Annotated in this window: 47 protein-coding genes and 4 pseudogenes (1 of these 51 running past the window's edge); 36 read left to right on the top strand and 15 right to left on the bottom strand. The window is 72.0% G+C overall.

Going from position 1 to position 57,671, the window contains the following annotated elements; genetic code table 11:
• Positions 1-481, top strand: partial view of a hypothetical protein gene (locus D0T12_RS32325; RefSeq protein ID WP_117404564.1) — the 3' portion only. It extends 779 nt beyond the left edge of the window; the window shows 481 of its 1,260 coding nt (coding positions 780-1,260); its start codon lies beyond the left edge, outside the window; its stop codon occupies positions 479-481.
• Here the strand turns inward: D0T12_RS32325 and D0T12_RS32320 are convergent.
• On the bottom strand, positions 421-2,289 hold the full coding sequence (locus D0T12_RS32320) for a serine/threonine-protein kinase (RefSeq protein WP_158581712.1): 1,869 nt from the start codon (positions 2,287-2,289) through the stop codon (positions 421-423). The two genes, D0T12_RS32325 and D0T12_RS32320, sit on opposite strands and share 61 nt — an antisense overlap.
• Before the next feature lie 37 nt (positions 2,290-2,326).
• Complete coding sequence (locus D0T12_RS32315) at positions 2,327-2,905, bottom strand: hypothetical protein (RefSeq protein WP_117404561.1); 579 nt, start codon at positions 2,903-2,905, stop codon at positions 2,327-2,329.
• Positions 2,906-3,070: 165 nt separating this feature from the next.
• Between D0T12_RS32315 and D0T12_RS32310 the strand changes: the two genes are divergently transcribed.
• The gene (locus D0T12_RS32310; protein ID WP_117404559.1) at positions 3,071-3,439 is read left to right on the top strand and encodes a helix-turn-helix domain-containing protein; all 369 of its coding nucleotides are present in this window, start codon (positions 3,071-3,073) and stop codon (positions 3,437-3,439) included.
• Positions 3,440-3,447: 8 nt separating this feature from the next.
• On the opposite strand, the gene D0T12_RS32305 is transcribed toward D0T12_RS32310, so the two are convergent.
• Both D0T12_RS32305 and D0T12_RS32300 read right to left on the bottom strand, forming a co-directional pair.
• Positions 3,448-4,050, bottom strand: coding sequence for a ClpP family protease (locus D0T12_RS32305; RefSeq protein ID WP_117404557.1), 603 nt, complete (start codon positions 4,048-4,050; stop codon positions 3,448-3,450).
• Complete coding sequence (locus D0T12_RS32300) at positions 4,047-4,676, bottom strand: ClpP family protease (RefSeq protein WP_117404555.1); 630 nt, start codon at positions 4,674-4,676, stop codon at positions 4,047-4,049. Before D0T12_RS32300 ends, D0T12_RS32305 begins: the two co-directional genes overlap by 4 nt.
• A gap of 192 nt (positions 4,677-4,868) precedes the next feature.
• Between D0T12_RS32300 and D0T12_RS32295 the strand changes: the two genes are divergently transcribed.
• The 11 genes from D0T12_RS32295 to D0T12_RS32245 all read left to right on the top strand — a co-directional run bounded on the left by D0T12_RS32295 (position 4,869) and on the right by D0T12_RS32245 (position 18,999).
• Positions 4,869-5,948 (top strand): FecCD family ABC transporter permease, encoded by a 1,080-nt coding sequence (locus D0T12_RS32295; protein WP_117404554.1) that lies wholly within the window; start codon positions 4,869-4,871, stop codon positions 5,946-5,948.
• Positions 5,945-7,015, top strand: a complete 1,071-nt coding sequence (locus D0T12_RS32290) for a FecCD family ABC transporter permease (RefSeq protein ID WP_117404553.1) — start codon at positions 5,945-5,947, stop codon at positions 7,013-7,015. The genes D0T12_RS32295 and D0T12_RS32290 overlap by 4 nt, the downstream gene beginning before the upstream one ends.
• 2 nt (positions 7,016-7,017) lie before the next feature.
• The gene (locus D0T12_RS32285; RefSeq protein WP_117404729.1) at positions 7,018-7,893 is read left to right on the top strand and encodes an ABC transporter ATP-binding protein; all 876 of its coding nucleotides are present in this window, start codon (positions 7,018-7,020) and stop codon (positions 7,891-7,893) included.
• Between the two features lie 101 nt (positions 7,894-7,994).
• On the top strand, positions 7,995-9,044 hold the full coding sequence (locus tag D0T12_RS32280) for an iron-siderophore ABC transporter substrate-binding protein (protein ID WP_117404552.1): 1,050 nt from the start codon (positions 7,995-7,997) through the stop codon (positions 9,042-9,044).
• Positions 9,045-9,048: 4 nt separating this feature from the next.
• Positions 9,049-10,824: an ABC transporter ATP-binding protein gene (locus D0T12_RS32275; RefSeq protein WP_117404551.1), complete on the top strand. Its 1,776-nt coding sequence runs from the start codon at positions 9,049-9,051 to the stop codon at positions 10,822-10,824.
• Positions 10,825-10,831: 7 nt separating this feature from the next.
• Positions 10,832-12,511, top strand: a complete 1,680-nt coding sequence (locus D0T12_RS32270; RefSeq protein WP_117404550.1) for an ABC transporter ATP-binding protein — start codon at positions 10,832-10,834, stop codon at positions 12,509-12,511.
• Between the two features lie 87 nt (positions 12,512-12,598).
• A complete protein-coding gene (locus D0T12_RS32265) occupies positions 12,599-13,123 on the top strand; it encodes an AMIN-like domain-containing (lipo)protein (RefSeq protein WP_117404549.1) in 525 nt (174 codons plus the stop codon).
• 289 nt (positions 13,124-13,412) lie between these two features.
• A complete protein-coding gene (locus D0T12_RS32260) occupies positions 13,413-13,937 on the top strand; it encodes an AMIN-like domain-containing (lipo)protein (protein ID WP_117404548.1) in 525 nt (174 codons plus the stop codon).
• A 332-nt stretch (positions 13,938-14,269) separates the two neighbouring features.
• Complete coding sequence (locus D0T12_RS32255) at positions 14,270-16,717, top strand: N,N-dimethylformamidase beta subunit family domain-containing protein (RefSeq protein ID WP_158581711.1); 2,448 nt, start codon at positions 14,270-14,272, stop codon at positions 16,715-16,717.
• Between the two features lie 90 nt (positions 16,718-16,807).
• Positions 16,808-17,983, top strand: coding sequence for an MFS transporter (locus D0T12_RS32250; RefSeq protein WP_117404545.1), 1,176 nt, complete (start codon positions 16,808-16,810; stop codon positions 17,981-17,983).
• Entirely contained in the window at positions 17,980-18,999 is a 1,020-nt protein-coding gene (locus D0T12_RS32245) for a TolB family protein (protein ID WP_117404543.1), read from the top strand. The genes D0T12_RS32250 and D0T12_RS32245 overlap by 4 nt, the downstream gene beginning before the upstream one ends.
• A 9-nt stretch (positions 19,000-19,008) precedes the next feature.
• Here the strand turns inward: D0T12_RS32245 and D0T12_RS32240 are convergent, their stop codons facing one another.
• From D0T12_RS32240 to D0T12_RS32230, 3 genes are all read right to left on the bottom strand, one after another.
• Positions 19,009-19,746, bottom strand: a complete 738-nt coding sequence (locus D0T12_RS32240; protein ID WP_117404728.1) for a VOC family protein — start codon at positions 19,744-19,746, stop codon at positions 19,009-19,011.
• A gap of 228 nt (positions 19,747-19,974) precedes the next feature.
• A complete protein-coding gene (locus tag D0T12_RS32235; protein WP_158581710.1) occupies positions 19,975-21,453 on the bottom strand; it encodes an alpha/beta fold hydrolase in 1,479 nt (492 codons plus the stop codon).
• Positions 21,454-21,597: 144 nt separating this feature from the next.
• Positions 21,598-21,948 carry a VOC family protein gene (locus tag D0T12_RS32230; RefSeq protein WP_117404539.1) on the bottom strand — a complete coding sequence of 117 codons (351 nt, stop codon included), beginning with the start codon at positions 21,946-21,948 and terminating at the stop codon, positions 21,598-21,600.
• A 57-nt stretch (positions 21,949-22,005) separates the two neighbouring features.
• Between D0T12_RS32230 and D0T12_RS32225 the strand changes: the two genes are divergently transcribed.
• The 4 genes and pseudogenes from D0T12_RS32225 to D0T12_RS32210 all read left to right on the top strand — a co-directional run.
• Positions 22,006-22,539 carry a TetR/AcrR family transcriptional regulator gene (locus tag D0T12_RS32225; RefSeq protein ID WP_117404537.1) on the top strand — a complete coding sequence of 178 codons (534 nt, stop codon included), beginning with the start codon at positions 22,006-22,008 and terminating at the stop codon, positions 22,537-22,539.
• Positions 22,540-23,101: 562 nt separating this feature from the next.
• Positions 23,102-23,740 carry a response regulator gene (locus D0T12_RS32220; RefSeq protein WP_233526420.1) on the top strand — a complete coding sequence of 213 codons (639 nt, stop codon included), beginning with the start codon at positions 23,102-23,104 and terminating at the stop codon, positions 23,738-23,740.
• 150 nt (positions 23,741-23,890) lie between these two features.
• The gene (locus D0T12_RS32215) at positions 23,891-24,328 is read left to right on the top strand and encodes a flavin reductase family protein (protein ID WP_407642140.1); all 438 of its coding nucleotides are present in this window, start codon (positions 23,891-23,893) and stop codon (positions 24,326-24,328) included.
• Positions 24,309-24,623: pseudogene (locus tag D0T12_RS32210) on the top strand (carboxyl transferase domain-containing protein); the annotation flags it as partial. The gene D0T12_RS32215 and the pseudogene D0T12_RS32210, both read left to right, overlap by 20 nt.
• 120 nt (positions 24,624-24,743) lie before the next feature.
• Here D0T12_RS32210 and D0T12_RS36865 read toward each other — a convergent pair.
• Positions 24,744-24,896: pseudogene (locus D0T12_RS36865) on the bottom strand (carboxyl transferase domain-containing protein); the annotation flags it as partial.
• A 16-nt stretch (positions 24,897-24,912) separates the two neighbouring features.
• Between D0T12_RS36865 and D0T12_RS32195 the strand changes: the two are divergent.
• Positions 24,913-25,062, top strand: a complete 150-nt coding sequence (locus tag D0T12_RS32195; protein WP_117404727.1) for a carboxyl transferase domain-containing protein — start codon at positions 24,913-24,915, stop codon at positions 25,060-25,062.
• A complete protein-coding gene (locus D0T12_RS35115; RefSeq protein WP_147339723.1) occupies positions 25,059-25,286 on the top strand; it encodes an acyl-CoA carboxylase subunit epsilon in 228 nt (75 codons plus the stop codon). The genes D0T12_RS32195 and D0T12_RS35115 overlap by 4 nt, the downstream gene beginning before the upstream one ends.
• Here D0T12_RS35115 and D0T12_RS32190 read toward each other — a convergent pair.
• Positions 25,237-26,274 (bottom strand): ketoacyl-ACP synthase III family protein, encoded by a 1,038-nt coding sequence (locus tag D0T12_RS32190; RefSeq protein ID WP_117404531.1) that lies wholly within the window; start codon positions 26,272-26,274, stop codon positions 25,237-25,239. The genes D0T12_RS35115 and D0T12_RS32190 overlap by 50 nt on opposite strands.
• Positions 26,275-26,396: 122 nt before the next feature.
• Between D0T12_RS32190 and D0T12_RS32185 the strand changes: the two genes are divergently transcribed.
• Genes D0T12_RS32185 through D0T12_RS32165 form a run of 5 tightly spaced genes read left to right on the top strand, consistent with a single transcriptional unit; the run spans position 26,397 to position 38,209 of the window.
• Positions 26,397-27,338: an acyltransferase domain-containing protein gene (locus D0T12_RS32185; protein ID WP_117404529.1), complete on the top strand. Its 942-nt coding sequence runs from the start codon at positions 26,397-26,399 to the stop codon at positions 27,336-27,338.
• Positions 27,335-36,190: a type I polyketide synthase gene (locus D0T12_RS32180; RefSeq protein WP_117404527.1), complete on the top strand. Its 8,856-nt coding sequence runs from the start codon at positions 27,335-27,337 to the stop codon at positions 36,188-36,190. The genes D0T12_RS32185 and D0T12_RS32180 overlap by 4 nt, the downstream gene beginning before the upstream one ends.
• On the top strand, positions 36,183-36,962 hold the full coding sequence (locus D0T12_RS32175; RefSeq protein WP_117404525.1) for an SDR family NAD(P)-dependent oxidoreductase: 780 nt from the start codon (positions 36,183-36,185) through the stop codon (positions 36,960-36,962). Before D0T12_RS32180 ends, D0T12_RS32175 begins: the two co-directional genes overlap by 8 nt.
• A gap of 9 nt (positions 36,963-36,971) precedes the next feature.
• The gene (locus tag D0T12_RS32170; RefSeq protein WP_117404523.1) at positions 36,972-37,937 is read left to right on the top strand and encodes an aromatase/cyclase; all 966 of its coding nucleotides are present in this window, start codon (positions 36,972-36,974) and stop codon (positions 37,935-37,937) included.
• Positions 37,934-38,209: an acyl carrier protein gene (locus tag D0T12_RS32165; RefSeq protein ID WP_117404521.1), complete on the top strand. Its 276-nt coding sequence runs from the start codon at positions 37,934-37,936 to the stop codon at positions 38,207-38,209. The genes D0T12_RS32170 and D0T12_RS32165 overlap by 4 nt, the downstream gene beginning before the upstream one ends.
• A gap of 94 nt (positions 38,210-38,303) precedes the next feature.
• Here the strand turns inward: D0T12_RS32165 and D0T12_RS32160 are convergent, their stop codons facing one another.
• Together D0T12_RS32160 and D0T12_RS32155 are read right to left on the bottom strand one after the other, a co-directional pair.
• The gene (locus D0T12_RS32160) at positions 38,304-38,729 is read right to left on the bottom strand and encodes a nuclear transport factor 2 family protein (protein ID WP_199487830.1); all 426 of its coding nucleotides are present in this window, start codon (positions 38,727-38,729) and stop codon (positions 38,304-38,306) included.
• Between the two features lie 31 nt (positions 38,730-38,760).
• Positions 38,761-39,648 (bottom strand): AfsR/SARP family transcriptional regulator, encoded by an 888-nt coding sequence (locus D0T12_RS32155; protein WP_117404519.1) that lies wholly within the window; start codon positions 39,646-39,648, stop codon positions 38,761-38,763.
• 264 nt (positions 39,649-39,912) lie between these two features.
• Here D0T12_RS32155 and D0T12_RS32150 point away from each other — a divergent pair, with 264 nt between their 5' ends.
• From D0T12_RS32150 to D0T12_RS32100, 11 genes and pseudogenes are all read left to right on the top strand, one after another.
• On the top strand, positions 39,913-41,361 hold the full coding sequence (locus D0T12_RS32150; protein ID WP_117404517.1) for an MFS transporter: 1,449 nt from the start codon (positions 39,913-39,915) through the stop codon (positions 41,359-41,361).
• Between the two features lie 65 nt (positions 41,362-41,426).
• Positions 41,427-41,930 carry an SRPBCC family protein gene (locus D0T12_RS32145; RefSeq protein ID WP_117404515.1) on the top strand — a complete coding sequence of 168 codons (504 nt, stop codon included), beginning with the start codon at positions 41,427-41,429 and terminating at the stop codon, positions 41,928-41,930.
• On the top strand, positions 41,923-43,218 hold the full coding sequence (locus D0T12_RS32140) for a cytochrome P450 (protein ID WP_158581709.1): 1,296 nt from the start codon (positions 41,923-41,925) through the stop codon (positions 43,216-43,218). The genes D0T12_RS32145 and D0T12_RS32140 overlap by 8 nt, the downstream gene beginning before the upstream one ends.
• 21 nt (positions 43,219-43,239) lie before the next feature.
• Positions 43,240-44,382 carry an acyl-CoA dehydrogenase family protein gene (locus D0T12_RS32135; RefSeq protein WP_117404513.1) on the top strand — a complete coding sequence of 381 codons (1,143 nt, stop codon included), beginning with the start codon at positions 43,240-43,242 and terminating at the stop codon, positions 44,380-44,382.
• A 22-nt stretch (positions 44,383-44,404) separates the two neighbouring features.
• Complete coding sequence (locus D0T12_RS32130; RefSeq protein ID WP_117404512.1) at positions 44,405-45,256, top strand: LLM class flavin-dependent oxidoreductase; 852 nt, start codon at positions 44,405-44,407, stop codon at positions 45,254-45,256.
• Positions 45,256-46,539, top strand: a complete 1,284-nt coding sequence (locus tag D0T12_RS32125) for a beta-ketoacyl-[acyl-carrier-protein] synthase family protein (protein ID WP_117404511.1) — start codon at positions 45,256-45,258, stop codon at positions 46,537-46,539. Before D0T12_RS32130 ends, D0T12_RS32125 begins: the two co-directional genes overlap by 1 nt.
• Positions 46,536-47,747 carry a beta-ketoacyl synthase N-terminal-like domain-containing protein gene (locus D0T12_RS32120; RefSeq protein WP_117404510.1) on the top strand — a complete coding sequence of 404 codons (1,212 nt, stop codon included), beginning with the start codon at positions 46,536-46,538 and terminating at the stop codon, positions 47,745-47,747. Before D0T12_RS32125 ends, D0T12_RS32120 begins: the two co-directional genes overlap by 4 nt.
• A gap of 25 nt (positions 47,748-47,772) precedes the next feature.
• Positions 47,773-48,888: an epoxide hydrolase family protein gene (locus D0T12_RS32115; RefSeq protein WP_117404509.1), complete on the top strand. Its 1,116-nt coding sequence runs from the start codon at positions 47,773-47,775 to the stop codon at positions 48,886-48,888.
• Positions 48,885-49,781, top strand: a complete 897-nt coding sequence (locus tag D0T12_RS32110; protein ID WP_117404507.1) for an MBL fold metallo-hydrolase — start codon at positions 48,885-48,887, stop codon at positions 49,779-49,781. Before D0T12_RS32115 ends, D0T12_RS32110 begins: the two co-directional genes overlap by 4 nt.
• Positions 49,782-49,791: 10 nt before the next feature.
• Positions 49,792-50,833 (top strand): annotated as a pseudogene (locus tag D0T12_RS32105) (ATP-binding protein).
• A gap of 909 nt (positions 50,834-51,742) precedes the next feature.
• Positions 51,743-52,606: an endonuclease/exonuclease/phosphatase family protein gene (locus D0T12_RS32100; RefSeq protein ID WP_147339722.1), complete on the top strand. Its 864-nt coding sequence runs from the start codon at positions 51,743-51,745 to the stop codon at positions 52,604-52,606.
• A gap of 105 nt (positions 52,607-52,711) precedes the next feature.
• Here the strand turns inward: D0T12_RS32100 and D0T12_RS32095 are convergent, their stop codons facing one another.
• The 3 genes from D0T12_RS32095 to D0T12_RS32085 all read right to left on the bottom strand — a co-directional run bounded on the left by D0T12_RS32095 (position 52,712) and on the right by D0T12_RS32085 (position 56,329).
• A complete protein-coding gene (locus tag D0T12_RS32095; protein ID WP_117404501.1) occupies positions 52,712-53,725 on the bottom strand; it encodes an AraC-like ligand-binding domain-containing protein in 1,014 nt (337 codons plus the stop codon).
• A gap of 327 nt (positions 53,726-54,052) precedes the next feature.
• Positions 54,053-55,069, bottom strand: a complete 1,017-nt coding sequence (gene hpaD, locus D0T12_RS32090; RefSeq protein WP_117404499.1) for a 3,4-dihydroxyphenylacetate 2,3-dioxygenase — start codon at positions 55,067-55,069, stop codon at positions 54,053-54,055.
• Between the two features lie 837 nt (positions 55,070-55,906).
• Entirely contained in the window at positions 55,907-56,329 is a 423-nt protein-coding gene (locus D0T12_RS32085) for a VOC family protein (protein ID WP_117404497.1), read from the bottom strand.
• Between the two features lie 137 nt (positions 56,330-56,466).
• Between D0T12_RS32085 and D0T12_RS32080 the strand changes: the two genes are divergently transcribed.
• The gene (locus tag D0T12_RS32080; protein ID WP_117404495.1) at positions 56,467-57,465 is read left to right on the top strand and encodes a helix-turn-helix transcriptional regulator; all 999 of its coding nucleotides are present in this window, start codon (positions 56,467-56,469) and stop codon (positions 57,463-57,465) included.
• 89 nt (positions 57,466-57,554) lie between these two features.
• Here the strand turns inward: D0T12_RS32080 and D0T12_RS32075 are convergent.
• A pseudogene (locus D0T12_RS32075) lies at positions 57,555-57,671 on the bottom strand (IS5/IS1182 family transposase); the annotation flags it as partial.

The raw sequence follows: 57,671 nt of genomic DNA, 5'->3' as shown, positions 1-57,671 counted from the left end.
ACGCGGAAACGAGGACCCGCTGTGGCGGGCCGGCGCCCTCCTGCGCGGCGCCGCCCGGCTCCTGCGCACGGGCCCGGACGCACCCGCCGCGCGACTCGCCGACGAGGCGCTGACCACGGCGGACGGCATCGGCCACGCGTGGTGGAACGCCACCGCCCTGGCCGCCTACGCCGCCGCGCTGGCGTCGACCGGACAGGTCGACCGGGCACGGCGGGCCGCCGCCCGCGCGGCCCGTCCCGAGCCCCGCGCCCGGGTGCTGACCCGCATCGCCCGCGAGCTTCCCCGCGAGGACGGCGACGGGTTCCCGTCGCTGGCGGCCGAGCTGCTCGACTGCTGTCGACGGATGGCCGACCCGGTCGCGGCACGGCGGGCGGGCGTCGACCTCCTCACCGCCTGGCCGGGCCTGCCCCACACGTCCTTTCAGGACGCGGGCAGCAGCTTGACCAGCTCCGGCTTGAAGAGGTCCTTCACCCGCGCGTAGGGGATGGGGAAGCTGTAGGCGGCGGTGCGGCTCAGGTCGAAGGGGTCACTGGCCACGCCGATGTCCTGTCCGGTGAACAGGAGGTCGAACTGCCTGTCGCCGAAGAACGGCTGCGCCCAGGGAGGGGACTCCCGACGTCGCGCGTCCAGGTGAAACGCCCCCCGGTTGAAGGGGTTGAAGAAGCCGCCCGAGCCGGTATAGCCGCGCCGTACTTGCAGCTTCTCCTCGCCTTCCGGGATGGCGTTCCACAGGCGCGTCATCCCCGCGTCGTCGTACGAGGCCGGTTGGAAGACGTCGTCGGCCGTCAAAGCACGGCCGGTGCGTAGATCCACGGTGGCGGAGAACGCGGGGAAGTAGCGCGGCACCTCGCCGCACCTGCGCTGGAAGTCGGGGACGTAACGAACCGACACCAGCGTCGGCCCGCTCAACCCCTTGACCACCCGGGTGCCCAGCAGATTCCGGCCGTCACCGCAGGCGGCCCGCGAGGCGGGGGTCCGCGTCCAGTACTTGTAGAAGTTGATGGCCTGGTCGAGCGGGACGCGCAGTGCCTTGTTGGCGGCGGCCTGCACCGACGCGTCCTCCATGCCCTTGATCTGCGCGTACTGGCCGTTCTGGACGCGCAACACCCGGTCGGGATGGTCCTGGTTCAGCGTGGCCAGGGTGACCACGGGTGCGGTCGCGGCCTCGGGCCGGGTCGCCTGGTAGGCGACGACGCCGACGGTGCTCGCCGCCGTCGCCCCCGCGACGACCACCGCGGCCTTGGCCACGGTCGCCTTGACCAGGAAACCCGAGGACGTCTGGGCGACACCGCTCGCGCCGCCGGCCCCCGCACCCCCGGCCCCCGCGCCTCCGGCCCCGGCCGTGCCGGCCCCGGCCGTGCCGGAACCCGCGGCGCTCAGCGCGGTGCCCGCCCCCGCGCCCGCCGCCACCGGCGCGGGCAGCCCGGCCGCGATCAGCGGGAACAGCAGGGAGAGCGCCGCCGCGGTGGTGGCGAGGGTACGGACGCCGCGCTGCTCCCAGTCGTTCCCGTACGCGGTGCGCGCGGTCTCCTCCAGGTGCGCGACGAACTCCAACGCTTCGGCGTGACGCTCACCCGGGTCCTTGGCCATGCCCCTGGCGACCAGCGGCCGCAGCGGCTCCGGAAGGTCGTCCAACGGGATGGGCGCCGCGAGATGTTCGTCGCGCAGCCCGTCCGCCGTTTCGGCGCCATAGGGCCGCATCCCCGCCACGCACTCGTAGAAGACGCAGGCCGCCGCGTAGACGTCGGTGGACGGTCCGGCCTCCGCGCCCAGCCACTGCTCGGGCGCCATGTACAGCGGCGTGCCCGACCGCGACGCCGAACCGGCGACGGACGCGATGCCGAAGTCGATGAGCTTGCTGCGCCCGTCCTCGGGGACCACCACGTTCGCGGGCTTGTAGTCGCGGTGGACGACCCCGACCGCGTGCGCCGCCGTCAGCCCGAGCAGGGATCCCTTCAGGACGGTCAGCGCGGCCGTCGGCTCCAGCCGCCCGTACTCCTTGAGGATCTCCTTCAGGGAGACGCCGTTCACGGCCTCCATCACGATCGCGCTGCCCCGCGCGCTCTCGACCAGCTGGTACAGCCGGGCGACATGCGGGCTGGACACCTGGGCCAGCATCTGCGCCTCGTGCCGCAGCCCGGCCAGGGTGGACTCGTCCGCCCGCGCCGACACGTACTTCACCGCGACCGGAAAACCCGATTCCTCATGCTGCGCCAGGACGACCCGTCCCTGCGCCCCGGCACCGAGTTCCCGCACCTCCCGGAACCCGGAGATTCGCCAGTTCCCCACTTGCTCTCCTGTCACGCGAACGTCGCCGGTGCGGTCTTCAGTTGTGGCAGGTCTGTTGGGCCAGGTCGAGGACCAGTTCCTGGACGCGTCCGCCGTCGATCAGGAACGTGTACACCGCCTTCGGATTGCCCGGCACGACGGTGGACGAGGCGTTGGGGCCCTTCCGCAGCTCCGGATACGCCTTCTCGACCTCGGCGGCGGACGAGCCGAGCGCGATGCCCTCGGGCGTGCGCATGTCCTCCACGGCGAAGATCGACGCGATGCCGAGTTCGGCGGAGAAGTACCCTCCGGCGCTCGACTTCTTCTGGGGGAACTTCCCGAGGTCGAACGTGCCGCACGCCATCGCGCCCGGCGGCTCGGTCTTGACCGTGATCAACCCGGTGGCCTCGGCCTTGTCCCTGCTCATCCCGAGTTGGACCGTGCCGTATCCGGTCGGCCCGAGAAAGACCGGCCCGTCGGCCGCGGCGCTCGGCGAGGCGGCCGCGGACGGGGCGCCGCCCGCGGACGACGGATTTCCGGCGGCCTCGGGACCGTCGTCCGATCCGCCGCTTCCGCACGCGCTCACCACCACCGCACCGGCGACCATCGCGACCACGAAGCCCGAACGTCGGATCATGCGCCACCCTCCCCGAAACCGATCTCGGAGCATTTCACCACCTCACGGCCGTCCGGAATGCCCGTTGAGGTGCCGATCACGTGACCGTTTGTGGTAAACGACTTGGTGTTCCGCGGTCGGCGGAACGGGGAGGACGCGACGCCGATGCCGACTTACGATGTGCGCATGGCCGAGACCACCCGTCCGCGCACATCCGACGACGAGACGCCGCGCGAGCCGAACGCGCCGCGCCGACCTACCGAGCCGCTGTGGCGTGACGCCCTCGGCCGGTGCCTGCGGGACCTGCGCCTCGATCGCGGTGAGACGCTGGCGGAGACGGCCCGTCGCGCCGGGGTCTCGCCGCAGTACCTGTCCGAGATGGAACGCGGCGTCAAGGAGCCGTCCAGCGAGATGATCGCGGCGGTGGCCGGGGCCCTGGGCACGACGCTCGGTGACCTGACGCTCGCGGTCGCGACGGGCCTGCTGGCCGCGCCCGCCGGAACCCCGCCGATGGGCGCGACCTGCCGGGCCACCGCCTACGCCCTGGCCGCGTAGGCGCGTCCCTACACGCTGACGGGCTTCCGTTCCTCGATCACATGGTCGATGAGGCCGTAGTCCAGCGCGGTCTTCGCGGTGAACACGCGGTCGCGGTCGGTGTCGGCGCGCAGCGTCGCGGTGTCCTGCCCGGTGTGCCGGGAGAGGATGCTCTCGATGTCCGCGCGGACGCGGACGACCTCGTCCGCCTGGAGGATGAGGTCGGGGATCGCGCCGCGGCTCTGCCCGATCGGCTGGTGCAGGACGACGCGGGTGTGGGGCAGCGCGGCGCGTTTGCCGGGGGTGCCCGCGGCGAGGAGCACGGCGCCGACGGCGACCGCCTGCCCCACGCACGTCGTCGCGACCTGCGGGCGGATGTAGCGCAACGTGTCGTACACGGCCAGCATCGCGCTCGGGTCCCCGCCCTCGCAGTTGATGTACAGATGGATGTCGCGTTCGGGGTTGTCGGACTCCAGGTACAGCAGTTGCGCGACGAGGGCGTTCGCGACTCCGGCGTCGATGGCGGTGCCGAGATAGATGATGCGTTCCGTCAGCAGGTGCGAGTAGACGTCCATGATCCGTTCACCGCGCGGGTGCTGCGCGATGACGTTCGGGATCGTGTAGGTGCTCATCGGACCGCTCCTTCCGAGGGGAGACCGAGCCCGGCGGGGCGGCGGTCCGCCGGGACGAGTTCGTCGAAGTCGCCGACGATCGCGTCGACGAACCCGTAGTCGAGGGCTTCCCGCGCCGTGTACCAGCGGTCGTGCAACGAGTCCTCGAAGACCCGCTCCAGGGGTTGGCCGGTGTCCTCGGCGATGAGCCCGAGCACCGTGTCGCGGGTGTGGCGCAGGTCGCCCGCCTGGAGTTCGATGTCGACGGCGGCTCCGGCGATCCCCGCGGAGCCCTGGTGCATCAGCACGCGGGCGTGCGGCATCGCGAGCCGTTTGCCGCGCGTCCCGGACGACAGCAGGAACTGCCCGGCGCTGTAGGCGATGCCGAGCACCACCGTGGACACGTCGCACGGGATGAGCCGCATGACGTCGCGGATCGCGAGCATCGACGGCACCGACCCGCCGGGGGAGTGGATCCACAGCGCGACGTCCCTCGACGCGTCCTCCCGCGCCAAGGTGATGAGTTGCGTCATCAGCAGCGTGCCGTTGTCGTCGTCGAGCGCGCCGTCGAGGACGAGAACGCGTTGCTGGTACAGCTCGCGCCGCGCTCGTTCGTTGAACATCGGGATTGCCTGTTCCTCGCTCATGTCTTCACTTTGCGGCGACGCGCGCACCGGGCCGAGCCATATCCGCCCACGGCGGATCCGCTCACAGCAGCGAGCCCGGGGGTTCCGACGACCGGGGGCGCGATGACCTGTGGCGACGGATCAGGTTAGGCTCCCCTTATCTCGTAGCCGATTTCGGAGGAAAGTGGTGCTGACCGGACTCGGCGGACGTTGATGAGCGCGGTCAAGGAGACCCGGCTCGCGTCCGGTCCGGCGTCCGGGGTCGCCTCCGGAAGCGCGGCGGCACGCAGGCGCCGACTCACCGGGTTGAGCGTCCTCGTGGCGCTCCTCGCGGTCTCGGTCGCGGCGTCGCTGGCCATCGGGGCGCGGTCGTTGAGTCCCGGCGAGGTCTGGCAGGGACTGTTCGCCGCCCCGGACCCCGACCAGCGGCTCACCGAGATCAGGCTCATCGTGCGGACCGTGCGGTTGCCCCGTACGGTCCTCGCGGTCGTGGCGGGCATCGCGCTGGGAGTCGGCGGCGCGCTGATCCAGGGATGCACCCGCAACCCGATCGCGGACACGGGCCTGCTGGGCGTGAACGCCGGTGCCTCGTTCGGCGTGGTGACGGTGATCGCCCTGTTCGGGTTCACCAGCCCGTTCCAGTACGTCTGGTTCGCGTTCGTGGGCGCGGCGGCGTCCGGCGTCGTCGTGTTCGGGCTGGCGAGCATCGGCCGGGGCGCGGGCAACCCGCTGACGCTCGTCCTGGCCGGGCAGGGAGTCGCGGTCTTCCTCGCGGCGATGACCACGGCGATCACGCTGTCGGACCGGCAGTCGTTGAACGCGCTGCGGTTCTGGAACGCGGGCACCGTGGCCGGTGTCGGGTTCCGCGTCATCTGGCCGGTGACCGCGTTCATCGTGGTCGGGCTCGTCCTGGCCCTGGCCACGCTTCCCGCCGTCAACCTGCTGAACCTGGGGGACGACGTGGCGCGGGCGATGGGGGTGAACATCGCGGTGACCCGGACGGTCGCCATCGTCGCCATCACGCTGCTGGCGGGCGCGGCGACGGCCGCGTGCGGTCCCATCGCCTTCCTCGGACTCATGGTGGCCCATGTCGCCCGCTACCTGACCGGGCCCGACTACCGCTGGCTGGTGCCGTACGCGGGGCTGCTCGGAGCGGTCGTCCTCATGGTGTGCGACATCGTGGGCCGCCTGGTCGTGCGGCCCGGCGAACTGGACGCGGGCATCGTCGTCGCGCTCCTCGGCGCCCCGTTCTTCGCGGCCCTGGTGTGGCGCGGGAAGTTCAGGAACGCATGAGCGACACCGACATTCGACGGCCCGTCACACCTGGCGTGCGGCTCGGACGCGTGTCGTTCGTGTGGCGGCCTTGGAACGTTCTCGTGACGCTGTTGCTGGCCGCGGCGACCTTCCTGGTGTTCTGCCTGTCCATCGGCGCCGGTGACTTCCCCATCGCCCTGCCCCGGGTGATCGCCACGCTCTTCGGCGGCGGCGAGCGGTTCGACCGGTTCGTCATCATGGACCTGCGGTTGCCACGCGCGCTGGCCGGGCTCGTCGTGGGCCTCGCGCTGGGCGTGTCCGGCGCGATCACGCAGTCCCTGGCGCGCAACCCGCTGGCCAGCCCGGACGTCCTGGGCATCACCCAGGGCGCCGGTGCGGTCGCGGTGCTGCTGCTGACGGTGTCGGGCGGCACGACCGCGGCGATCGCCGGTTCGGTGGGCGTGTCCGCGGCGGCTCTCGCGGGCGGTCTCGGCACCGGACTGCTGGTGTACTTGCTGGCGTGGCGGCGCGGGATCGACGGCTTCCGGCTCATCCTCATCGGCGTCTCGGTCAGCGCCCTGATGCAGGCGATCACGACATGGCTGCTGGCCACGGCCGACGTCACCGACGTGGCCCGCGCCCAGGTGTGGCTGGTCGGCTCGCTGGACGGCCGGTCGTGGGACACGGTCACGGTGGCGCTCGCGTCCACGCTCGTCCTGCTGACCGTCGTGGCCGGTGCCGCGTTCCAGTTCCGGCCGATGCACTTCGGTGACGAGGTCGCCGCGGGACTGGGCGTCCGGTACGCGGTGGTGCGGGCGGTCATGCTGCTGTGCGCGGTGCTGCTGGCCGGTGTAGCGGTGAGCGCGGCGGGCCCGGTCCCCTTCGTCGCGCTGGTGACGCCGCAGGTGGCGATGCGGCTGGTGCGCTGCCCGACCCCGCCGCTGGTGGCGTCCGGGCTGGTGGGCGCGGTGCTGCTGATCGGTTCCGACCTGGTGGCGCGGACGGCGTTGCCGGTCACGCTGCCGGTCGGCGTGGTCACCGCCGCGATCGGCGGGCCGTTCCTGGTCTATCTGCTGGTGCGGGCGAACCGGAGACAGGTGGTGTGACGGTGAGGCGAAGGCAGACCGAGACGGACCATGCGGCCGACCCGGACCCCGGGGCCGACGGGGCCGCGCGGCTCGCCGCCAAGGACGTCGCGGTCGGATACGGCGGCCGGACGGTCATCGACGGCCTGGACGTTGAGATCCCTTCCGGTGTCATCACCACGATCATCGGGCCCAACGGCTGCGGCAAGTCGACCCTGCTGCGGACCCTGTCGCGGCTGCTCAGACCGTCCAGGGGCACGGTCGTGCTGGACGGCGCCGACATCGTCAGGCTCAAGACGAAGGACGTGGCGAAGAAGCTCGGCCTGCTGCCGCAGGCGCCGGTCGCGCCGGAGGGGCTGACGGTGGCCGACCTCGTCGCCCGCGGACGCCATCCGCACCAGGGCTGGCTGCGGCAGTGGTCGTCGGACGACGCCGACGTCGTGGAGCGCGCGCTCGCCATGACAGAGGTGTCGGACCTGGCGGACCGTCCGGTCGACGCGCTGTCGGGCGGGCAGCGCCAGCGCGTCTGGATCTCGATGATCCTGGCGCAGGGCACCGACCTGCTGCTCCTGGACGAGCCGACCACCTACCTCGACCTGGCGTACTCGATCGACGTCCTGGATCTGGTGGACGACCTGCACGAGTCGGGCCGCACCGTGGTGATGGTCCTGCACGATCTCAACCTGGCCGTCCGCTACAGCGACAACCTGATCGTGATGAAGGCGGGGTCGATTATGGCGCAGGGGCATCCGCGCGACGTGATCACCGCCGACCTGTTGCACGAGGCGTTCGGGCTGCGCGCCGAGGTGATCGACGATCCGGTGGGGGACCGGCCGCTGATCGTGCCGATCGGCCGCGCCCACGTCCGTCCCGACCTGGCCTCTCCGGCGGGAGAGTGAGGAACGGAACAAAGATTTAGGTGAGCCTACCCTAATTCCGCCTGTTAGGGTGTTTCCGCCCTGATCAGGCATAAAGGACAGCACACAATCAAGGATTTCGCATGCCCCACCAAGCAACGACCCTCACGAGATCCTGGCGGCGGTGGGCGGCGATCCTGTCCGCCGCGATCCTCGGCGCGAGCCTCCTCGCCGGATGCGGCTCCGACTCGGCCGACGACACCGGCGACGACTCCCAGGGCGCCTCGGGCGGCGTGTTCCCCGTGACCGTGGAGCACTACTTCGGCTCCACGAAGATCACCAAGGCGCCCAAGCGGGTCGTGTCCGTCGGCTACACCGACGACCAGGCCATCCTCGCGTTCGGCATCAAGCCGGTCGGCATGGTCGACCAGTACCCGAACCCGCCGGGCAAGACCCCCGACATCAACACCCAGTGGCCCTGGGTGAAGGACAAATGGGGCGACACCCGTCCCGAGGTCATCATGAACAACGGTGACTCCGGCCCCAACTTCGAGAAGATCGCCGCGCTGCGTCCCGACCTGATCATCGCGGTCTACTCCGAGATCGACCGGGCCGCCTACGACAAGCTCTCCAAGATCGCGCCGACGGTGGGCCGGACCAAGGCCGAGAAGGAGCCGTTCAGCGCGCCGTGGCAGGACAACGCGGTGCACATCGCCAAGGCCCTCGGCAGGGAGGCCGAGGGCACCAGGATGGTCGGCGACATCCAGGGCAAGCTGGACGCCGCCCGCAAGGCGCACCCGGAGTTCGCGAACCAGACCGCCGTCGTCATCTCCTGGTACAAGAACAAGATCGCCCCCTTCACCACCACCGACGTCCGTGGACGGCTCGTCACCGGCATCGGCTTCAAGGGCGCCACCGAGATCGACAAGATCGCGGGCGGGAAGTTCTTCACCGAGCTGTCCCCCGAGCGCATCGACCTCATCGACGTCGACCGCATCTTCGTCGTCAACGACAAGGCCGACCAGGAGGGCCTGAAGAAGTTCGAGCTGTTCACCAACCTCACCGCCGTCAAGAACGGGAAGGTGTCGTACCTCCTGGACAGCGAGGGCCCGGCGATCGGCGCGGCCATGTCCCAGGGGACGCTGCTGTCCCTTCCGTACGCGATCGACGCGATCGTCGAGTCGGCCGCGTAGGTGCATGGGACCCACCGGCACGCGCCTCGCCCCCGCCGCCCTGCACACGGCGACCGGGCGCGAGGCCACCCGATGGGTCGCCGCGCGCTGCCGTGAGACGCCCTGGCTGACCGCCACCGCCGTGCTCACCACGGTGGCCGGGGCGGCGCTCCAGGTACTCCCCGTCCTCCTGCTGGGCCGGGTGGTCGACAACGTCGTCGAAGGCGCGCCGCAGTCGACCCTCATCACGATCGGCGCCCTTCTTTTGGCCGCCGTGCCGCTCGGTACGGCGGCCACCGCCGCGTCGACGTACCTGATCGGACGTCTCGGCGCGGACCTGCTCGCGCGGCTCCGGGAGGGTGCCGTCCGCGCGGTGCTGGGCATGCCGAGCGCGCGGATCGAACAGGTCGGCCGGGGGGACGTGCTCTCCCGCGTCGGCGACGACGTCGCCGTGCTGTCGAAAGGCATCCGCACGGCCGTCCCCACGGTCTTCTCGGCGGGGGTGCTGGTCGCCATCGCCATCGCCGGCATGTTCGGCCTCGACTGGCGCCTCGGCCTGGCGGGCGCCGGTGCGCTCCCCGCCTACGCACTCGCCCTGCGCTGGTATCTCCCCAGGTCGGCGCCGCTCTACCAGCGGCAACGCGCGGCGCAGGCCGACCGCGCCCAGGAGTTGATCAGCGGCCTTGAGGGCATCGACACGGTCCGGGCGTACCGCCTTGAGGACGCCTTCCGCGCGAAGGTGACCCGCGAATCGTGGCGGGTGCGCGATCTCGGAATCGAGGTGTTCCACCTCTTCGGCCGTTTCGTCGGCAGGGAGAACCGCGCCGAGTACATCGGACTCGTCCTGATCATCGTGGTCGGGTACGCGCTGCTGGAGGCCGACGCCGCCACCCTCGGCGACGTGTCGGCGGCGCCGCTGCTGTTCCACCGCCTGTTCAACCCGCTCGGCTCCATCATGTTCACCTTCGACGAGGCCCAGAAGTCGGGCGCGAGCCTCACCCGGCTCGTCGGGGTGCTGAAGGAGGCCCCGTCCGGGCACCTGGTCGGCGACGCCGCCCCGCCCGCGGACACCGCCGCCCACCCGGTCACCGTCGAAGGCCTGACGTTCACCTACCCGGGCAGCGAAGAACCCGTCCTCCGGGACGTCACCCTGACGATCCCGGCGGGCGGCTCGCTCGCACTGGTCGGCGCGACGGGCGCCGGGAAGTCGACCCTGGCCGCGCTCATCGCGGGCATCGGCACCCCGCAGTCCGGATCGGTGCGCATCGGCTCCACCGACCTCGCCGAGCTGGACGAGGCCGGGGCACGCTCCCTCGTCAGCATCCTGACGCAGGAGACACACGTGTTCTCCGGCTCCCTCGCCGACGACCTACGGCTGGCTGCTCCGGACGCGACCGACGCCGAACTGATGGACGCGCTGCGCACGGTCGGATGGGTCGACGCCCTCCCAGACGGTCTGAACACGTTGGTCGGCGAGGGCGGCGAACGTCTCGACGCCACCAAGGCCACCCAGATCGCCCTGGCCCGGCTCGTCCTGAACCGGTCGCCGGTCGTGGTGCTGGACGAGTCGACCGCGGAAGCGGGCAGCCAGGGCGCCGCCGAGCTCGAACGGGCCGTCCACGCCGCCTGCCGCGGCCGCACCACACTGTTCGTGGCCCACCGGCTGACCCAGGCGATGGCGGCCGACCGCATCGCCGTCCTGGACGCCGGACGCGTCGTGGAGCAGGGCACCCACGACGAACTGGTCGCGCTCGACGGCCGGTACGCACGCCTGTGGCGGGCCTGGCGAGCGGGCGGCTGACCACACGATGGCATCCACCGGGACCGCGATCCTCCGAACCGCGCTGCGCCGCAACGCCGCCCCCATGACCTTGGGCACCCTCCTCATGGGCCTGTACCAGGCGGGCGAGACCGCCTTCCCCATCGCGCTCGGCCTGATCGTCGAGCACACGATGCGGGACCGGAGCCTCGGCGCCCTCGCCCTCTCCCTCGCCGCCCTCGGCGTGATCATCACAACGGTCTCGCTGTCATGGCGGTTCGGCATGCGCATCCTGCAGAAGGCCGGGACGACCGAGGCGCACCGCTGGCGGGTCCGGGTCGCGGCCTGCGGACTCCAGCCCGTGGCCCGCGACGTTGACCTCAAGTCAGGTGAGGTGCTGACCATCGCGACCGAGGACGCCGACCAGACCGCCGACATCATCGAAGTGGTGCCGCTGCTGGTCAGCTCGCTCGTCGCCGTCCTGATCGCCACGGTCGCGTTGGGCCTGGCCGACCCCGGCCTCGGCCTGCTCGTGATCGTCGGAACGGTCGGGCTGCTGACGATCCTGAGCGTCCTGTCCAGGCGGATCGGCTCGTCCACCCGCGAACAGCAGGCCCGGGTGGCGCGTGCGGGCGCCAAGGTCGCCGACCTCATCGCGGGCCTGCGCCCCCTGCACGGCTTCGGTGGCAACCACGCCGCCTTTCGCTCCTACCGCACGGTCAGCACGGAGGCGAGAAACCAGGCGATCACCGTCGCGAGGGCGAACGGCGCGTACGCGGGCGCCGCCCTCGCCCTGAACGCGCTCCTCGCCGCCGCCGTGACCCTGCTGGCGGGCCACCTCGCGTTCCAGGGGCAGATCACCACCGGGGAACTCGTCATGGCCGTGGGGTTGGCGCAATTCATCATGGAACCGCTGAAACTGTTCTCGGAAATGCCGAAGTACATCATGGTGGCCCGCGCGTCCGCCGGACGGATGGCCCTGCTCCTGGCGGCGCCGCCGGTGATGACCCCCGGCTCGGACCGTCCGGACGCCGACGGCGGCCTGGAATTGGACGGCGTCCAGTACGGCTCCCTGCGCAAACTGAGCTTCCACGTGCCCACCGGCGAGTTCACGGCCATCGCCGCCTACCAACCCGGCACCGCGGTCGACCTCTTGTCTCTGCTCGCCATGGACGTCCCGCCGCACGCGTACGAAGGGACCGTACGAGTCGGCGGACAGGACACAGCGGACCTGTCGATCGACGCGCTCCGCGAACACCTGCTGGTGAACCCGTCCCACGCGGAGATCTTCGCGGGCACGCTCCGCACCAACATCGACCCGTCCGGCACCGGCCGCATGGTCGACGAGGCCGTCGAGGCGTCCATGCTGACAGACGTCGTCGCCCTCCACCGCGAGGGGCTCGACCACCCCGTCCGCGACCGTGGCGCGAACCTCTCCGGCGGCCAGCGCCAACGCCTCTCCCTGGCCCGCGCCCTGGCCGCCGACCCCGCCGTCCTCGTCCTGCACGACCCGACCACCGCCGTCGACGCCGTCACCGAACAACTGATCGCCCGCAACCTCGCCGCCCTGCGCCGGGGCCGCACCACCATCGTGATCACCACCAGCCCCGTCCTCTTGGACGCGGCCGACCGCGTCCTCGTCCTGGACGACGGCGCCATCACCACCGAAGGCACCCACCGCACCCTCCTCAACACCAACGCCACCTACCGCCGAGCCATAACCCGCTGATCACAGAACGCGGCGCAAGCCAACTTTCCTTGGAGAACGGGCGTCCTATCGAACACCTGAAGTTCCCTTGCGCGATGGAGGTCCAGAATGCGCGCATTACTTGGGGGTTCGCTGACACTCGTCATGTCGGCCGCTCTCGTCGGGGCGCTCGGCACGCCCGCGTCGGCCGCATGTGACACCCCCTGGGGATCGCTGCGCAAGGGCACGCTGACCGGCGTCGCGAAGGGCCCGTTGGAACGAGTCCGCACCGGCCGCCACGCCTGCTATGACCGTCTGGTCATCGACGTCGCCCAATCGGGCTTCGGCCACCGCGTCAAGTACGTCGACCAGGTCTACATGGACGCCTCCGGCGACCTGGTCCCGCTGCGCGGTGGCGCCAAACTGGAAATCATCGTCCAGTCGCCAGCCGCACCGGGATACCCGTCCACCTCACCCAATCTGGCCGACGTCTCCGGCTACACCACCTTCCGGCAGGTAGCGGGCGCGGTCTCATTCGAGGGCAAGACCACGCTCGGCCTGGGCGTCCGGGCACGTCTCCCGTTCCGCGTCTTCACCCTCCCCCGCGACGGCGGCGGTTCACGCTTCGTCGTCGACGTAGCCCACACCTGGTGACCACGACCAGAAGACCCGACCATCAACCCTCGACGGCGGCCCGGCTTCCCCACCGGGCCGCCGTCAGCGTCCAGATGCTGAGGCCGGCGCTGAACGGACGCGTTCAAGTGGCTCTGTTCCAGCGGCTGGTGGTGAGTGGGGTGGTGTTCGGGGTGTTTGTGGAAAGAAACAAGCGGGTGAGTCTGGACCGGTTGTGATCGAGTTTGTTGGGTGTGGGAACGGGCCAACCTTCGAGGGACGTGGGACGTCTCTATTAGCACTTGGTTTGTTCGCGCGATGGAGGTCCAGAATGCGCGCATTAGTCGGAGGGTTGTTGACCCTCGTCGTGTCGGCCGTTCTCGTCGGGGTGCTCGGCACGTCCGCGTCGGCGGCGTGTGACACCCCGTGGGGGTCCCAGTCGAAGGGGACGCTGGGCGATTACTCGCAGGGCCCGCTTGAGCGGGTCCGTACCGGCCGTCAGACGTGTTACGACCGGCTGGTCATCGAGGTGGCCGGGTCGCGCTTCGGTTACCTCGTCGGCTACGTCGACGAGGTCCACCAGGAGGGTTCGGGCAAGCCGGTGCCGCTGCGCGGCGGTGCCAAGATCCGGATCATCGTCCAGGCCGCGGCCGCTCCCGGGTTCCCGGCCGTTTCGCCCGAGCTGGCCAATGTGTCCGGGTACACCACGTTCCGGCAGGTGGCGGGGGCGGCCTCCTTCGAGGGGCAGACGACGATCGGCCTGGGGGTGCGGGCGCGCCTGCCGTTCCGGGTCCTCGCCCTCCCGCGTGAGGGTGGTGGCACGCGGCTCGTCGTCGACGTGGCCCACGCCTGGTAGTCCTGTCCGGCGGGTCGCACGCTTTTGCGCGGTAGAAGACCCGATCGTGGCGGCGGCCCGGTTCTCGTACCGGGCCGCCGTCAGGCCTGTGATCAGCCGTTAGGGCGCGGGGCCCGAAATCAAGGTCCGCTTTCGGTCAGGTCGCCGGTCAACGCTCTCTGGCACTTCCCTGACGCTTGATCTAATTTGAGGTCAGGTCTCCTGCAAAGGACGGGTCTCCGCCGAAGGTGGTCTTCCGTGGCGATGAGCGCACCTGCCTCGTCGTCGGCCCCGATGAGATGGCACATCGGTCCTCAGCGGCCGAGGTTCGGGGGCGACAGAGAGGTGATCGTGTGATCGCGTGGACGCGGGTGGGAACGGCCCTGATGATCACGGTGTTGGTCGCCGTGATCGGCGGGTCCGGGCCGCTGGCCACGAAGGATGGAATGGCGGCCACGTGGCCCCAGACCCCGAAGGTCGACCCGCCTCCGCTGCCCGCCGACCCCAGGACGCCCCAGGAAGAGTTGGACAGGCTCGGAATCAGCGGTTACGCGGATCAGATGAGCGTCCGGCCCGGGGAGTCCGTCACGTTCAGGGTGAGCACCAAGAGCCCGGCGTTCCAGGCGACGATGGTGCGGGTGGTGCACGGTGACGCCGATCCACGCGGGCCCGGGATCAAAGAGCAGGCCGTCGAGTCCGACGTCAACAAGCAGTACCCGGGGCGGTATCAGACGTTGCCGCTCGGTTCGTACGTGACCGTCCCCGACGACGGTGACCTGCGGCCGGACGGCGATTTCACCATCGCGGCGTGGATCGCGCCGACGACCGTTCCCGGTTCCAAGCTCAACCCCATCGCCTTTCAGCGGACGCCGGTCGGCACTGGTGCCGTCCAGGGGATCGTGACGAAGTGGTCGGAGGCGGAGCAGACCGGATACGGCATGGTCGTGGACCGGGACGGCGGGCTGGGCCTGCGGCTGGCCGACCGGTCCGGGCGCGTCCACGCGGTGGGCACCGGTGTGAAGATGCAGCCGTGGGCCCCGGCGCTGCGGGGGGTCGAACCCCGTGGGGCGGTCCGGCCGCAGCACGTGAACTCCTCCGGCTGGTACTTCGCCGCGGTCTCCTACGACGCGGAGACCGGCAAGGTGAGGTTGTACCAGCAGCCGCTGTCCGGGCACCCCAACACGTCCGAGGCCGTCGTCACCCGGACGATCGGGGCCCGCGGGCTGAAGAACGCGACCGTCCCGTTGCTGATGGCCGCCTACCAGGGCGCCGGCGACCGTCCGGCCGGGTTCTACAACGGCAAGATCGATGCCCCGAGGGTGTACGACCGGGCCTTGGACGACCGGGAGATCCGCGCACTGCGACGCGGCGGACCGGCCGAAGGAGCGGTGGCGTCCTTTGATCTTTCCAGAAACATGGACACCGACCGTGTCGTGGACACCTCGGGCAACCGACTGCACGGCCGGGCGGTCAACCTGCCGGTCCGGGCCGTCACCGGCCACAACTGGCGGGCCGACGAGCAGGACTTCAAGCGGGCGCGCGAACAGTACGGCGCGATGTACTTCCACGAGGACGACCTGGGCGACGCGGCCTGGAAGCCCGACTTCACCTGGCGGGTGCCCGACGACGCCCGCAGCGGCGTGTACGCGGCGAAACTCGAAGCGGACGGACGCGTCTATCACGCGACCTTCGTGGTACGTCCGAAGAAGCCCGTCTCGAAGGTCGCGCTGCTGGTGCCGACGTTCAGCTACCTGGCCTACGGCGTGACGGGCCCCTTCGTGAACGGGTTGAGCCAGTACTCCCAGCACAGCGACGGCAGCGGAGTGGTCTACTCGTCGAGCCTGCGCCCGATCATCAACATGCGTCCGTACACCACCGGGCCCAAGGGTGAGGGCAGGCCGTGGCAGTTCGAGGCCGACACCCACATCATCGACTGGCTGGAGTCCACCGGCCACAACGTCGACTACATCACCGACCACGACCTGCACCGGGAAGGCGGGAAGCTGCTCGACGACTATCAGGTCGTCATTACTGGAAGCCATCCGGAGTACACGTCGGAGCCCATGCTCGACGCTTTGCAGGGCTGGCTGAACGGCGGCGGCCGTCTCATGTACCTGGGCGGCAACGGCTTCTACTGGGTCACACCACTCGACCGCACCGGCACCTACACCGAGGTGCGCCGCCACGACGGTACCGAGGCCTGGCAGGGCGCTCCCGGCGAGCACTACCACAGCACCACCGGCGAGTACGGCGGCCTGTGGCGGTTCCGTGGACGGCCGCCGCAGCAACTCGTCGGCGTCGGGTTCACCGCCCAGGGGTTCGGATCCCGGCTGGGCACCGGCATGTACAGCCGTCCTGTCGTCCGCTCACCCGAGAGCCACGGCCCGAACGCCGCGTGGGTGTTCGACGGCGTCAAGTCCACCGGCCCCATCGGTGACTTCGAGTCCCTGCAAAGCCCGGGTGGTCCCATGGGTGAGGAACTCGACCGCGCCGACTACGCCCTCGGGTCCGCCGACAACACGATCGTGCTGGGGACGGGCGCCGGTTTCGGTGACGAGTACCTGTTCGTGAAGGAGGAGAACAACACCGCCAACCTCATGGAGGGCGGCACCGTCAACTGGCTCGTCCGCGGCGACGTCGCGCTGACCCACTACCCCCGGGGAGGCGCGGTCTTCTCGGCCAGCTCCATCTCCTGGGCGGGAAGCCTGTTCTTCAACAAGTACGACAACGACATCGCCACCATCACCGAGAACGTCCTGGACGCCTTCGCCGCCGACAAGCCGCTCCCCGGCACCGGCTGACCGGTCCCCCGTCTTCCTGTCGCCGACCTCGGAGGCCATGTGTACGTATCGGTACGCGGCATCCCTCACGGTGGAAGATCGACGGCCCGGGTGCCCCGGGTCGTCGTCGTCCTCGGCCTGGTGAGCCTGATCACCGACGTGTCCACCGAGATGGTGACGGCCGTCCTGCCGCTGTTCGCGACCCTCGCCCTCGGGCTCACTCCGCTGGCGTACGGTCTGCTGGACGGCCTCTACCAGGGCGCGACCGTCCTGGTACGGCTGCTCGGCGGCTTCTTCGCGGACCGGCTGCGCCGCCCCAAGCTCGTCGCGGGCACGGGGTACGCCCTCGGCGCCGCCGCCAAACTGATGCTGTTCCCCGCCGGGGGTCCGGCGGCGCTGTCGGCGGCGGTGGCGGTGGACCGCGCGGGCAAGGGCCTGCGAACCGGGCCGCGCGACCTGCTCATCGCCACGGCGGCTCCACGGGACCGGCTCGGCGGGTCCTTCGGCGTGCACCGGGCCCTCGACGCGACCGGCGCGCTGCTCGGCCCGATCGTCGCGTTCGGGCTGCTCGCGCTCGCGCCGGGCGACTTCGGCATGGTCTTCGTCGTGTCGTTCTGCGTCGCCGTCCTCGGTGTGCTGCTGTTCGTCCACCGAGTTCCGGAGCACCGCGCGGAACGTCCGGCCGGGCTCGGCTCGCGACCGATCTCGGTTCGCGACGTCGCGTCCCTCATGCGGATCGGCGGGTTCCGGCGGCTGCTGTGCGCCGCGGCCCTGCTGTCGGCGACGACGATCGGCGACGCCTTTCTCTACCTCGTCCTGCTGAGCAACGAGTCGGTCACGACCCGCTGGTTCCCGCTGCTGTTCGTCGGGACGAGCCTGGTCTATCTCTCCCTGGCCGTGCCGCTCGGCCGCATCTCCGACCGTTGTGGCAGGAACCGCGTCTTCACCATCGGATACGGGCTGCTGCTGTGCGCGTATCTCACGGCGATCCTCATCAGCGGGACCATCGGGGTCGTGGCCACCCTGGTGTTCCTCGGCGCCTACTACGCGGCGACCGAGGGCGTGCTGCCCGCCGCCGCCGCGCCGCTGCCGCCCGCCGAACTGAGAGCGACCGGGATCTCCGTCGTCCAGGCGGCGGTGGCGGGTGGACGAGCCCTCGGCGCGGTCACGTTCGGCGCGATCTGGACGGCCGCCGAGAGCGACACCGCCGTGCTGGCCTTCGCCGCCGCGCTCACGGCCGCCCTGCTCGCGGCCATACCGATGATCACACGGACGGAGGCTCGATGATCCGGCACGGCACCAGAGACGGCAGGATCATGATGGGGATCGCGATCCTCGTGACGGCCGTGGCCGCGGGCTGTGTCGCGTCCTCGGTGCTGCGCGCCCGCGCGACCGGTGGGGACGGCTCCGCGGAGCTGCCCGACGGTCGCCAGATCGTGTTCCGGTCGCTCCGCCCCGGGCCCGGCTTCGGGCACATCGCCGCGGTTCCGGTCGCCGAACCGCGCGGCGAGCGCGTCGTCCTCCCGACCCGCTGCGAACGGACCGCCGCCTCGGCGGCCGGCGGCCTGTGCCTGCGGCAGACGCGCAACCCGATCCGGCTGTTCACCGCGTCCCTTATGGACGACCGGCTCCGCCCGGGAGAGGAGCTCCCGCTCAACGGAATCCCGAGCCGTGCCCGGATCTCCGAGGACGGCCGCTACTACGCCACGACCGCCTTCGTGACGGGACACTCCTACCTCTCGGACGGCTTCTCCACCGAGACCGTCATCGGTCGGATCGGCGGCGACCCCGTCGGCAACATCGAGCAGTTCACCTTCATGTTGAACGGGCAGCCGAACAGGAACGTGGACCGCAACGTGTGGGGCGTGACGTTCGTCCCCGGCGGGCAACGGTTCTTCGCGACCGTCGCCACGCAGAACCGCAGATACCTCGTCGAGGGCGACATCGGACGGCGCACCCTCACCGCCCTGCGCGAGAACGTCGAGTGCCCGTCCCTGTCCCCGAACGGTCAGCGCCTGGTCTACAAGAAGCGGACCGGGCCCACCTCCGACGTCTGGCGTTTCCACACCCTCGACCTGGCGACCGGCGTCGAGGCCCCGCTCGCGGAGCCCCGCAGTGTGGACGACCAGGCGGCGTGGCTCGACGACGACCACGTGATGTACGGGGTGCCCAAGGGCGGCGCGGGCGGCCGCAACGCCGACATCTGGGTCGTCCCGTTGCGCGGTGGCGCTCCCCGCGTTCTGATTCCCGACGCCGACTCGCCCACCGTCCGATCCCCGTCCCGGAATCGTCTGGCGCCCTGAGAGTTCGCGTCAGCCGCGGCCGAGGACGCAGAACTCGTTGCCCTCCGGGTCGGCCAGGACCGTCCAGGGCACGTCGCCCTGGCCGAGGTCGACATCGGTGGCGCCCAAATCCCGCAGCCGGGTCACCTCCGCTTCCTTGCCGTCGATCGGCTCCGGCAGCAGGTCGAGATGGACGCGCTTTCGCGCCGTGCGCGCGCCAGGCGTGTGGCGCAACTCCAGAAACGGACCGACACCGTCGGAGGAACGCAGCACCGCCTGATCGTCGGTCACCTTGAGCAAGGTCCAGTCCAGCGCCTCGTCCCAGAACCGGGCGAGGGCCCGTGGGTCTTCGCACTCGACCACCACCGCGGCGATCGGGCCGGTGTCCCGGTAGATCTCCCGGGGCTCCAGCACGCGGAACTCGTTGCCCTCCGGGTCGGCGAGGACGGTCCACGGCACGTCGCCCTGACCGATGTCCGCGTCCGTCGCGCCGAGATCCTTCAGCCGCGCGACCATCTCCGCCTGATGGGCCTCGGAGGTGGTGGCGAGTTCGAGGTGGACGCGGTACTTCACCGTCTCCGGGTCCGGGACGGTGACGAAGTCGATGTAGAAGGCGGCGGGGTCCGGCCAGGTGAAGCCCTTGGGCTCGACGTTGGTCACGCCCGGGGCCTCACTGGCGAGGTTCCAGCCGAGCGCGTCCGCCCAGAACCGGCCGAGTGTCGAGTCGTCCCCAGCCTTGAAGTTCACTTGAATAAGCCGCAGTGACATGCCGCCGATCATAGGGCGGGCCGCACAAGAAGCCACGCCCGCAATCGCTCGCCAAAGACGATGTAGCGACCGAACGGCGACTTATTCAGCCGCAGCCGGGACCTATTTGCTCACAGGTTGGCTAATGCGTGGTTCTGGACAACCGTTTTGTGGCGCGTTCCGCAGGAGATGCGTCGAGGAGGTCGGCGTGTCGCTTCTCCTTGGGTTCAATTCGTGCTCGGCGGCGATTCATTTACGGTTGTCGCTCCGTACGGGAACCGGCGGGATATCGGCGAGGCAGGACGTGTCACCGACTCGCAGGTTCCGGACGAATCCGCTTTCGATGCCCGCCACGCAACCGCTCGGCTCCTTTTCCGGCACGTGACCCACGTTGGGCACTTCCACCACGGTGGCGCGGCGGAACTGGCGGGCGGCCAGCCGTCCCTCCTCCGTGGGCGTGTTCGTGTCCAGGTCGCCGGACACCACCAGCACCGGCACGTCAGGGAAGGGCCCGCCGGTCGGCTGGACCGGACCATGCCCGTCCGGCCAACGAATGCAGGCGTTGCCGAGATCGAGGGAAACACTGGTCCACGCCTTCTTGCCGAACGGCCAGAACGTCCTCTCGGAAAGTGCGGCGCGCCTGGCGTCGAACTGCCGCAACCGGGCGTCCACCGGTGCCCTACGGTTCCAGAGCTTCGGATAGTCGTTGCACATCACGGTCGCGGCCTGGTTCGGGTTGAACGCCTGCTCTTCCCGCTTGGCGGTCGAGCCGCTCATCGGGCTCACCCGCCGGGCGGTCTCGACCAACGGCGCGTCGTCGCCGCGCAGCGCGGCCCGCACCATGGCCGGGATCTCGCCGATGCCCTCGGGGGCACCGGCGGCCAGGTCGTGCACGATGACGGCAAGCGACGTGTCGTCCAGTAGCCGGTTCTCGTCCTCCACCTTGTACGGGATCGGCCGCTCCCGCAGCCGTTGCGCGAGCCGTGAGATGTCCCGCAGCACTTGGCGGCCCTCGCAGGCGCCGCCGCTGCGCTCGCACATCAACTCCATCGCCCTGCGGGCCGCGCGCACCCTGGTGCGGCCCCAGGTGTCGAAGGCGAGCGGGTACGCGCTGGACAGGACCATCGACCGCACCCGTGACGGGTGCCGCTGCGCGTACACCGTCATGAGGTAGGTGCCGTACGACTCCCCAAGAAGGTCGAGCCGTTCGATCCCCAGCTTGGCGCGGACCGCGTCGATGTCGTCGGCGATCTCCGCCGAGGTGTAACCGCGTGCGCGTGGCCCCAGCGTCCCGCCGCAATCGCCGATCATGCGGGTGATCCCGTCGCGCGTGGGTGGCAGCCCGGTGATCCCACAGTCGACCGGGTCGGACCTGTTGACCCCGCGCGGGTCGACGAGCAGCAGGTCGAAGCGGTCGAGAAGGGAACCGAACGCCTGGACGTACATCCCGGCGAGCGCGATCGGTGAATCACCCGGACCACCCGGATTGATGGTGATCGTTCCGGACGCGGGCCGAGACGTGTTCCGGCGCCGGATCACCGCGTACGCGACATTGACGCTGCCCTGCTCGGGATGTGCGCGCACCAGCGGCACCCGCAGCGTCCCGCACTCGGCGCGCGGAACCGGCGTACATCCGTCCGGCGGCGCCTCGGCCCGCGCCACCGGTGCCACCGCCACGACACTGACCGCGGCCACGAGCACGACCGTCCTCTTGAAGGTCCTTCTCATGGCGCGAGACTCTCCCGCCTCCCCCCGATCGCGCATCGCCCGACGCGGTGAACCGGTCCCCGATACCCAGGGGGGAGAACGGCCCGCGTCACGGCCGAGTGCCTACCGGCACGTGGACGCGGACAGTGGCGGAGCGCGTCGCTGCTACTGGACGTCCTGGTCGTTCGACTGGTCCATGACGTAAAGGGTCGCGCCACCCGGCTCCTTGTATGTGGCCAGGAAGCCGCCGGGGATCTCTGAGGGCTCCTCGACCACGGTCAGCGTCTCCGAGTGGGCCTTGTGGAACTCCTGGACGCTCTCGACGACGAACAGCGGCCCGACCGCGGCGTTCGGGTCGTGACCGTCGAGCATGAGCTGGACATCGGTCCCCGGCAGGGACAGCGCGACGGTCGCGTCGCCCTCGCGCCACATCTCGGTGAAGCCGAGGGTGTCGCGGTAGAGGGCGAGGGACGCCTTCAGGTCAGCGGTGGGGACGAACAGGAACTCGAGCTTCATGATGCTTCCTTCCGGACGTAACTGGATTTAGGCAGAGCATAACGGCATTATGTACCCATGCGCGAGTGGGTTCCGGTATCGACATCCCCCAGGGGGCGCCTCGCCCTCGCCGCGGTCGAGGCGTTCGGGACGCGTCCCTTCGCCGAGGTCACGGTCACCGAACTGGCGGCCGCGGCGCAGGTCACGACCGGGGCGCTCTACCATCACTTCGGCAGCAAGCTCGGGCTGTACGCCGTCGCGCGGGAGGACGTCGAACGGCGCCTCCTGGACCGGATGGAAGGCGCGATGGCCGCCGCCGGAGGTTCGGCGTCGAGCCGTTCGGCCGCCGTGACGTCGGCGCTGCTCGTCGGCCTCGACTTCGCCGTCCGCGAGGGTTTCCTGTACATCCTGGGCGACCCGCCCGCGGGCACGGAGCACGACCGGCTGGCCGAGACCCTCAGCCAGAACTTCGCCCCGGCGGCACCGCTGCTCGGCCGGGTCCTCGCGGCGGCCTGGCGCGCGGCGCTGACGGCGGTCGCCGCCGGCGAGGATCCCGCACAAGCCCGCGCCGCCCTCGCGGCCCTCAGAATCCAGCCGCCCGACGAGGCGTGAATCCCTCACCACCAGGACCCAAAGCCCAAGGCACACGACCTCGACCTTTCGCTTTGGAACATCCTGGCCTTTCAGGTCGAGCATGGAATGGAGGTGGAGCGGCCGGTGCCGTCCAAACGGCTGACGAGTCCCTGAGACGCCTGCCCGCGCGACGGGTCTCGACCCGACTGGTGGGCGGAACGGCAGGCGACGCGCCATTCCCGCGTTGATCTGGCGAGGAATCAGCGCTTTCGGTGTACGACGTGCGGTCAGATGCCGGTCGGAGACCGCGAATCGTCAGGTAGGACCCGGTTGGGCGTAACGGCGGTGGTGGGCCGGCGCCTTACATGTTACGGTTGGATCTCGGAATGGTAACGGGGTTGGTAAACCTATCCGGTCGGTCTTTTGGTATCGCAATGCGACGGTATGGACCGCAATGCGGGGCGCGTCCGGACTCGAACGGCCCCCTGACCGCCCCGATCGGAGCCTTCATGAGTGGACGTCCGAGAAAGCGTTCCGCCCGTTCGCCCGTGCCCGGCCGCCGTCGTCCGAAACGGGGGGCCGCCGGGATCGGGGAGCGGTCTTGACGCGGAGCATCCTGATCGTCGACGGTCACACCCTCGTCCGGCAGGGTGTGCGGGAGATCCTCGAAGAGGACGACGAGTTAGCGGTGGTCGGCGAGGCCGGCGACGGCGAGGAGGCCGTCAGCATGGCCGCCGACCGGCATCCCGACGTCGTCCTCCTGGAGGTCGGTGGCCACGGCAGGGACGCCGTCACCACCGTGCGCCGCATCCGGCGGCACTCACCGGAAACGAAGGTGATCATCCTCAGCATGCAGGAGGGCCCGGAACTGCTGCGCGCGCTGCTGGAGGCGGGCATCCGCGGCTACCTGCTGAAGACGGTGACGCGGGACGAGCTGGTCGCGGCGATCCAGGCGGTCCAGAACTCCGACCGCATCGTGCTCAGCGTCTCGCGGCGCAGCCTGCCCGAGGACGACGGGGCGCAGCCCGTCCAGCTCACCGAGCGGGAACGGCAGGTTCTGGAGCTCACCGCGCTGGCGCTCACCAACCGGCAGATCGGGAACCGGCTCGCGCTCACCGAGGCCACCGTCAAGCGCCACCTCCGCAACATCTTCGCCAAACTCGGCGCGGGGTCGCGGCTCGACGCGGTCAACCGGGCGGCCCTCGCCGGCCTCATCGAGCCGCCACGGAACACGCTGTAGGCCGCGGGTAGGTCGCGGGGCACGGCTCTGACGGGACGCGAACCGGGCTCGACCCGGCCGTCCTACGTTGGCGGCGACCGTACGCCCAGCGGAGGGACCGCCGTGCTTCGCCAGATCGAACCCGTGGAGGCCAGCAAGTTCCGGACGGTGATGCGCGGCTTCGCCACCGGAGTGACGGTTGCCGCCGCCGACTCAGGGGACGGACCCGCCGGGACGACGATGAACTCGTTCACGTCCGTGTCGCTGGAGCCGCCGCTCGTCCTGTTCTGCATCGGATCCGGGTCGCGGACATGGCCCGTGGTCCGGCGGGCGGGCTGCTTCGCGGTCAGCTTCCTGTGCGCCGGCCAGGAGACCCTCGCCCGCCGGTTCGCGGCGCGCGGCGTGGACCGCTTCGCCGGCCAGGAGGTCGCGACCGCGGTGACGGGCGCGCCGGTGCTCGCCGACGCGGCGGGCTTCGTCGACTGCACGCTCGTGGACGCGCTCGAACTCGGCGACCACCGCGTCGTCGTCGGTCTGGTCGTGGCGGCGGGTCGCCTGCGCGACGCCCGGCCGCTGGTCTTCGCCGCCGGAGGTTACGGGAGTGTCTGAGATGCGGGACCGGATGGCCGCGCTGGAGGCCGAGCGGCGCGCCGCCGTCGTGGTCGGCTGGGGGCTGGTCGAGGGCCGCCGGGTGTTCGCCTACGCGCACGACTTCCGGGTCTTCGGCGGCAGCCTCGGCGAGGCGCACGCCGGCAAGATCCACAAGATCATGGATCTGGCGGCGCAGGCGGGCGCGCCGCACGTCGGGCTGTGCGACGGGGCGGGCGCGCGGATCCAGGAGGGCGTGACCGCGCTCGCCGGGTACGGCGGCATCTTCCGGCGCAACGTCCGCAACTCCGGGGTGACATGAAGACGAAGCCGGTCAGCGCCGGCGAGTACGCCGCCCCGCCCGCGCACGGGCCGAGCATCACGCTGATCTGCGGGTGCGCGCGGTGATCGAGGAGATCGTGGACGACGGCGAGATGTAGTCCTCGACGCGGGCGCGGCGTTCGGTCTCGGGGTCGTCGGCGGCGGCGATCTCCCGCCGGTACACCACGTTCACCGCGGCCTCGGCGCCCATCACGGCGATCTCGTTGGTCGGCCAGGCGAGCGACACGTCCGCGCCGATCGACCGCGAGTCCCGGCGGGAGTTGATGGGGCCGTTCCACGCGGCCGAGCGCGGCCTGGTGGACGAAGTGATCGACCCGGCCGAGACACGTGCGCGGATCGTCGACGCGCTGGACATGCCGGCCGACAAGTACGCGCCCCGGCCCCACCGCAAGCACGGGAACCAGCCGCGGTGAGCGCCGACATCGAGATCGTGCGGGGCCGCCCGGACGAGCGGGAGCTGGCGGCGCTCGTCGCCGTACTTCTGCACGGGGGGCTCCTGCGCGGGGACGGCGGTGACCGCGCGGCGGAGACCACCGCTCCGCGCGAAGCGGAGGGGCGGCCCGCGCCGCGCTGGGACCCCGAGGGGCTCAGCCCACCACGCCCGGCGTCCGCTCCACGACGGCCGCGGACCAGGTGAAACCCGCCCCGACCCCGGCGAGCAGGCAGCGCTGTCCGGGCGCGAGGCGGCCGGTCACGATCAACTCGTCGAGCCCGGCGATCTGGTCCCCGGCGCCGAGGTGACCGATCCGGCTGCCCCAATCCCACGTCGTCCGCGCCCGGTCGATGCCGAGCGGCTCGAAGAACTGGACGTCCATCTTCGGCAGCCCGAGGTGGGGCAGGACGAACCAGTCCACTTCCGCGCGTTCGACGCCGGCCTCCGACAGGGCACGCCCGACGGCGCTGACCTGCCCGTCCCGCAGTCGCCGCAGCACCTCCGCGAAGCCGAGTTCGGACACCGCCTCCTCTCGGGGCGCCTCGGCGTCGATCGGGCGGGCCGCCGCGAGGGGGGCGTCCGCGAACGGGCGCGTGCCCCGGCCGAGTATCTCCAGGCCGGGGTCGGAGACGGAGACCGCGCTGCGCAGCCGGACGGCCGAGCGTCCGTCGTCCGGAGCGCCGCGCGCCAGGACCATCGCGGTGCCGCCGTCGCCGCAGATCGTGCCCGGGTCGGTGCGCCAGCGGTCGAAGCCCGGCGGCGCGAACCGGTCGCCGGTCGACACGAGCGCCTTGCCGCCCGCAGGCCGGGCCGCGAGATACGCGGCGGCCAGTTCGATCGCCGCCATGCCGCCGTTGGACTGCTGCCCCACCTCGACGGCCGGGCAGTCGTTGCCGAGCGCCTCGCGCTGCACGTAGGAGGCGGCCGCCCACAGGTCATGCCCCTGGTAGTGGACGCTGGCGTGCAGGACCAGTTCGACGTCGGACGGGTCCGCGCCGGCGTCCTTCATCGCCTGCCGCGCGGCGTCCGCGGCCATCTCCGGCGGGGCGTCCGCGGCGACGCACACGGCCTGGATGCCGGTGCGCCAGACGTCCTTGCGGGCGCAGAGGCCCCGTTTCTCCGCGTCGGCCGTCTCGATCGCTTCGGGCAGGTGACGTCCGGTCCCCGCCACGTAGATGTCGTCGTACCTCATGCCGCGAGCGTCGCAGCCGCCCGTCAGGGCGCCGTCGAGGACGGGTCGTCGCGACCCGCCCGTCGCGCCGGGCGCGAATGACCCTAGGCCGGATCTCGACGCGGGCCGCCTAGACAGAAGGCATGACTGAGGACCACCGAACCGGCGGGGGACGACCGCTGCCGATCGCGCTGCTGATCCCGGGTCAGGGAGCGCAGCGTCCACGGATGGCCGCGTCCCTGTACGGCACCGACGAGGACTTCACCCGCACGATGGACGAGGCGTTCGCGCTCATGGGCCCGCGCAGCCCGCACGTGCGCGAACAGTGGCTCGCCGAGCGGCCGTCGCCGGACTTCGACGACGTCACGGTGGCGCAGCCGCTGCTGTACGCGGTCGGGTACGCGCTGGGGCGCGCGACGGCGGACCGGTACGGGCCGCCCGACACGCTCCTCGGGCACTCCGCCGGGGAGATGGTGGCCGCCGCGCTCGCCGGGGTCTTCGACTTCGCCGACGGCATGCGCCTGATGATGGCGCGGCTGCCGGCGCTGGCCGCGACCGAGCCGGGGGGCATGCTCGCCGTGGCGGCCTCGGTGCCGGAGGTGGAACCGCTGCTCGGCCGGGACGTGCACCTCGCCGCGGTCAACGCGCCCAGGCAACTGCTGCTCGCGGCGGCGGAGCGACCACTGCGCCGCGCCATGTCCCGGCTGAGGGAACGCGGGATGACGGTGCGGCGCGTCCCCGCGCGGCAGGCCTTCCACAGCCCGCTCGTGGCGGCGGCGTCGACCCGGGCCGGTGACCGGTGGACCGGTGCCGCGTTGCGGCCGCCCTCCGTCCGGCTCTACTCCGCCTACGACGCCGCGCCGCTCACCGCGGAACGGGCGTGCGACCCGTCCTTCTGGATCGGGCAGCCCGCCCGCACCGTCCACTTCGCCCGCGCGCTGGACCGGCTCCTGGACGACGGCGACCACCTGCTGCTGGAGACCGGACCGGGGCAGAGCCTCACGACGCTCGCCCGCCGGCACCCCCGCGTCCTGGCCGGACGCAGCCGGGTGCTCGGAACGACGGAGGAGCTGATCCCACGATGAGCGCTCCCATCGCCGTCATCGGCATGTCCGCCCGCGTCCCCGGGGGACCGGGCCTGGAGGAGTTCTGGTCGCTGCTGTGCCGCGGCGGCGAGGCGATCGGCCCGGCGCCGGAGGGCCGCCCCGGCGGCCCCGGCGGCTTCCTCGACGACGTGGAAGGCTTCGACGCCGCGTTCTTCGGCGTCCCGCGAAGGGAGGCCGAAGAGCTCGACCCGCAGCAGCGCCTGATGCTCGAACTGACGTGGGAGGCGCTGGAGGACGCCCGCGTCCTGCCCGCGTCGCTGCGCGGAGGCCGGACCGGCGTGTTCGTGGGCGCGATGGCCGACGACTACGAACTCCTTCGGGCCCGTGACACCGCCGCCGAAGCGTCGCCCTTCACGCTGACCGGGACGCGGCGCGGGTTCATCTCCGGACGCGTCTCCCACGTGTTCGACCTGCGCGGCCCCAGCGTCACGGTCGACACGGCCCAGTCGTCGTCCCTGGTGGCGGTTCACCAGGCGGCGCAAAGCCTCCGGAACGGTGACTGCGAGCTGGCCGTCGCGGGCGGTGTGCAGGTGAACCTCGCGGAGGAGAGCCACGAGGCGCTCCGGGAACTGGGCGCGCTGTCACCGGACGGGCGGTGCCGTCCCCTGGACGCGGCCGCCGACGGCTTCGTCCGCGGCGAGGGCGGCGGCGCGGTGGTGCTCAAGCCGCTCGACGCGGCGCTGCGGGACGGCGACCGCGTGCACTGCGTCATCCTGGGCGGCGCGGTCAACAACGACGGCGCCACGCCCGGGTTGACCGCCCCCAGCCGGGACGCGCAGGAGGCGGTGGTCCGGCTCGCCTGCGAACGGTCCGGCGTCGATCCGGGCGCGGTCCGGTACGTCGAGTTGCACGGCACGGGGACGCGGCGGGGCGACCCGGTGGAGGCGGCGGCGCTGGGCCGGGTGCTCGGCGCCGCCCGCCCGCCGGGGGACCCGCTGCTGGTCGGCTCGGTGAAGGCGAACATCGGCCATCTGGAGGGCGCGGCCGGGATCGTCGGGCTCGTCAAGACGGCCGCCGGGATGGCGCGCGGGCGGCTTCCCGCGACGCCGAACTTCGCCGCGCCCAACCCCGAGATCGACCTCGCGGGCCTGAACCTGCGGGTCTGTGACCGTACCGGTGACTGGCCGGACGGGGACCGCGTCGCGGGCGTCTCCGCGTTCGGCCTCGGCGGCTCCAACTGCCATCTCGTCCTCGCCGGGCCGCCCCGCGCCGCCGCCGGAGCGGCCCCGCCCGGCGAGCGGTCACGGCGCCCGGCTTCCGGCCCCGTCCCGTGGGTGGTGAGCGGACGCTCGGAACGGGCCCTGCGCGCCCAGGCCGGACGGCTCGCCGACCTGGCCGCGACCCGACCGGACGCGCGGGACGTCGGCCACTCCCTCGCGACCTCGCGGACGGTGTTCGAGCACGGCGCCGTCGTGACCGGCGACCACCCGGCGGGCCTGCGGGAGCTCGCGGCGGGCCGCGACGCGCCCGGAGTGGTCCGGGTCAGGAGACGCGACGGACGCACCGCCCTGGTGTTCCCCGGACAGGGCGTGCAGTACCCGGGCATGGGCCACCGCCTGTACGAGACGTATCCGGCGTTCGCGCGGGCGCTCGACGAGGTCGGCGACGCGCTGGAACCGCTGATCGGCGCACCGGTCCTCGACGTGCTGCGCGGCGACCGGCTGGACGGCCAGGCACTGCTGCAACCGGCCGTGTTCGCCGTCGAGACGGCGCTCTTCCGGCTGCTGGAATCGTGGGGGGTCCGGCCCGACGCCGTCGCGGGCCACTCGCTCGGGGAGATCACCGCCGCGCACGTCGCCGGGGCGCTTCCCCTCGGCGACGCGGCCGAGTTCGTCGCGGCGCGGGGGCGGCTGTTCGAGCGGCTGCCGTCCGGCGCCGCGGTCGCGGTGGAGGCGGGCGAGGACGAGGCCCGCGCCGTTCTCGCGGACCGGCCTGGCCGCGCCGGCGTCGCCGCCGTCAACGGCCCCCGGTCCGTGGTGATCGCCGGTGACGAGACGGTCGTGACCGCGGCGGCCGAACACTTCGCCGGGGTCGGGCGGCGCACCAGGCGGCTGCGCATCGGTCGGGCCGTCCACTCGCCGCTCGTCGAGCCGATCCTGGACGAGCTGCGCGCCGTCGCCGCCGGGCTGGGCTGGCGGCGTCCGACCGGCGGGCCGATGATCGTCTCGTCGGTGACGGGCGCCGAACTGGACGCCGGGCGGCTCGCGGACCCCGGGCACTGGGCCGGCAACGCCCGCCGGACCGTCCGGTTCGGCGACGCCCTCCGGGCGCTGCACGCGCTGGGCGCGCGGCGCTTCGTCGAGGCCGGTCCCGGCACCGCGCTCACCGACCTGCTCCCCGCGAACGTCTCCGACCCCGCCGTGACCGCCCTGCCCTGCCTCCCCGGCGGGCGGGACGAGGCGGAGGCCGCCGCGACGGCCCTCGCCGGGATCCACCTCGCCGGAGGCCACGTGGACTGGAGGGCCTTCTTCGGGACGGACGCCCGCCTGACCGACCTGCCGACCTACGCGTTCCAGCGCGACCGCCACTGGTTCGACGCGGCCCCGGACGAGGCGGTACCGGACGAGACGGCCCCGGCCGTCCCCGAGACCGACACCCGGCGGCTGGTCACCGAGACGCTCGAACAGGCCCTCGGCACCGGCGCGGCGGCCGACCCGAACCTGCCGTTCCGGGAACTCGGCGTCGACTCGCGGATGACCGTCGTGATCCGCGACCGGCTGTCGGCCGCCCTCGGCCGCGACCTGCCCGGTTCCCTCCTCTTCGACCATCCCACCGTCGCGGAACTCGCGGACGCCCTGCGTCCGGAGCCCGCCGCCCCGCGTCCGCGGCCCGAGGCCCGGACGGCCGCGCCCGCGCAGGGACGCCGCGCGGGCGACGACGACATCGCGGTCGTCGCGATGGCCTGCCGCTACCCGGGCGGCGTCCGTTCGCCCGAGGACCTGTGGCGGCTGGTGGACACCGGAACCGACGCGATCGGGCCGTTCCCGGACGACCGCGGCTGGGACCTCGACGAGCTGTCCGGCGTTCCGGCCCTGGGCGGTTTCCTCGACGGCGCCGCCGAGTTCGACGCCGCGTTCTTCGGGATCTCACCGCGCGAGGCCGCGGGCATCGACCCGCAGCAGCGGCTGCTGCTGGAGGTCGCGTGGGAGGCGTGCGAACGGGCCGGGCTCGGCCGCGACGCGCTGCGCGGCAGCCGCACCGGCGTCTTCGTCGGCGCCACCGCGCAGGACTACGGCCCGCGCCTCGCCGAACCCGACGACGGCACGCGCGGCCACCGGCTCACCGGCACCGCGCCCAGCGTCGCCTCGGGACGCGTCGCCTACGTCCTCGGGCTGCGCGGCCCCGCCGTCACCGTGGACACCGCCTGCTCGGCGTCCCTGGTCGGCGTGCACATGGCGGCGCAGGCGATCCGGCAGGGCGAATGCGACACGGCGCTCGCTGGAGGCGTCACCGTCCTGGCGACGCCCGGCATGTTCCTGGACTTCGGCCGCCAGCGGGGACTCGCGTCCGACGGCCGCTGCAAGGCGTTCTCCGCCGACGCGGACGGCACCGCCTGGGCCGAGGGGGCCGGGCTGGTCGTGTTGCAGCGGCTGGGCGACGCGCGGCGGGCGGGACGTCCCGTCCTGGCCGTCCTGCGCGGCAGCGCCATCAATCAGGACGGGGCGGGCAACGGGCTCACCGCGCCGAACGGCACCGCCCAGGAGCAGGTCATCAGGGACGCGCTGGACCGCGCCGGGATCGGCCCCGCCGACGTGGACGCGATCGAGGCGCACGGCACGGGCACCGCGCTGGGCGACCCCGTCGAGGCGGGCGCGCTGGCCCGCACCTACGGCGCCGCCCGCGCGGCGGACGACCCGGTCCGGCTGGGCTCGCTGAAGTCGAACATCGGGCACGCCCAGGCGGCGGCGGGCATCGGCGGTCTGCTCAAGATGGTGGAGGCGTTGCGCGCCGGGCGGCTGCCCCGCACGCTGCACGTCCGCGAGCCGTCCGGGCACGTCGACTGGGCCGAAAGCGGCCTGGCGCTGCTCACCGACCCGGTGCCGTGGCCGCGTGCGGACCGTCCGCGCCGGGCCGCCGTCTCCTCGTTCGGGATCAGCGGCACCAACGCGCACGTCATCATCGAGGAGATCGTCGACGATTCCGTCGAGGAGGGCGCGGCACGGCCCGGCGGGGAGCCGAGCGATCCGGGTCCCATTCCGCTGCCGCTGTCGGCCCGCACCGGACCCGCGCTGCGCGCGCAGGCGGAACGGATCCGCGAGTTCATGGCCGCGCGTCCGGAGGAGCGGCCCGCCGACATCGCCCGGACGCTGGCGGCCCGAACGCCGATGCGGTGGCGCGCCGCCGTCGTCGGCGACGACCGCGACGACCTCATGGCCGGCCTGGAGACCCTCGCCCGGGGCGCCGGGATCCCGGCGGCCGTGCGCGGCTACCGGTCGCCCGCGGTGGTCCGGGCCGAAGCCGGGGACGCGTCCGATCCGGTGTTCGTGTTCTCCGGGCAGGGGGCGCAGTGGCGGGGCATGGCTCTCGACCTGCTGCGCGAGTCCCGGGTGTTCCGCGAGCGGATGGCCGAGTGCGAGCGGGCGCTGTCGGCCCACTGCGGTTGGTCGCTCCGGGACGTGCTGGAGAACGATCCGCTGGACCGGGTGGACGTCGTCCAACCGGCGCTGTTCGCGGTGATGGTGTCGCTCGCCCGGCTGTGGGAGTCGGCCGGGGTCCGCCCGGCGGCGGTCGTCGGGCACTCGCAGGGCGAGATCGCGGCGGCCTGCGTGTCCGGGGCCCTGTCCCTCGACGACGCCGCCAAGGTGGCGTGCCTGCGCAGCCGGGCGCTGCGGAAGGTCGCGGGCAGCGGCGGCATGGCCTCGGTGCCGCTTCCGGCGGACGAGATCGAACTGCCCGCCCGGGTGTGGACGGCGGCGGTGAACGGGCCGGCCTCCACCGTCGTCGCCGGGGACACCGACGCCCTCGACGACCTCGTCGCCCGCCTCCAGGACATGGACGTCGACGCGCGGCGCGTGGACGTGGACTACGCCTCGCACACCGAGGCCATGGAACCGATGCGCGACCCGCTGCTCGCCGACCTCGCCGGGCTCGCCCCGGCCGACCCGGCCGTCCCGCTGTGGTCGACGCTGACCGGCGGGCCGCTCGACCGGCCGATGGACGAGCGCTACTGGTTCGACAACATCCGCGGCACCGTGCGGTTCCAGGACGCGGTGGACGCGCTGATCGACGCCGGTCACACGCGGTTCGTCGAGGTGAGCCCGCATCCGGTGCTGGCCCGCGCGATCAGCGGGACGGCGGGCGACCGCGACGTGACCGTCCTCGGCACGCTGCGCCGCGACGCCGGCGGGCTCGCGCAGTTCCTCACCGGCGTCGCCGCCGCCTACGCCGACGGCCTGTCCGTGGACTGGGCCGCGTTCGTCCCCGGGGGCCGGATCGTGCCGATGCCGACCTACCCGTTCGAGCACCGCCGCTACTGGACGTCCGCCGGGGTCCCGGGCGCGGCGGGCCTCGCGGGCGCGGCGAAGGCCGGGCATCCGCTGCTGGACGCCGAGGTGGACCTGCCCGGCGGCGGCGTCCTGCGCACCGGGCGGCTGTCCGTCGCGCGGCACCCGTGGCTCGCCGACCACGAGGTCGCGGGGGAGATCCTGCTTCCCGGCACGGCCCAGGTCGAGATGGCCTGCGCGGCGGGCGCCCGGATCGGTCACCCCCGCCTGCGCGAGCTGGTGCTGGAACGTCCGCTGCCGGTCCCCGCCTCCGGCGAGGTCGAGGTGCGTCTGCTGGCCGGCGCGGACCGGTCGGTCGTCATCGAGTCCCGCCCCCGTGACGCCGAGGACTGGACCAGGCACGCCACCGGAACCCTGGAGGACGGCGCCGCGGCCATGACGGTCGCCCCCGCCGGGACGTGGCCGCCGCCCGGCGCGGAACCGCTGCCGCTGGACGGCGCCTACGACCGGCTCGCCGAACGCGGTTACGGCTACGGCCCCGCCTTCCGCGGCCTGCGCCGCGCGTGGCGGAACGGCGACGACCTCTACGCCGAGGTCGGCACCGACCAGGACCGGGGCGCGCACCGCGTCCACCCCGCGCTGCTGGACGCCGCCCTCCACCCGCTGCTCCTGCCCGGCGAAGGACCCACGGACGTCCCGTTCGTCTGGAAGGGCGTCGCCTGCGAACTCACCGACGCCTCGTCGCTCCGCGTGCGGCTGATCCGAGCCGGCGACGGGACGGCGCGGCTGGAGGCCACCGACGACGAGGGACGCGCCGTCGCCGTCGTCGAGTCACTCGAACTGCGGCCGCTCGCGGGCGACGCGCCGGGCGCCCTCTACGAGACCGCATGGCATGAGCTGACCGGCGAACAGCACCGCGAGCAGGACGGCGAGCCGCCCGAGGCGCACCTCGTGCATGTGCCTGACCTGGACGGCACCATGCCGGACGACGCTCACCGCGCGGCACGAGCCGTCCTGGAGAAGCTCCAGAACATCCCGGACTCCGACACCGTCGCCGTCATCACTAAGAACGCGCAACGCGTCCTTCCCGGCGACGACGTCGCCGGGCTGGCGCAGGCGACGGTGACCGGGCTCGTGCGCTCGGCCCGCTCCGAACGCACCGGCCGCCTCGTCCTGATCGACGGCGACGGCGACGGCGACGAACGGAGCGAGGAAGCGCTGACCAGGGCTCTCGGGACCGAAGAAGCCGAACTGGCCGTTCGGCGGGGCCGCCTGTACGCCCCCCGGCTGGCCCGTCCCGGCGACGACGGACTCGTTCCACCGGGCGAGGGCCCCTGGCGGCTGGACGTCACCCGCCGGGGCTCGCTGGACGACCTGGCGCTCGTCCCCGCCCCCGAGTCCGGGCGGCCGCTCGGCGAGGGCGAGGTCCGCGTCGCCGTCCGCGCCTCCGGGCTGAACTTCCGCGACATCGCCGTCGCGCTGCGCCTGGTTCCCACCGAACGGACCATGGGCGGCGAAGGCGCGGGGATCGTCACCGAGACCGGTCCCGGAGTCACGGCGCCGCGCCCCGGGGACCGGGTCATGGGCGTCTTCGAGCGCTCCCACGGGCCCGTCGCCGTCGCCGACGCCCGCAAGGTCGTGCCCGTGCCGCCGGGCTGGACGTTCGCCCGCGCCGCGTCGGTGCCGATCGTCTTCGCCACCGCCTACCAGTGCCTGGTCGAGATCGCGAAGCTGGGACCGGGGGAGAGCGTGCTGATCCACGCGGCGACCGGCGGCGTCGGGCTGGCGGCCGTCGAACTCGCCCGGCACCTCGGCGCCGAGGTGTACGCCACCGCGAGCCCGCCCAAGCAGCACGTCCTGCGCGAGCTGGGCCTCGACGACGACCACATCGCCTCGTCCCGCGACCTGGGGTTCGAGGAGCGGTTCCGGGGACGGATCGACGTCGTCCTCAACTCGCTGGCCCGCGAGACCGTGGACGCCTCGCTCCGCACCCTCCGCCCCGGCGGACGCTTCGTCGAGATCGGCAAGACCGACGTCCGCGACCCCGGAACCGTGCGGACCGAACACCCCCAGGTCCGGTATGCCGCCTACGACCTGCTGAGCGTCGAACCCGAGCGGGTCGGCGAGGTCCTGCGCGCCGTGCTCGCCCTGCACGAGGACGGCGCGTTGCCGCCCCTCCCGATCCAGACCTACGACGTGCGGCGGGCACCCGAGGCGCTCCGAACCCTGCGGCACGCCGGGCACATCGGCAAGCTCGTCCTGACCGTCCCGCCGCCCGCGCCCTTCGGACCCCACGCGACGGTGCTCATCACCGGTGGGACGGGAAGGCTGGGCGCCCTCCTGGCGCGGCACCTCGTCCGCGAGCACGGCGTGCGCGGGCTCGTCCTGGCCGGCCGCCGGGGACGCGCCGCCGACGGCGTCCCGGAGCTGGAAGCCGAACTCACCGGCCTCGGCGCCGAGGTCGCCTTCCCCGCCTGCGACGTCGCCGATCGGGACGCGCTGGCCCGCCTCCTCGCCGACCATTCGCCGACCGCCGTGGTCCACGCCGCCGGAACCCTGGACGACGGACTCGCCGCCACCCTGACCGGCGCCCGCGTCGACGCCGTCCTGCGCCCCAAGGTGGACGCCGCCTGGCACCTGCACGACCTGACCCGGGACACGGACCTGGAGGCGTTCATCATGTTCTCCTCGGCGGTCGGCGTGCTCGGCGCCCCCGGGCAGTCCAACTACGCCGCCGCCAACACCTGGCTGGACGCCCTCGCGGGCCACCGGCGCGCCCGGGGCCTGCCCGCCGTCTCGCTCTCCTGGGGGCTCTGGGACGAGCGCGGCGGCATGACCGGCCACCTGTCCGGCGAGCAGGTCGGCAGGCTGCGCCGCACCGGGATCGCCCCGCTGCCCGCCGCACGCGCGCTCGCCCTGTTCGACGCCGCGCTGCGGTCGCCCCGCGACCACCTCGTCCCGACGAACCTGGACGTCCGCGACGTGCGACCGGGCACGGTCCCGATGCTCGCCGACGTCGTCCGCCCCGCCCCGGAGCCCACCGAGGACGGCGAGGCGTCCGGCGCCGGTCTCGCGGAGCGCCTGCGCGGCGTCTCCGGCGACGAACTGGAACGCGTCCTGACCGCGGCCCTGTGCGACACCGCCGGGGAGATCCTCGGGTACCCCGAGCCCGGTGCTGTCGGACCGGACGACGCGTTCAAGGAACTCGGCTTCGACTCCCTGCTCAGCGTCGACCTGCGCAACCGCGTCAACCGCGAGCTCGGGACCGAACTGCCGACCACCGTGGTCAAGGACCACCCGACCCCCGCCGAACTGGCCGGGGCCATCCGGGCGGCGCTGCCGCCCGGCGACCGAACCGCCGACCGGAAGGAGAGGGACGATGAGTGAACAGTGCGACCGCCACGCCTTCGTGAGCGGGGCGACCAGCGGCATCGGCCGCGCGGTCGCCGAGCGGCTGGCAGGGGAGGGCGCGCGGGTGTTCATCTGCGCGCGTGACGGCGAGGCCGTCGCCCGGACGGTCAAGGAGCTGCGTGACGCCGGCGGCGACGTGGACGGCACCGCCTGCGACGTCCGCGACGCGGACCGGATCCGGTCGCTGGTCGAGGAGGCCAACTCCGCCGGTCCGATCAACGTGGTGGTCAACAACGTCGGGCGCGGCGGCGGCGGGCAGACCGCGCAGATCCCCGACGAACTGTGGGACGACGTCATCGCCACCAACCTGACGAGCGTCTTCCGCGTGACGCGGGCGTTCCTGGCGTCCGGACTGAAGGACGCCGGGTGGGGGCGCGTCATCAACATCGCGTCCACGGCGGGCAAGCAGGGCGTCGTCCTGGGGGCGCCGTACTCGGCGTCCAAGCACGGCGTCGTCGGCTTCACCAAGGCGCTCGGCCTGGAGCTGGCCAAGAGCGGCGTCACCGTGAACGCCGTCTGCCCCGGCTACGTCGAGACCCCGATGGCGCGGACCATCCGCCGCGGCTACGCCGACTACTGGGACGTCACCGAGGGCGAGGTGCTGGCCCGCTTCGAGGCCAAGATCCCGCTCGGCCGCTACACGACGCCCGACGAGGTCGCCGCGATGGTCGCCTACCTGGCCGGCCCGGACACCGCGGCGATCACCGCTCAGGCGATGAACGTCTGCGGCGGACTGGGCAACTTCTGAGGAGCGCCGATGACCGTACGAAAGGATTCCGCGCCGGCGACCCGGCACACCGAGCACACCACCCGGATCAAGGCGCCGCCCGACGCGGTCTACCGGATCGTGGCGGACGTGACGACCTGGCCGGTGCACTTCCCGCCGACCGTGCACGCCGTCCGGCTCTCCGGCGACGACCGTGCGGAACGCATCCGGATCTGGGCCTTCGCCAACGGCGCGCCGCGCACCTGGGTGTCGGAGCGCACCCTCGACCCGGACGCGCGGACCGTCGAGTTCGCGCAGGCCGAGCCGAGCGCCCCGGTCGCCGCGATGCGCGGGACCTGGCGGATCGAGCCCGACGGGGACGGCGGCTCCCACGTCGTCCTGGTCCACGACTACGCCGCCGTGGACGGTGACCCCGACGCCCTCGCGCTCATCGACCGGGCCGTCGACACCAACAGCGGCGCCGAACTGGACGCGCTCAGGCGCGCGGCCGAGACCGAGGCCGCCACCGGCCTGACCCTGGAGTTCAGCGACGACGAACTCGTCCACGGCCCGCTGGAGGCGGCCTACGACTTCGTCAACGAGTGCGACAAGTGGCCGGAGCGGCTCCCGCACGTGCTGCGCGTCGCCCTGACCGAGGACGAGCCCGGCCTCCAGTTCATGGAGATGGACACGCGGTCACCCGACGGGTCGGCGCACGCCACGGCCTCCGGTCGGGTGTGCGTGCCGGGCGAGCGCATCATCTACAAGCAGACCACCACGCCGCCCGTCATGCGGACCCACAACGGCGAGTGGCTGTTCGAGCCGGCCGGGGACGGCGCGGTCCGGGTCACGTCCCGGCACACGGTGGTCATCGACCCCGAGGCGCTGCCCGAGGCGGCCGGCGGGATGGACCTGCCGACCGTGCGGCGGAAGATCCGCGAGACGCTCGGCGCCAACAGCAGGGCGACCCTGCGCGCGGCCCGGCGGTACGCGGAGAACGAGAGGAGCGGAGCATGAAGGAACTGACCCTGGACGGGCTGAAGGACGCGCTGCGTACGGCGGCGGGCGAGGCGGAGACGCTGGAGGACGGTTCGATCGACCTCCTGGAGGTGCCGTTCTCCGACCTCGGCTACGACTCGCTGGCCGTCATGGAGACCACCGCGCAGGTGGAGCGCATGTTCGGCGTCGAACTGCCCGAGGAGGAGACCGCCGAACTGGAGACACCCCGCGAATACCTGGAATTCGTCAACGCCAGGCTCGGACAGAGCGCACAAGGACAGAACGCGTAAAGGGTAGAACGCGTAAAGGATAGAACCGCGAAAGAGCCGGCGGCCCATGAGGGGCGCCGGCTCTTTCGCGTGTGTTTCCGAGAATCGGTTCTCGTCAGGACATCCCGTCGACCCGGACGACCCGTTCCCGGATCAGCCAGGAATCGCCGTCCGGGACCAGGACGTCCTCACAGGTGGTGCTGGCGTGCAGGACGGTCCCGTTCTGCTCGCTCGACTGGAACACCAGGGCGTAGCTGCTCACCCGCACGCTCCCGTCCTCGGGGACGATGTGGCTCATGCCGAGCCAGTGCCGCCGGACGATCCCCGCCTCCGCGAGCTTGTCGGCGACCGCCCGGGACGCCGAGCGGATCCGGTCCCGGCCGCGGACCGGCTCGGGATGGCCCTGCGCGTCGAACACGCCGTCGGGGGTGAAGGCGTCCGCCCACTCCTCGACCCTTCCGGTGTCGAGGAGCTGCATGTGCCAGGCGTAGAAGTCGTCGATGGCGGCCCGCAGCTCGGCGGGCGCGATGGTGGTCGGCACGGATGCTTCCTTTCGGTGAGACGGATTCCGGTCAGTGGACGGGCTGCGCGGACGGCAGCCCGGCGCGCCGCGGCGGCCGGGGCCTCGGCACGATCCGGTTCACGGCGCCTGGACCGGTGGGCGCCGCCGTCCGGTCGCCGGCGCACGCCGGCGGTGTCCTCGGCTGCTCGCCCTGGAGGACGGCGGTGTGCACCTCGCTCAGTTCGGGGGACGGACTGAGCCCGAGGTCCTCGGCGAGGAGGTGCCGGGCCGTGTGGAACGCTTCAAGCGCGTCGTAGCGGCGGCCGGAACGCGCCAACGCGCACACCAGGAGGGTGTGGTACCACTCGTCGTACGGCTTCAGCGCGACCAGCGACCGCAACTCGCCGATGAGCTCCCGATGCCGGCCGAGCCGCAACTCGGCCTCGATCCGCAGGTTCAGCGCGTGGGCGCGGTGCTCGTCCAGCGCCGCCGCGTGGCTCTCCAGCACCCGGCCCAGCTCGACGTTGGCCATCGGCGGGCCCGTCCACAGTTCGAGCGCGCGGCACAGCGGGTCGACGGCGTCGGCGGCACGGCCGCCCTGGAGCAGCGCGCGGCCCTCGGCGAGCAGCCGGTCGAACCGGCTGAGGTCCAGTTGCTCGGGCGCGACCCGCAGCAGGTAGCCGGGCGGGCGGGTGAGGAGGACGTCCTCGTCCTCCGCCGCGGTGGCGTCGGCGGTCAGCCAGCGCCGGATCTGGTACACGTACGTCTGGGCGGTGCGGGCCGCGCTGCGCGGCGGGTCGTCCCCCCACAGCTCCTCGATGATCGTGTCGAGTGGCACGACGCGACCACCGCGTACCAGGAGCAGCGCGAGCGTGTTCAGAACACGCGGCGCGGTCGGCGCGAACGCCGATCCGCCGCCCGCGACCTCCAATGGGCCGAGCAGCTTGTAGTGGAGCATACGAGTTTCGACCTCCGTGGATCTGGTCGTCGTCGTTCATGACATTCGCCGCCTTTAGCCGTGAAGAGGCGCTCTAAGCGCCGCATCGTCGTTCGGTGACGCGTGGCGCCTCCGAACGTCCACCGCCGGGTGAGCCCTTCGGTCGGTCACGGGTATCGAAAGGAGTACTCCGCGGTCTGGGTGAGCGCGTTTCCCCCCGACCGCGACGGGTTATCAAGCGCGACGTCAGAGAACCCCTCGTCCACCGAAGAGGAGTGATTCTCGGTGACGACAGAAACGACGGTTGCCGAGAGGGGCACGTCGGAGCGGCTGGGGCTCGTCCTCGCCGTCTGCTGCGCCGGACAGTTCCTGGTGGTGCTGGACGCCTCGGTGATGAACGTCGCGCTTCCCTCCATCCGGACGGCGTTGCACTTCCAGACCGGCTCACTGCAATGGATCATCAACGCGTACACGATCGTGTTCGCCGGATTCCTGCTGCTCGGCGGGCGGCTCGCCGACATCTACGGGCGCCGCCGCGTGTTCGTCGGCGGCATCGGCGTGTTCACGCTCGCGAGTCTGGCCGGCGGCCTGGCCTGGAACCCGGCGTCGCTGCTGGTCGCGCGGGGCGTGCAGGGCCTCGGCGCGGCGATCATGGCGCCGGCGACGCTGACCGTCCTCGGCACCACCTTCACCGACCGGGAGCGGCGCGCCCGCGCGTTCGGGCTCTGGGGCGCGGTCGCCGCGGGCGGCGGGGCGATCGGCGCCCTGGTCGGCGGCGCCATCACCGAGTGGCTGTCCTGGCGCTGGATCCTGCTCGTCAACGTCCCCGTCGGCATTCTGCTGACGGCGGGCGCCCTGTACGCGGTCACCGAGTCCCGCAAGGACGACGACGACCGCCGGATGGACCTTCCCGGCGCCCTCGCCATCACGGCCGGGCTGATCCTGCTCGTGTACGGGATCGTCCGGTCCGAGAAGGAGGGCTGGAGTTCGCCGCAGATCATCGTGAGCCTGGGCCTCGCCGTCGTCCTGCTGACCCTGTTCGCCGTGAACGAGGCCCGCCGCGACAGCCACCCGCTGGTGCCGCTCGGCATCTTCCGCAACCGCTCCGTCACGGCGGCCAACCTGGTCGCGTTCACCAGCACCGCCGCCCTGTGGGGGACGTTCTTCCTGTTCACGCTGCTGCTCCAGCTCGTCCTCGGCTACAGCCCGCTGGAGACCGGGTTCGCGTACCTGCCGCTCTCCCTCGGCATCGTCGTGGCCGCTCGCGGCATCGCCCCGCTCGTGCCGAAGATCGGCCCGCGCCCACTGCTGGTCGCCGGGCTGCTGCTGTCGGCGGCCGGCCTGGCATGGCTGTCGCGTGCCGGAGCGGACGCCGACTTCCTCACCGACCTGTTCGGGCCGACGCTGGTGCTCGGCATCGGCCAGGGGCTGGTGTCGGCGTCCATGACCGTCGCGGGCACCTCCGAGGTCGGCTACCGCGAGCAGGGCCTGGTGTCCGGGCTGCTCAACACCAGCCGCCAGGTCGGCGGCGCGCTCGGGCTCGGCGTCCTCGCCGTCGTCGCCGCCGCGCACACCAGCGCCGTCGCGCACGGGGGCGACGTCACCGAAGGGGCGCTCGCCGCGGGCTTCGACCGCGCCCTGCTGGTGTCGGCGCTGTTCCCGCTGCTCGGGGTCGCCGCGGCCCTCGCCGTCCCGAAGGTCCGCCCCGCCCAGGAACGGGACGCGCGGGGCTGAGCCTTCTTCACGCCTCTCGACAGCATCCCGACAGGACGTCGACGGGCGCGGGCGAGAGTGGCCCCATGGATGCGATCCAGCGAGCGACCGCCGACGCGGTCCCTCCCGTCCGCAAGTCCGTCGACGTCCCCGTGCCGGTGGACCGCGCCTTCGCGCACTTCGCCGGGCGGCCGACCGAGTGGTGGCCGGACACCCACGTGCTCGTCGCCGCGCGGGAACAAGTGATCTTCGAGCCGCGGGCGGGCGGCCGCTGGTACGAGCGTTCCGCCGACGGCTCCGAACTCGACTGGGGCCGCGTGCTGGTCTGGGAGCCGCCGCACCGCCTCGTGCTGACGTGGCGCGTCGACGGCGACTTCCGTCCCATCGACGACGACGAGCGGGCCAGCCGGGTGGAGGTGACCTTCACCCCGGACGGACCCGGCTCGACCCGCGTGGAACTGGCGCATGTGGACCTGGCGCGGCACGGCCGGGCCGCCGCCCGCGTCCGCGCGGCCATCGACGGCCCGAGCCCCGGCGAAACGCTCGCCCGCTTCGCCGCCACCCTCACCTCAGGAGGCGACCATGCCTGACCGCGAATGCCCCCACGACCGCGCGCACGAGGACCGCGCGCACGAGGACCGCGCGCACGAGAACCACGCGCACGAGCACCACGAGCGCGAGCACCACGAGCGCGAGCCGCGCGGCGCGCTCTTCCCGTGGCGCCGCCCCGGCCCGTTCGCCCCGCCCGACCGGCACGGCGAGTGCCGCGCGCTGCCGGGCCTGCCCAGGGTCCCGCGCTCCGCGGGCGGACCGACCTGGGTCGTCACCCGGTACGACGAGGTCCGGGAGGCGCTGAACGACGAGCGGCTCGGCAACGACCGGGGCCATCCCGGTTTCCCCGCCCCGTTCCCGATCCCCGAGGACTTCACGCTCAACTCGTCCCTGCTCGGCATGGACCCGCCCCAGCACACCGACTACCGCAGAAGGGTCGCCAAGGACTTCACCGTCCGGCGCGTCAAGCTGCTGCGGCCCCGCGTCGAGGAGATCGTCGACCGGCGGATCGGCGCGCTGCGGGACGCGGGCCCGCCGGCGGACCTGCTCGCCGACCTCGCCCTGCCGATCACCATCTCGGTGATCATGGAGCTGCTCGGGATCCCCGCGAAGGACAAGGACTTCCTGCACGTCCGCACCCGCACCATGTTCGGCGGGACGGCCACGGCCGCCGAGCGCAAGGAGGCCGTCAACGAGCTGGACGACTACTTCCGCGCCCTCGTCGCGGCCAAGTACGACCGGCCCGGCGACGACCTGGTCTCCAAACTCACCGGCGCCTTCCCCCGCGAGGACGACTTCCACGAGCTGGTCCATCTGACGCGGCTGCTGTTCAACGGCGGGCACGAGAGCACCGCCAGCATGATCGCGCTGGGCACGCTGGCGCTGCTGCGCCATCCGGAGCAGCTCGACCTCCTGCGCGGCGACCCCGACCTGGCGCCGTCCGCCGTCGAGGAACTGCTGCGCTACCTCAGCGTCACCGACCTCACCACGGCGCGCGTCGCGCGCACCGACCTGACGATCGCGGGCACCGAGATCCGGGAGGGCGACGGCGTCTTCCCGCTCACCGCCGCCGCCAACCGGGACCCCGAGGCGTTCGACCGTCCCGACGAGCTCGACATCACCCGCGGGTCCCGCAGGCACCTGGCGTTCGGTCACGGCCGCCACCTGTGCCTCGGGTCGGAGCTGGCCCGGCTGGAACTGGAGGTCGTGTTCCGCGCGCTCTACCGCGCGCTGCCCGAGCTGCGGCTCGCCGTCCCGTTCGAGGAGCTGTCCTTCAAGGACGGCGGGCTCGTGTACGGCGTCGAAGCGCTGCCCGTGACCTGGTGACCCGTCTGGAGTGAACGAACCATGACCCTGACCACCACCGACGAGCGCACGGCCCTCGACACCGCGGTGCTGACCGCCGCCGAGCACGCCGAAGAGGCCGACCGCGCCGGGCGGCTGGACGACGCGACGGTCGCCGCCGTCGCCGCGACCACCCTGCCCCGGCACTTCGCGCCCGCCCGCTGGGGCGGCGCGGAGTCCACGTTCCGCGAGCTGACCGGAGCGGTCGCCCGGCTCGGCGAGGCGTGCGCGTCCACCGCCTGGTGCGCCGCGATGTTCGCCTACACCGGCCGGTTCGCCGCCCACCTCCCGATCGACGGCCAGCGCGACCTGTGGGACGGCACCCCGGAGACGCTGCTCGTACCCGGCCTGGTGCCCGCCGGATCCGCCGACGTGACCGAGGGCGGCTTCCTGCTTCGCGGACGCTGGCGCTACGTCAGCGGCGTCGAGTTCGCCGACTGGGCCCTCATCGCCGGGCCCGCGCCGGGCGGCATCGAGCCGCGCTTCTTCGCGGTGCCCCGCGCCGACTTCACCTTCGAACGGACCTGGGACGCGGTCGGCATGCGCGCCACCGGCAGCCACACCCTCGTCGTCGACGAGGTCTACGTGCCGGCGCACCGGACGGTGCCGTTCAAGGAGGTGATGGGCGGCGTGAACACCACCTCGCAGGCACCGCAGCACAACGTCCCGCTGCCCGCTGTCGGCGGCTTGACCTGCGTCTCCGCGCTGCTCGGCGCGGCGCGCGGCGCCCTGGCCGCCGCGACCCGCACGGCCGCCGCCAAACGCGCGGCGGCCCCGCCCACCGCCGCGCCGCGCAGCGGGGGACCACCGCCCGCCGGCGACGCCGCGGCACTGGACCTCGCGACGTCCGCCGCGCGGATCGAGGCGGCCGGGCTGCTGGTCGACCAGGTCGTGTCGGCGCTGGACGCCGGCGAGGGCCGGCCGCACGCGTTCGAGAACGCCAACCGCGCCTCCTACGCGGCGTCCCTGCTGGTGGAGGCGGTCAACGCGCTGATGAGGTCGGCGGGCACCGCCGCGCAGGACCGCGGCGACCCGCTCCAGCGCCACTGGCGGGACGTCACCGTCGGCTGCTCGCACGCCGCGCTGCGCCCCGAACGCGCCGCGCCCGGCTTCGTCGAGGCGCTCGCCGCGCGCACCCGAACCTGACGGAGCCCGAGAGGAGACGACGATGCGATACGGAGTGGCACTGCCGACCATGGTCCGCGGAGTCCGCGGCGGTGACCTGCTGGACTGGGCGCGCCGGGCCGAGACGGCCGGATTCGCCGACCTCGTGGTGCTCGACCGGCTGGTGTACGGCAACGACGAACCGCTCGTCACGCTGGCCGCCGCCGCGGCCGCGACCGAGCGGATCAGGCTGACCACCGGAATCCTCATCGCCCCGTACCGGAGCGACACGGCGCTGGTCGCCAAGCAGGCCGCGTCCGTGCACCACCTGTCGGGCGGGCGGCTCACCCTCGGCGTCGCGGTGGGCGCCAGACCCGACGACTACGCCGCGACCGGCGCCGAGTTCGGCGACCGCGGCCGCCGCCTCGACGCGATGCTCGCCGAGATGCGCAAGATCTGGGCGGGCGGCGAGATCGGACCCGAACCGCCCGGCGGCGAGCCGGAGATCCTCGTCGGCGGCCGGGCCCCGGCCGCGCTGCGCCGGGTCGTCGCGCACGGCGACGGCTACTTCGCCGCCGCCGGGCCGCCCCACACGTTCGCCGAGCGGGCCGGCGAGGTCCGCCGCCGCTGGCGCGAGTCCGGACGGCCCGGCGAGCCGCGGGTCGTCGCCCAGGCGTACTACGCCCTCGGCCCGGACGCGGACGCCGCCGTCCGCGAACACCTCGGCGACTACTACTCCTTCGCCGGAAGGCTCGCCGAAATGATGATCAAGGGGACGCCGGTCGGGCCCGCCCGGCTGCGCGAGACCGCACGCGCCTTCGAGGAGGCCGGCTGCGACGAACTCGTGCTGGTCCCCTGCTCGTCCGGGCCCGAACAACTGGACCTGCTGGCCGAGGCGCTCGGGGAGGCCGCCTGATGTCCCGACGAAGAACCGTCATCACCGGGATCGGCGTGGTCGCCCCCGGAGGGATCGGTACCGCGCCCTTCTGGGAGCTGGTCACCTCGGGGCGGACGGCGACGCGCCGCATCACCCAGTTCGACCCGTCCGGGCACCGCTGCCAGGTCGCCGCCGAGTGCGACTTCGACCCGGCCGCCGCCGGGCTCGCCCCACGGGAGATCCGGCGCACCGACCGGTTCGTCCAGCTCGCCAAGGTCGCCGCGGGCGAGGCCATGGACGACAGCGGCCTCACCGTCGACGACCGGCTTGCCACGCGCACCGGCGTCGCGATGGGCAGCGCGGTCGCCGGCACCAAGAGCATGGAGGCCGAGTACGTCGTGCTCAGCGACGGTGGCGCGCACTGGAACGTCGACCCCGCCTACGTCAGCCCGCACATGTACGACTATTTCCTGCCCAGTTCGTGTGCCGCGGAGGTCGCGTTGACCACGGGCGCCCGCGGTCCGGCCACGGTCGTCTCGACGGGCTGCACCTCCGGAATCGACGCGGTGGCGCACGCCGCCGAGGTGATCCGGGACGGGGCCGCCGACGTCATGGTCACCGGCGGCAGCGACGCCCCCATCTCACCGATCACCGTCACCTGCTTCGACGTGATCAAGGCGCAGTCGGTGCACAACGACGACCCGGCGCGCGCCTGCCGCCCGTTCGACCGCACCCGCCGCGGCCTCATCCTCGGCGAGGGCGCCGCCGTGCTCGTGCTGGAGGAGTACGAGCACGCCCGGCGGCGCGGCGCGCGGATCTACACCGAGCTCGCGGGCGCCGCGTCCCGGTGCAACGCCTTCCACATGACCGGCCTCAAACCGGACGGCCGGGAGATGGCCGAGGCGATCACCACCGCGCTCGGCGAGGCCCGGATGGACCCCGGCGACATCGACTACGTGAACGCGCACGGCTCGGGCACCAAGCAGAACGACCGGCACGAGACCGCCGCGTTCAAACGCGCCCTCGGCGAGCACGCCCGCCGCGTCCCGGTCAGCGGGATCAAGGCGGCGGTCGGTCACTCGCTCGGCGCGATCGGGTCCATCGAGATCGCCGCGTGCGCGCTCGCGATGGACCGCGGCGTGGTGCCGCCCACGGCCAACCTCCGCGAGCCCGACCCCGAGTGCGACCTGGACTACGTCCCGCTGGACGCGCGAGAGCAGCGCGTGCGCGGGGCGCTGACGGTCGGCAGCGGGTTCGGCGGGTTCCAGAGCGCGATGGTGTTCCGCGACCCGGACGGCGCCTCGGAAGGGAGGAGCGCATGAGCGGCCAGGCGGTGGTGACCGGCCTCGGCGTGACCGCGCCGAACGGGATCGGCGTCCACGAGTACTGGGACGCGGTCCGGGACGGCCGCAGCGGCCTCGGCGCGATCACCAGGTTCGACGCGTCCGGCTACCCGGTGGCCGTGGCGGGGGAGATCCCCGAGTGCCCGGCCGAACGGGAACTGCCGGAACGGCTCCTGCCACAGAGCGACCGGGTGACCCGGCTGGCGCTCGTCGCCGCCGGCGAGGCGCTGGGGGACGCGGCGATCAAGCCGGGTGACGTGCCCGAGTACCAGATGGGCGTCGTCACGGCGAGCACATCCGGCGGCCTGGAGTTCGGGCAGCGGGAACTGCAGAAACTGTGGGGGAGCGGTTGGCGCGACGTCAGCGCCTACATGTCGTTCGCCTGGTACTACGCGGTCCACACCGGCCAGATCTCCATCCACAACGGCATGCGCGGCCCCGGCGGCGTGCTGGCGTCCGAGCAGTCGGGCGGACTGGACACGCTGGCGTTCGCCCGCCGGAAGATCCGGGCGGGCACCACCACGATGGTCGCGGGCGGTGTGGACGGCACGCTCTGCCCGTACGGGGTCGCGATCCAGACCGCGAGCCGGGAGCTGAGCCCGTGCGCCGACCCCGCGTCCGCCTACCTGCCGTTCGACGCCGCGGCCGAGGGCTGCGTCCCGGGCGAGGGCGGCGCCGTCCTCATCGTCGAGGACCGCGCCGGCGCCGAGGAGCGCGGCGCCCCGCAGATCTACGGCGTGGTCGCCGGGCACGGCGCCGCGTTCGACCCGGAGCCCGGCTGCGCCGACGGGCTGCGCCGGGCGGCGCTGGCCGCGCTCGACGACGCCGGGCTCCCTCCCGCCGCCGTCGACGTGGTGTTCGCCGACGCCGCGGGCCGCCGCGACCTGGACGACGCCGAGGTCGCGGCCCTCACACGGCTCTTCGCGCCGCGCGCCGTCCCGGTCACCGCGCCCAAGTCGATGACCGGACGGCTGCTGTCCGGCGGCGCGGCGCTGGACCTGGCGACCGCCCTGCTGGCCCTGCGCCACGGGGTGATCCCGCCGACCACCGGGACCAGCCCCGGCCGCGCCGACGACCGGATCGACCTGGTCGTCGCGGAGCCGCGTCCCGCCGAGATCGGCACCGCGCTCGTCCTGGCCCGCGGGCGCGGCGGGTTCGCGTCCGCCGCGGTGCTCACCACGCCCTAGCGGCCCGTCCGACCGAGGAGTGCGCATGACCGGCATCACGCCGTACCGGGTCGCGATCCCCGAATCCGAGCTCGACGACCTCCGGCGCAGGCTGCGCGCCACCCGATGGGCGCCCGACCCGCCCGGCACCGGCTGGTCGCGCGGCGTCCCCACCGCCTACCTGCGGCGCCTCGCCGACTACTGGGCCGACGACTACGACTGGCGGCGGCACGAGGCGGATCTGAACGCGCACCCACAGTTCGTCACCGAGATCGACGGAACTCGCGTGCACTTCCTGCACGTGCGCTCCGCGAACCCGGACGCCGTCCCGCTCATGCTGCTGCACGGCTGGCCCGGATCGGTCGCCGACTTCCACGCCCTGATCGGCGCCCTCCGGGACGACTTCCACCTGGTGGCGCCCTCCCTGCCCGGCTTCGGTTTCTCCGGGCCGCCGCCGGGACCGGGCTGGACCGACGGCCGCACCGCCCGAGCGCTGAACGTGCTGATGGACCGGCTCGGCTACCCCGTCTACGGGGTGCACGGCGGCGACATCGGCGCCTTCGTGGCACCGCTCATGGGCCGGGACGCCCCGGGCCGCGTCCGAGGCGTTCATGTCAACGCCCTGGTCACGCTGCCCGACGGCGAGGACGTCGACACGCTGGACGACACGGACCGCGAGAGGTTCGACGCGCTGCGCCGGTGGCAGGAGAACGAGGGCGCGTACCTGCGCGTCCAGGGCACCAGCCCGCAGACGCTCGCGCACGCCCACCACGACTCGCCCGCCGGGCTGCTCGCCTGGTTCGCCGAACGCTACCGTGACCTCACCGGAACCGCCGACCTCCCGGACGACGCCCTCGGCAGGGACGCCGTCCTGACCGACGCCGGCATCTACTGGTTCACCGGCACCGCGGGTTCGGCGGCGCACAGCTACTACGAACGCTTCCACGACCGGGCCGCGTTCGACGACCGCTCCCCGGTGCCCACGGCCGTGGCCGTGTTCCCCACCGACCACGCCATCCGGCCGTTCGCCGAGCGCGCGCACACGATCGTCCGGTGGACGGAGTTCGAGCGGGGCGGCCATTTCCCCGCGCTGGAGGCCCCGGACCTGCTCGCCGCCGACCTCCGCGCGTTCTTCCTCGAAACCCTCGGGAGACCGCGATGACCGAGCCGCACCTGCAAAGGCTGGCCGCGGGCGTCCACGCCTACGTGCAACCGGACGGCGGATGGTGCTTGAACAACGCCGGCGTCATCACGTCCGGCGGCATGACGATCGTGGTGGACACCGCCGCGACCATGAAACGCGCCCTGGCCCTGCGGGACGCCGTCCGCGACGTGGCCCCCGCGCCGCCGCGCCTCGTCGTGAACACCCACTTCCACGGCGACCACACGTTCGGCAACTGCGTCTTCACACCGGAGGCCGTCGTGGTCGCGCACGAGGGGACGCGCGCCGAGGCGATCCAGGCAGGCCTGCACCTGACGGGCCTCTGGCCGGACGTCGACTGGGGCGACGTCCGGCTCGAACCGCCGAGCCTCACCTACGAGCGGCGGATGACGCTGCACGCCGGCGACCTGCGCGCCGAACTGATCCACCTCGGCCCCGCGCACACCCGCGACGACACCGTCGTGTGGCTGCCGGACCGGCGGATCCTGTTCGCCGGCGACCTCGTCATGTCGGGCGTCACCCCGTTCTGCATGATGGGCTCCGTCGTGGGCTCGCTCCGCGCGATCAAGCAGCTGCGCGTCCTGGACCCGGCCGTCGTCGTCCCCGGGCACGGGCCCGTCGGCGGACCCGAGCTCCTGGACGAGGCGGAACGCTACCTCCGCTGGGTACGCGACCAGGCCAGGCAGGGGCTCGCCGGCGGGCTGGACCCCCTGGAGATCGCGCGCCGCGCGGAGCCGGACGGGCGGCTCCTCGACCCCGAACGCCTCGTCCCCAACCTGCGGCGCGCCTGCGCCGAGGAGGCCGGCGCCGCGCCCGGCGAACGCATGGACGTCGCCGCGATGTTCGGCGAAATGATCGCCTACCACGGCGGCCCGCTGCCCTGCCGCGCCTGACCCGGAGGAGATCCTGATCGCGAACCGGGGCGAGATCGCGGTACGCGTCGTGCGGGCCTGTTCAGCCGCACACCCGGATGGCCGACGAGGCGTACGCGCTCGGCGGCGCGGCACCGGCGGACACCTACCTGGACATCGGCCGACTGCTCAAGGCGGCGGCGGACGCGGGCGCCGTGCACCCCGGCTACGGGTTCCTCTCCGAGAGCGCCGAGTTCGCGTGGGCGGTCATCGACCAGGGACTGCTGTGGATCGGCCCGCCGCCGTCCGCCATCGAGATGCTCGGCGACAAGGTGCGGGCCCGCCACATCGCCCGCGAGCAGGGCGCCCCGCTCGCCCCCGGCACCGCCGCACCGGTCCCCGGCGCCGCCGAGGCCACCGCGTTCGGACGCGAGCACGGCCCGCCCGTGGCGATCAAGGCCGCGTACGGCGGTGGGGGCCGCGGCCTCAAGGTGGCCCGCTCACTCGACGAGATCCCCGCGCGGTTCGAATCGGCCGTCCGGGAGGCCGAGGCCGCCTTCGGACGCGGCGAATGCTTCGTCGAGCGCTACCTCGACCGCCCCCGCCACGTCGAGACGCAGTGCCTCGCCGACCGGCACGGCAACGTGACCCGCGAGACCGCCCTCCAGCGGGCCCGCCGCGCCCTCGCGGAGTTCGAGATCGCCGGCGTCGCGACCGTCCTGCCCTTCCACCGGGCGATCGTCACCGACCCCGCCCCCACCGCCCGCAGGTCCGTCACCGCCGAGGTGGACGGCAAGCGCGTCGAGGTCGTCCTGCACACCTCCGCGGACCCCGCGCCGGCCCGTCCCCGGCCACGCAGAGCCGAGCCCAGGCAGACCAACGGCGACGCCCTGCTCTACCCCCTGCAATCCACCGTCGTGAAGGTCCTCGCCGAAGAGGGCGCCACCGTCGCCGCCGGCGACACCATCGTCGTGGTGGAGGCGATGAAAATGGAGCAACCTCTCACCGCCCATAAACCCGGCACCATTTCCGCCCTGAACGCCCACCCCGGTCGCCCGGTGACCCCCGGCACCCAGATTTGCCTGATCCAATGACAGGGTTCTCCGAGAAGTTCGTCACTCTTCCCGGCGTCCAGACGGCAACGCGCCGACCGCGACGTCTTCGCCGCCGCACACCCCGCGGATCGGCGCGGTCATGTGTCGCACGTCAACGGACGATACGGTGCGCCAGCCATCCCGCGAACTTGACCCTGGCCAAGAAGGTTCTGCCCGGCGCGGGTCTCGCCGCGCGTTCCCGGCCCGATCGGTGGTCGTCACCGACCGGCTGTCGTCGTCGAGCATGGCCTTCAGCCGCTCGTGGGCGAGACGCCCGACCTCACCCCCGGCGAGCGCCAGAGCCTTGAGCGACTCGACGGCGGCGAAGCGCGCGCTGTGCAGCGGATGCGTCTCGTTGGTGAGCGGCCACGCCCGGCGAGCGGTGGGCCGGCCCTCTGAAGTCGCGATGGTGCTGCGTTACGCCAGGAGGACGCTCAGAAGGCCACGCTGACAAGCCGTGCTCGGAGTGCACTCCTGGTCAAGTCGTGGTGCGCCCGCAGTCAATGACATGCGGCGCGTTCGTAGATCATCCTGAAATCGGTTCAAAGCTCCACCTGGACAAATAGAAGGAGTCCGGGAAGGATTCACTGTGCCGACGAAAATGCGGGGGCAACCGTCGTCAGCCGATTCACCATACGTGTCGCCCACAATGACCTCTTCCTTGGTTTTCCCGAGAACGCCAAGTTGGACGTGGCGCCGTTGTTCCGAAATGGCGTGCGACCAGAGCACCGTCCACGCCTTCGGGTCGAAGGGCGTTAGCCACTCCACATCGACCGAAGTGCACAGGGGCCGTACCTCGAACACCCGATCGCCGAGTCGCCGACTCGGCGTCGAGGAGAAGGCCGCCTGATCGTGGCCTCGCTGCCAGCGCCCGCGCTCGCGTCGGCTTCCCACTGAGAAGGAGAGAAATTGAGGAGACCATCCCGTGGTACCGTCCGGCGCGCCGCGTCGGTGGGGCTGGCCGGGTTGCTGGCGACGGTGGGCCTGGCGACCCCCTCATACGCCACGGCCGCCGCCGAGAACGCTTTCGCGCCGGTTCCCGACCGGTTCATGACCTGGAACACCAACGGTCAGGGTCTCGGCACATCGGAGTCGGTCGCGGAGCAGATCAAGAGTTTCCGGCCACAAATAGCCGCGTTGCAGGAGTCCTGCCTGAACGAGGTACAGGAGGCCGTCCGGCAACTCAATGAAGCGGGCCTGAAGTACCGCTACCGGAGCGGGCTGGCCGCTCTGAACGCAGGGTGCCCGGGCCGGCTGGGCACGGCGATCGTCTACGCCGAAGGCACCCAGATCAGAGCGCACAACAGGAAGGGGTACAGCGAGGACGAAGGATGGCTTGAGGCGCGTGGTATGCAGTCGTTCACCACAAGGGTCGCCGGCCAGTCGGTGCGAGTCTTCAACACTCACCTCAGCGCACCGGGCCACGAACGACTGAGGCGACTCCAGGTCCGGGAGCTCGTGAACGCCACCCGACCGCACCGTCGCGCGATGATTCTCGGTGACCTCAACACGCGCCCGTGGGTCTCCAACGTCATGTCGCCGATCTGGGATGCCGGGTTCAGAGACGTCGACCCGTTCTGCGGGCGTGTCCTGGACAGCCGGTGCAACAGGACGCTCCCCGACACGCGCGACGCGAAGTTCGACTACATTCTTCTCCGGGGCGGCCTGAACTTCAGCAACTGTCGGCTGCATACGCCCACCCGCGACCACCGGATCGTGATCAGCGAACTCACCCTGTCCCAGGGCCCCCGGCCCTCGTGCGTTGTGACCTGACCTCCCAGCGCGGCCGGCAGAAACCCGGTTCCTGAGCGGCAACGCTGCTCAGGAACCGGAACGCCATCAGAACCCAGCAAGTACAGGCCACCCAGGTCATCGCATCTAAGTAGCCGTTTCAGGGAGCGGTCGACGTTCGGCGCCGCCCTTTTCGTGGAGGGCCTGCCGACGGTAGCGGCCCGGGGACACGCCATAGGCGGCACGAAAGGCACGGCTGAAGTGCGCCTCGTCAACGAAGCCCCAGCGTCCCGCGATCGCCTGGAGTGAGCGAGCCCGATTTTCGGGGCTGGAAAGGTCACGTCGGCACTGCTCTAGCCGCAGGTGCCGAATCCAGGCGGAGACCGTCATCTCCTGCTGGCTGAAGAGCTTGTGCAGATAGCGCACGGAGATCTGATGAGCGGCGGCGATGGTGGTCGGGGACAGGGTCGGGTCGCTGAGCCGCCGCCGGACGAAGTTGTCGATCCGCAGCCGAAGCAGACGTTGCCGCGATTCGGTCGACTCAGCCTTGAAGCCGTCCAACCGTTGGGCCAGGACGGTGGCGAGCAGGTCGACCGTGATGGAGGCCAGGGAGGACGCGTCCTGAAGTCTGATCTGCTCGGCCCGCGGAACGATGTCACTCAGCCAACGGCCGAACAGCGCCCCCACGCCCTGGTCGGTAGAGAAGGAAATCGCGGTGAGTCGATCGACATCATCGGCGGCCAGCGGGAGCATCCGCCGGGGTATCTGGAGAGTAACGCCTGAAACGGTTTCGCCGGTGCACTCGCGCCAGCCGTCGATCGGACGGGAGGTGTCGAATACGACGAGGTTCCCGGGGCCGAACACCGTCTCGCGCCCCGCCTGCCTCAGGCCCGATTTCCCGCTGAGAATAAGATTGACCTGGTAGGCCTCCGGATCGTTTTGCCGGATCAGTTTCGCGGGCCTGTAGATATTTACCGATGGATGTCTCAGCGTGCCGATATGTATGTCGCCCAGGCTGACCGTCCGCGCCTCCGCCCGGAAATCATAGGGATTCGCACATTGAAGCCAGGTGCGTGTAAGAGCTTGGCCTGTGCGTTCCTGCCACGAAGCGAACCGCTCTTGAGGCAAGATTCCATCAGTGCTGATCGTGGTGATCTGCATGTCCCAACCCCCGTGAAGTGACAATACCGGCCATTCTGGCACGCGCGTCTCCAGCGAACCAGAGCGGCCATGCAGGCCGAGGGACACCGGTAGATAAGCTTGATCAGCAACAATGCGAGCAGCAGAAGCGCGATCGGCCTTGTTGGCCAGATTAGGCCAACAAGGCCGATCGTGAGACACCCGCTCTCACCCCCGCGAGAGGCGGTCGATCTTGGTTGGCTGCCTGAGAAATTTCGCCCACTTCCCAAGCCTCTGGTTGGCTCCGGCCGTTCGCACTCCCGGCCGCAGGCCCGTGGCGCTGCTTCGCACCACGGGCTTTGGTTCCGGTCAGGAGGGCTTGACGATGCCGAGGCCGTCGGCGCCGACCTTGATGGAGAACTCGTCCAGGTCTCCCTCGGCGATCGGCTGGAGGTGTCCGTCCAGATCACGGACGGGACTGGCCTCCTTGTACCAGGATTCGATCACCGCGTTGCCCCAGAAGTCACGCCGACGGTCGTCGTGCACATTCCACCGGTACGTCTCATAGTCGGGGTCGCCGGTGAAGTAGTCGGACGTGTAGACCTCCACCCGGTGCCCATCTGGGTCGCGGAGGTAGACGTAAAAGGCGTTCGACACACCATGCCGTCCGGGCCCGCGCTCGATGTGGTGCTCTTTTCCCAAGGCCCCGAAGATGTCGGCGGTTCGGAGAACCTGGTGGGACTCGTGCGTCGCCATCCCGATGTGGTGCAGATACGGGCCGGGCCCGTGGGTCAGTGCGACGTCGTGAACGGTCGGCTTGCGGAACATCCACGCGGCGTACAGTTCACGCTCGCCGTCCCCTTCGATGGTCTCCGAACAGCCGAACCCGAGCGACTGGTAGTACTCGTAGGCCGCCGGGATGTCGGGCGTGCAGATGTTGTAATGGTCCAGGCGCGCGATCTGGGCACCGCGGTGCAGGTCGTAGCGTTGGATGAGGCGCTCGCCGCGGGCGATGTCGTGAAAGAACTCGACGGGAATACCGAGCGGGTCGACGACGCGGACGGCGTCGCCGACACCCCGCGTTCCGCTCCCGGCGGGGACACGGCGGACGGGACGGTCAAGCTCGGTGAAGAACTTCTCGGCCCGGTCGACATCCTCAGGCGTCCGGACCCGGTAGGCGAGGTGATCGAGCGCCGCCACGGATGCGGTGCGCAGCACGACGGAGTGGTGGGTCAATTCATCGGAGCCGCGCAGGTAGAGCGCGTCCTCGTCCTCATACTGAACGTGCATGCCGAGCATGTCGACCCAGAACCATCGAGACGCCGCCAGGTCGGTGACGGTGAGCTGCACGTAGGCGGAACGGATGACGTCGGGGGCTGTACTCATGATTCCTCCTGGACACCGAGCGAGGGACGTGGGCCCGGTCAGGGCCTTGGTCGAGGAGAAGAAACCGATGCCTTGTACGCCTCCTCTGCCTGGTTGGGAGCGCTGTACGACGATGGTCGGGCCAACGACCCACGGAATATAGGGACCTTCGTCCCTCCACGTAACTCTTTTGGTCCCAAACGACCCGCGTTCGGCCAGGTGGCTAGAGGGGTTGCAGCCTCGCAGTCGGTGGAGGAGCGGCCGTCGGCGTCCTTCGACACTCCGGCGCCCGGACCCCTGTCGATCGGCGACCAATCCCGCACGGGGGAGCGTGAGCCAACCCGCGGCCCCCGCGAACGTTTCGTCGGCCCCGCCGCACGCGGCGATCGTCAGGTCGATGCCCGCGAGTTCGCAGCGTGGGTGGACAGAAACCGTTGCCGCAGCATGGCGACGTGCCGGGTGCGCCAGGCCACGGCGTCGTCGGCGGTGACCAGGCCGTTCAGGTCGGCGGGGACGAACGCCCTGACGCGCGACCCCAGACCGGTAAAGGGTTCTTAGGGACCTGAGCCTGAAGGCCGGTCAGGTGAAACACAGTGTCAAGGTCCGCACAGTCCTCACGTTCGAGGAGGTACTAGCGGGCGAGTGTGGCCCGGTTGAGGTCGCGCTGGGTCAGGACGTTCATGGCGCGATCGGAATTGGGGCAACACCGCAGGACGGTGGCGATGAGGGCCGGTGTTGGTTGGAGACGTATGCGCATAACGCGATCTACTTCTCATGTGCGCCGACTGCCACCGGCGTCCCGATGCCAGGACCGAGCGGGGCGGGCAACCGTCGCAGGGTGCCCACCCCGGGGTCGGATCAGCCGTTGTAGGGGGCTGTCACGTCGAGGACCCAGGTCACACCGAACCGGTCGGTGAGCATGCCGTACAACGGAGCCCACGCCGCGGGCTCCAGCGGGCGCAGGACGTTCGCGCCGTCGGCCAGACGCTGCCACAGTGCGCTGATCTCCTCGGTGTCTTCGCCGCGCACGGACACGAAGAACGAATTGGCGCCCAGGTCGTACGGCATCGCCGAGGGCACGTCGTAAGCCATGACGTGGAAGCCGTTGTCGGCGACGACCTCACCCCACATCACCCAGTCCGCCTCGTTTTCGTCCTGGACGTTGCCGGCGTCCTTGTAGGTCACCGCGACGGTGCGCCCGCCGAAGACCGACTGGTAGAAGGCCAGCGCCTCACGGGCCGAGCCGCGGAAGTTCAGATGCGTGGTGGTGGTGACGGCCATGGTCTGCTCCTATTTGGGACATGCGCTGGATGAGGCACACGCGGATAACGGGCGAAATGCCCTGATATGGCATCCGTGGTGGAGCATGGCACCCATACAGGACAGGTTCTGTCCTGTACTTGCCACATCATGGAGGCATGCAGAAAACGTCCTCGCGTCTGCTGACCCTGCTCTCCCTGCTCCAGGCACGACCGGAGTGGAGCGGAGACGAGCTGGCCGAGCGGCTCATGGTCACCGTGCGCACCGTGCGCCGTGACATCGACCGTCTTCGCGCGCTGGGCTACCCGGTCGCCACGGACAAGGGACCGGGCGGCGGGTACCGCCTGCGCCCCGGCTCACAGATGCCCCCGGTGCTCTTCGACGACGAACAGGTCGTCGCTCTGGCCGTCGCGCTGCAGAGCACCGCCCACCCGGCGATCGCGGAGGACGCCGACCGGGCGCTCACGACGATTCGCAGCGTCCTTCCTCCACGCCTGCGACAGCGCATTGAGACACTCCAGGTCACCACCGTCCGCCCACCCGAGCCCGGCGCCCCACCGGCCCTCGCCCTGGACCCGCTCACCGCCGTGAGCACCGCGATCCAGCGCCGCGAAGAACTCCGCCTGGACTACACCCCACAGCCAGAGGCCGCACCTCAGCGACGCCGGGTGGAGCCCCATCACCTGGTGGCCTGGCGCACCCACTGGTACCTGCTGGCCTGGGATCTCGACCGCGACGACTGGCGCACCTTCCGCATCGACCGCATGACCCCACGCACGCCCACCGGTCCGCGCTTCGCCGTGCGTCAGGTGCCGGGCGGGGACGTCTCCACGTTCATCACCAGCCGGTTCCGGGGCTCTGACGGCACCGACGCCGCCTGGCCCTGCCAAGGCGAGGCCATACTCGATCTTCCCGCCGCAGAAGTCACGCCCTACCTCGCCGACGCCTTCGTGGAAACGGTCGGCCCCACACGATGCCGCGTCATCACGGGATCCTGGTCCTGGACCGCCCTCGCCGCCACCTTCGGCCGTTTCGACGCCGACCTGCACATCATCGGCCCGCCAGCCCTCCACAAAGCCTGCGCCACACTCGCCCGCCGCTACGCCGCCGCGGCGACGGCCACCGAACATGACCAGCTGCGCGGCCCCGACACCTGACGGCCCGTGCCGCTCGGCGCGCTCGCCGACTAGTTTCCCGGAACCGACGACACCGTCGAACGACTACGGGACGGGGTTAAGACGTCATCTCATTTGGCGAGTCGGCGGTGACAGATGAGGGTGGCGGCGATGCCGACGAAGGCCAGGAAGTGCTCGGGCTTGCGTTCGTAGCGGCGATGCAGGCGGCGGCAGCCGCTCAGCCACGA

This window comes from Actinomadura spongiicola (assembly GCF_003432485.1).
Classification (GTDB): Bacteria; Actinomycetota; Actinomycetes; order Streptosporangiales; family Streptosporangiaceae; genus Spirillospora; species Spirillospora spongiicola.
This window is presented reverse-complemented; position numbering and strand designations above follow the sequence as displayed.

Coding starts and splice junctions, on each gene's coding strand:
- D0T12_RS32140 (WP_158581709.1), top strand. CDS start 41,923: ATGCCTGACCGCGAATGCCCCCACGACCGCGCGCACGAGGACCGCGCG.
- D0T12_RS32155 (WP_117404519.1), bottom strand. CDS start 39,648: ATGCTCCACTACAAGCTGCTCGGCCCATTGGAGGTCGCGGGCGGCGGA.
- D0T12_RS32095 (WP_117404501.1), bottom strand. CDS start 53,725: ATGCAGATCACCACGATCAGCACTGATGGAATCTTGCCTCAAGAGCGG.
- D0T12_RS32085 (WP_117404497.1), bottom strand. CDS start 56,329: ATGGCCGTCACCACCACCACGCATCTGAACTTCCGCGGCTCGGCCCGT.
- D0T12_RS32240 (WP_117404728.1), bottom strand. CDS start 19,746: ATGTCACTGCGGCTTATTCAAGTGAACTTCAAGGCTGGGGACGACTCG.
- D0T12_RS32290 (WP_117404553.1), top strand. CDS start 5,945: ATGAGCGACACCGACATTCGACGGCCCGTCACACCTGGCGTGCGGCTC.
- D0T12_RS32300 (WP_117404555.1), bottom strand. CDS start 4,676: ATGAGCGAGGAACAGGCAATCCCGATGTTCAACGAACGAGCGCGGCGC.
- D0T12_RS32225 (WP_117404537.1), top strand. CDS start 22,006: ATGCGCGAGTGGGTTCCGGTATCGACATCCCCCAGGGGGCGCCTCGCC.
- D0T12_RS32180 (WP_117404527.1), top strand. CDS start 27,335: ATGAGCGCTCCCATCGCCGTCATCGGCATGTCCGCCCGCGTCCCCGGG.
- D0T12_RS32280 (WP_117404552.1), top strand. CDS start 7,995: ATGCCCCACCAAGCAACGACCCTCACGAGATCCTGGCGGCGGTGGGCG.
- D0T12_RS32165 (WP_117404521.1), top strand. CDS start 37,934: ATGAAGGAACTGACCCTGGACGGGCTGAAGGACGCGCTGCGTACGGCG.
- D0T12_RS32115 (WP_117404509.1), top strand. CDS start 47,773: ATGACCGGCATCACGCCGTACCGGGTCGCGATCCCCGAATCCGAGCTC.
- D0T12_RS32295 (WP_117404554.1), top strand. CDS start 4,869: ATGAGCGCGGTCAAGGAGACCCGGCTCGCGTCCGGTCCGGCGTCCGGG.
- hpaD (WP_117404499.1), bottom strand. CDS start 55,069: ATGAGTACAGCCCCCGACGTCATCCGTTCCGCCTACGTGCAGCTCACC.
- D0T12_RS32215 (WP_407642140.1), top strand. CDS start 23,891: ATGCGCGGCTTCGCCACCGGAGTGACGGTTGCCGCCGCCGACTCAGGG.
- D0T12_RS32315 (WP_117404561.1), bottom strand. CDS start 2,905: ATGATCCGACGTTCGGGCTTCGTGGTCGCGATGGTCGCCGGTGCGGTG.
- D0T12_RS32265 (WP_117404549.1), top strand. CDS start 12,599: ATGCGCGCATTACTTGGGGGTTCGCTGACACTCGTCATGTCGGCCGCT.
- D0T12_RS32270 (WP_117404550.1), top strand. CDS start 10,832: ATGGCATCCACCGGGACCGCGATCCTCCGAACCGCGCTGCGCCGCAAC.
- D0T12_RS32185 (WP_117404529.1), top strand. CDS start 26,397: ATGACTGAGGACCACCGAACCGGCGGGGGACGACCGCTGCCGATCGCG.
- D0T12_RS32175 (WP_117404525.1), top strand. CDS start 36,183: ATGAGTGAACAGTGCGACCGCCACGCCTTCGTGAGCGGGGCGACCAGC.
- D0T12_RS32145 (WP_117404515.1), top strand. CDS start 41,427: ATGGATGCGATCCAGCGAGCGACCGCCGACGCGGTCCCTCCCGTCCGC.
- D0T12_RS32190 (WP_117404531.1), bottom strand. CDS start 26,274: ATGAGGTACGACGACATCTACGTGGCGGGGACCGGACGTCACCTGCCC.
- D0T12_RS32110 (WP_117404507.1), top strand. CDS start 48,885: ATGACCGAGCCGCACCTGCAAAGGCTGGCCGCGGGCGTCCACGCCTAC.
- D0T12_RS32080 (WP_117404495.1), top strand. CDS start 56,467: ATGCAGAAAACGTCCTCGCGTCTGCTGACCCTGCTCTCCCTGCTCCAG.
- D0T12_RS32125 (WP_117404511.1), top strand. CDS start 45,256: ATGTCCCGACGAAGAACCGTCATCACCGGGATCGGCGTGGTCGCCCCC.
- D0T12_RS32310 (WP_117404559.1), top strand. CDS start 3,071: ATGGCCGAGACCACCCGTCCGCGCACATCCGACGACGAGACGCCGCGC.
- D0T12_RS32260 (WP_117404548.1), top strand. CDS start 13,413: ATGCGCGCATTAGTCGGAGGGTTGTTGACCCTCGTCGTGTCGGCCGTT.
- D0T12_RS32120 (WP_117404510.1), top strand. CDS start 46,536: ATGAGCGGCCAGGCGGTGGTGACCGGCCTCGGCGTGACCGCGCCGAAC.
- D0T12_RS32305 (WP_117404557.1), bottom strand. CDS start 4,050: ATGAGCACCTACACGATCCCGAACGTCATCGCGCAGCACCCGCGCGGT.
- D0T12_RS32170 (WP_117404523.1), top strand. CDS start 36,972: ATGACCGTACGAAAGGATTCCGCGCCGGCGACCCGGCACACCGAGCAC.
- D0T12_RS32135 (WP_117404513.1), top strand. CDS start 43,240: ATGACCCTGACCACCACCGACGAGCGCACGGCCCTCGACACCGCGGTG.
- D0T12_RS32230 (WP_117404539.1), bottom strand. CDS start 21,948: ATGAAGCTCGAGTTCCTGTTCGTCCCCACCGCTGACCTGAAGGCGTCC.
- D0T12_RS32245 (WP_117404543.1), top strand. CDS start 17,980: ATGATCCGGCACGGCACCAGAGACGGCAGGATCATGATGGGGATCGCG.
- D0T12_RS32275 (WP_117404551.1), top strand. CDS start 9,049: ATGGGACCCACCGGCACGCGCCTCGCCCCCGCCGCCCTGCACACGGCG.
- D0T12_RS32235 (WP_158581710.1), bottom strand. CDS start 21,453: ATGAGAAGGACCTTCAAGAGGACGGTCGTGCTCGTGGCCGCGGTCAGT.
- D0T12_RS32130 (WP_117404512.1), top strand. CDS start 44,405: ATGCGATACGGAGTGGCACTGCCGACCATGGTCCGCGGAGTCCGCGGC.
- D0T12_RS32195 (WP_117404727.1), top strand. CDS start 24,913: ATGGGGCCGTTCCACGCGGCCGAGCGCGGCCTGGTGGACGAAGTGATC.